Source organism: Streptomyces corallincola (assembly GCF_019104725.1).
In the GTDB taxonomy this organism is placed as follows: Bacteria; Actinomycetota; Actinomycetes; order Streptomycetales; family Streptomycetaceae; genus Streptomyces; species Streptomyces corallincola.
Genome location: NZ_JAHRXF010000032.1, coordinates 1 through 57,671, shown reverse-complemented (window position 1 = coordinate 57,671; position 57,671 = coordinate 1). Strand labels below are relative to the sequence as shown.

At 72.3% G+C, this 57,671-nt stretch carries 47 protein-coding genes, 2 tRNA genes and 1 pseudogene (1 of these 50 running past the window's edge); 20 read left to right on the top strand and 30 right to left on the bottom strand.

Annotated features, from left to right (window positions below):
• From rodA to KUM39_RS19535, 14 genes are all read right to left on the bottom strand, one after another.
• Positions 1-1,071, bottom strand: the 5' portion of a protein-coding gene (rodA, locus tag KUM39_RS19600; protein WP_217787027.1) for a rod shape-determining protein RodA. The gene continues 126 nt to the left of window position 1, outside the view; 1,071 of the gene's 1,197 nt are visible here — the first part of the coding sequence; its start codon is at positions 1,069-1,071; its stop codon lies off the left edge, out of view.
• A complete protein-coding gene (gene mrdA, locus KUM39_RS19595) occupies positions 1,068-3,320 on the bottom strand; it encodes a penicillin-binding protein 2 (RefSeq protein ID WP_217787026.1) in 2,253 nt (750 codons plus the stop codon). The genes rodA and mrdA overlap by 4 nt, the downstream gene beginning before the upstream one ends.
• A gap of 211 nt (positions 3,321-3,531) precedes the next feature.
• The gene (mreD, locus tag KUM39_RS19590; RefSeq protein WP_217787025.1) at positions 3,532-4,206 is read right to left on the bottom strand and encodes a rod shape-determining protein MreD; all 675 of its coding nucleotides are present in this window, start codon (positions 4,204-4,206) and stop codon (positions 3,532-3,534) included.
• A 16-nt stretch (positions 4,207-4,222) separates the two neighbouring features.
• Positions 4,223-5,179, bottom strand: a complete 957-nt coding sequence (mreC, locus tag KUM39_RS19585; RefSeq protein ID WP_217787024.1) for a rod shape-determining protein MreC — start codon at positions 5,177-5,179, stop codon at positions 4,223-4,225.
• 164 nt (positions 5,180-5,343) lie between these two features.
• The gene (locus KUM39_RS19580; RefSeq protein WP_031158632.1) at positions 5,344-6,363 is read right to left on the bottom strand and encodes a rod shape-determining protein; all 1,020 of its coding nucleotides are present in this window, start codon (positions 6,361-6,363) and stop codon (positions 5,344-5,346) included.
• Positions 6,364-6,675: 312 nt separating this feature from the next.
• A complete protein-coding gene (gene ndk / locus KUM39_RS19575; protein WP_217787023.1) occupies positions 6,676-7,089 on the bottom strand; it encodes a nucleoside-diphosphate kinase in 414 nt (137 codons plus the stop codon).
• 63 nt (positions 7,090-7,152) lie between these two features.
• Positions 7,153-7,512 (bottom strand): DUF4233 domain-containing protein, encoded by a 360-nt coding sequence (locus KUM39_RS19570; protein ID WP_217787022.1) that lies wholly within the window; start codon positions 7,510-7,512, stop codon positions 7,153-7,155.
• A gap of 10 nt (positions 7,513-7,522) precedes the next feature.
• Positions 7,523-9,028 carry a bifunctional tetrahydrofolate synthase/dihydrofolate synthase gene (folC, locus tag KUM39_RS19565; RefSeq protein ID WP_217787021.1) on the bottom strand — a complete coding sequence of 502 codons (1,506 nt, stop codon included), beginning with the start codon at positions 9,026-9,028 and terminating at the stop codon, positions 7,523-7,525.
• 84 nt (positions 9,029-9,112) lie between these two features.
• Complete coding sequence (locus tag KUM39_RS19560) at positions 9,113-11,743, bottom strand: valine--tRNA ligase (protein WP_217787020.1); 2,631 nt, start codon at positions 11,741-11,743, stop codon at positions 9,113-9,115.
• A gap of 164 nt (positions 11,744-11,907) precedes the next feature.
• Complete coding sequence (clpX, locus tag KUM39_RS19555) at positions 11,908-13,194, bottom strand: ATP-dependent Clp protease ATP-binding subunit ClpX (protein ID WP_217787019.1); 1,287 nt, start codon at positions 13,192-13,194, stop codon at positions 11,908-11,910.
• A gap of 161 nt (positions 13,195-13,355) precedes the next feature.
• Entirely contained in the window at positions 13,356-14,021 is a 666-nt protein-coding gene (locus tag KUM39_RS19550; protein WP_217787018.1) for an ATP-dependent Clp protease proteolytic subunit, read from the bottom strand.
• A gap of 67 nt (positions 14,022-14,088) precedes the next feature.
• Complete coding sequence (locus tag KUM39_RS19545; protein ID WP_217787039.1) at positions 14,089-14,694, bottom strand: ATP-dependent Clp protease proteolytic subunit; 606 nt, start codon at positions 14,692-14,694, stop codon at positions 14,089-14,091.
• 352 nt (positions 14,695-15,046) lie between these two features.
• Positions 15,047-16,417, bottom strand: a complete 1,371-nt coding sequence (tig, locus tag KUM39_RS19540; RefSeq protein ID WP_217787017.1) for a trigger factor — start codon at positions 16,415-16,417, stop codon at positions 15,047-15,049.
• 184 nt (positions 16,418-16,601) lie between these two features.
• Positions 16,602-16,678 (bottom strand) — tRNA-Pro (locus KUM39_RS19535).
• 189 nt (positions 16,679-16,867) lie between these two features.
• Here KUM39_RS19535 and KUM39_RS19530 point away from each other — a divergent pair.
• Positions 16,868-16,938, top strand: a tRNA-Gly gene (locus tag KUM39_RS19530).
• A 72-nt stretch (positions 16,939-17,010) separates the two neighbouring features.
• Here the strand turns inward: KUM39_RS19530 and KUM39_RS19525 are convergent.
• Positions 17,011-17,205, bottom strand: a complete 195-nt coding sequence (locus tag KUM39_RS19525; protein WP_217787015.1) for a hypothetical protein — start codon at positions 17,203-17,205, stop codon at positions 17,011-17,013.
• 451 nt (positions 17,206-17,656) lie between these two features.
• Here KUM39_RS19525 and KUM39_RS19520 point away from each other — a divergent pair, with 451 nt between their 5' ends.
• A complete protein-coding gene (locus KUM39_RS19520; RefSeq protein ID WP_217787013.1) occupies positions 17,657-18,850 on the top strand; it encodes an acyltransferase family protein in 1,194 nt (397 codons plus the stop codon).
• A 25-nt stretch (positions 18,851-18,875) separates the two neighbouring features.
• On the opposite strand, the gene KUM39_RS19515 is transcribed toward KUM39_RS19520, so the two are convergent.
• Together KUM39_RS19515 and KUM39_RS19510 are read right to left on the bottom strand one after the other, a co-directional pair.
• On the bottom strand, positions 18,876-19,328 hold the full coding sequence (locus KUM39_RS19515) for an HD domain-containing protein (RefSeq protein WP_217787011.1): 453 nt from the start codon (positions 19,326-19,328) through the stop codon (positions 18,876-18,878).
• Between the two features lie 32 nt (positions 19,329-19,360).
• Positions 19,361-20,536 carry a PP2C family protein-serine/threonine phosphatase gene (locus tag KUM39_RS19510; protein WP_217787010.1) on the bottom strand — a complete coding sequence of 392 codons (1,176 nt, stop codon included), beginning with the start codon at positions 20,534-20,536 and terminating at the stop codon, positions 19,361-19,363.
• Between the two features lie 184 nt (positions 20,537-20,720).
• Here KUM39_RS19510 and KUM39_RS19505 point away from each other — a divergent pair, with 184 nt between their 5' ends.
• Entirely contained in the window at positions 20,721-21,962 is a 1,242-nt protein-coding gene (locus KUM39_RS19505) for a GNAT family N-acetyltransferase (protein ID WP_217787008.1), read from the top strand.
• 52 nt (positions 21,963-22,014) lie between these two features.
• Here the strand turns inward: KUM39_RS19505 and KUM39_RS19500 are convergent, their stop codons facing one another.
• Both KUM39_RS19500 and KUM39_RS19495 read right to left on the bottom strand, forming a co-directional pair.
• Positions 22,015-22,824, bottom strand: a complete 810-nt coding sequence (locus KUM39_RS19500) for an Fpg/Nei family DNA glycosylase (RefSeq protein ID WP_217787006.1) — start codon at positions 22,822-22,824, stop codon at positions 22,015-22,017.
• Positions 22,825-22,887: 63 nt separating this feature from the next.
• A complete protein-coding gene (locus KUM39_RS19495; RefSeq protein ID WP_217787004.1) occupies positions 22,888-23,376 on the bottom strand; it encodes a ribose-5-phosphate isomerase in 489 nt (162 codons plus the stop codon).
• Between the two features lie 136 nt (positions 23,377-23,512).
• Between KUM39_RS19495 and KUM39_RS19490 the strand changes: the two genes are divergently transcribed.
• Positions 23,513-24,985, top strand: coding sequence for an amino acid permease (locus KUM39_RS19490; RefSeq protein ID WP_217787002.1), 1,473 nt, complete (start codon positions 23,513-23,515; stop codon positions 24,983-24,985).
• A gap of 107 nt (positions 24,986-25,092) precedes the next feature.
• Here the strand turns inward: KUM39_RS19490 and KUM39_RS19485 are convergent, their stop codons facing one another.
• Positions 25,093-25,674 (bottom strand): biotin transporter BioY, encoded by a 582-nt coding sequence (locus KUM39_RS19485; RefSeq protein WP_217787000.1) that lies wholly within the window; start codon positions 25,672-25,674, stop codon positions 25,093-25,095.
• 262 nt (positions 25,675-25,936) lie between these two features.
• Here KUM39_RS19485 and KUM39_RS28820 point away from each other — a divergent pair, with 262 nt between their 5' ends.
• The gene (locus KUM39_RS28820) at positions 25,937-26,068 is read left to right on the top strand and encodes a hypothetical protein (protein WP_281425727.1); all 132 of its coding nucleotides are present in this window, start codon (positions 25,937-25,939) and stop codon (positions 26,066-26,068) included.
• Between the two features lie 81 nt (positions 26,069-26,149).
• Here the strand turns inward: KUM39_RS28820 and KUM39_RS19475 are convergent, their stop codons facing one another.
• On the bottom strand, positions 26,150-26,812 hold the full coding sequence (locus tag KUM39_RS19475) for a mycothiol-dependent nitroreductase Rv2466c family protein (RefSeq protein ID WP_217786998.1): 663 nt from the start codon (positions 26,810-26,812) through the stop codon (positions 26,150-26,152).
• 169 nt (positions 26,813-26,981) lie between these two features.
• Here KUM39_RS19475 and pepN (KUM39_RS19470) point away from each other — a divergent pair, with 169 nt between their 5' ends.
• Entirely contained in the window at positions 26,982-29,570 is a 2,589-nt protein-coding gene (pepN, locus tag KUM39_RS19470; RefSeq protein WP_217786997.1) for an aminopeptidase N, read from the top strand.
• A 234-nt stretch (positions 29,571-29,804) separates the two neighbouring features.
• On the top strand, positions 29,805-30,842 hold the full coding sequence (locus KUM39_RS19465) for a hypothetical protein (protein WP_217786995.1): 1,038 nt from the start codon (positions 29,805-29,807) through the stop codon (positions 30,840-30,842).
• A 152-nt stretch (positions 30,843-30,994) separates the two neighbouring features.
• Here the strand turns inward: KUM39_RS19465 and KUM39_RS19460 are convergent, their stop codons facing one another.
• The 3 genes from KUM39_RS19460 to KUM39_RS19450 all read right to left on the bottom strand — a co-directional run bounded on the left by KUM39_RS19460 (position 30,995) and on the right by KUM39_RS19450 (position 34,951).
• Positions 30,995-32,206 carry a glycosyltransferase gene (locus KUM39_RS19460; protein WP_217787038.1) on the bottom strand — a complete coding sequence of 404 codons (1,212 nt, stop codon included), beginning with the start codon at positions 32,204-32,206 and terminating at the stop codon, positions 30,995-30,997.
• Positions 32,207-32,383: 177 nt separating this feature from the next.
• Entirely contained in the window at positions 32,384-34,177 is a 1,794-nt protein-coding gene (locus KUM39_RS19455) for a TIGR03767 family metallophosphoesterase (protein ID WP_217786994.1), read from the bottom strand.
• Positions 34,178-34,504: 327 nt separating this feature from the next.
• Complete coding sequence (locus KUM39_RS19450) at positions 34,505-34,951, bottom strand: NUDIX hydrolase (protein WP_217786993.1); 447 nt, start codon at positions 34,949-34,951, stop codon at positions 34,505-34,507.
• Between the two features lie 280 nt (positions 34,952-35,231).
• Here KUM39_RS19450 and KUM39_RS19445 point away from each other — a divergent pair, with 280 nt between their 5' ends.
• The 3 genes from KUM39_RS19445 (at position 35,232) to pepN (KUM39_RS19435) (ending at position 42,687) form a co-directional block, all read left to right on the top strand.
• The gene (locus KUM39_RS19445) at positions 35,232-38,549 is read left to right on the top strand and encodes a S8 family serine peptidase (RefSeq protein ID WP_217786991.1); all 3,318 of its coding nucleotides are present in this window, start codon (positions 35,232-35,234) and stop codon (positions 38,547-38,549) included.
• Between the two features lie 353 nt (positions 38,550-38,902).
• The gene (locus KUM39_RS19440) at positions 38,903-39,925 is read left to right on the top strand and encodes an aspartate-semialdehyde dehydrogenase (RefSeq protein ID WP_217786989.1); all 1,023 of its coding nucleotides are present in this window, start codon (positions 38,903-38,905) and stop codon (positions 39,923-39,925) included.
• 191 nt (positions 39,926-40,116) lie between these two features.
• Complete coding sequence (gene pepN, locus KUM39_RS19435) at positions 40,117-42,687, top strand: aminopeptidase N (protein ID WP_217786988.1); 2,571 nt, start codon at positions 40,117-40,119, stop codon at positions 42,685-42,687.
• A 70-nt stretch (positions 42,688-42,757) separates the two neighbouring features.
• Here the strand turns inward: pepN (KUM39_RS19435) and KUM39_RS19430 are convergent, their stop codons facing one another.
• Positions 42,758-43,165 carry an ATP-binding protein gene (locus KUM39_RS19430; RefSeq protein WP_217787037.1) on the bottom strand — a complete coding sequence of 136 codons (408 nt, stop codon included), beginning with the start codon at positions 43,163-43,165 and terminating at the stop codon, positions 42,758-42,760.
• A gap of 150 nt (positions 43,166-43,315) precedes the next feature.
• Between KUM39_RS19430 and KUM39_RS19425 the strand changes: the two genes are divergently transcribed.
• Genes KUM39_RS19425 through KUM39_RS19415 form a run of 3 tightly spaced genes read left to right on the top strand, consistent with a single transcriptional unit; the run spans position 43,316 to position 45,201 of the window.
• Complete coding sequence (locus KUM39_RS19425) at positions 43,316-43,858, top strand: GntR family transcriptional regulator (protein WP_217786986.1); 543 nt, start codon at positions 43,316-43,318, stop codon at positions 43,856-43,858.
• Positions 43,855-44,649: a GntR family transcriptional regulator gene (locus tag KUM39_RS19420; RefSeq protein WP_217786985.1), complete on the top strand. Its 795-nt coding sequence runs from the start codon at positions 43,855-43,857 to the stop codon at positions 44,647-44,649. Before KUM39_RS19425 ends, KUM39_RS19420 begins: the two co-directional genes overlap by 4 nt.
• A 51-nt stretch (positions 44,650-44,700) precedes the next feature.
• Positions 44,701-45,201, top strand: coding sequence for a MarR family winged helix-turn-helix transcriptional regulator (locus tag KUM39_RS19415; RefSeq protein WP_217786984.1), 501 nt, complete (start codon positions 44,701-44,703; stop codon positions 45,199-45,201).
• Between the two features lie 103 nt (positions 45,202-45,304).
• Here KUM39_RS19415 and KUM39_RS19410 read toward each other — a convergent pair whose 3' ends face one another.
• From KUM39_RS19410 to KUM39_RS19395, 4 genes are all read right to left on the bottom strand, one after another.
• Positions 45,305-45,688: a hypothetical protein gene (locus tag KUM39_RS19410; protein ID WP_372455787.1), complete on the bottom strand. Its 384-nt coding sequence runs from the start codon at positions 45,686-45,688 to the stop codon at positions 45,305-45,307.
• 346 nt (positions 45,689-46,034) lie between these two features.
• Positions 46,035-46,298: a hypothetical protein gene (locus tag KUM39_RS19405; RefSeq protein WP_217786983.1), complete on the bottom strand. Its 264-nt coding sequence runs from the start codon at positions 46,296-46,298 to the stop codon at positions 46,035-46,037.
• Between the two features lie 119 nt (positions 46,299-46,417).
• Positions 46,418-48,463: a 4-alpha-glucanotransferase gene (malQ, locus tag KUM39_RS19400; RefSeq protein ID WP_217787035.1), complete on the bottom strand. Its 2,046-nt coding sequence runs from the start codon at positions 48,461-48,463 to the stop codon at positions 46,418-46,420.
• 285 nt (positions 48,464-48,748) lie between these two features.
• A complete protein-coding gene (locus KUM39_RS19395; RefSeq protein ID WP_308288178.1) occupies positions 48,749-48,988 on the bottom strand; it encodes a hypothetical protein in 240 nt (79 codons plus the stop codon).
• A gap of 306 nt (positions 48,989-49,294) precedes the next feature.
• Here KUM39_RS19395 and KUM39_RS19390 point away from each other — a divergent pair.
• The 5 genes and pseudogenes from KUM39_RS19390 to KUM39_RS19370 all read left to right on the top strand — a co-directional run.
• Positions 49,295-49,864 (top strand): annotated as a pseudogene (locus KUM39_RS19390) (RNA polymerase sigma factor); the annotation flags it as partial.
• Positions 49,865-50,145: 281 nt separating this feature from the next.
• Complete coding sequence (locus tag KUM39_RS19385) at positions 50,146-51,060, top strand: zf-HC2 domain-containing protein (protein ID WP_217786982.1); 915 nt, start codon at positions 50,146-50,148, stop codon at positions 51,058-51,060.
• A 107-nt stretch (positions 51,061-51,167) separates the two neighbouring features.
• Positions 51,168-51,938, top strand: a complete 771-nt coding sequence (locus KUM39_RS19380) for an ABC transporter ATP-binding protein (RefSeq protein WP_217786981.1) — start codon at positions 51,168-51,170, stop codon at positions 51,936-51,938.
• A 164-nt stretch (positions 51,939-52,102) separates the two neighbouring features.
• On the top strand, positions 52,103-53,308 hold the full coding sequence (locus KUM39_RS19375; RefSeq protein WP_217786980.1) for a hypothetical protein: 1,206 nt from the start codon (positions 52,103-52,105) through the stop codon (positions 53,306-53,308).
• Positions 53,305-53,937, top strand: coding sequence for a hypothetical protein (locus KUM39_RS19370; RefSeq protein WP_246620407.1), 633 nt, complete (start codon positions 53,305-53,307; stop codon positions 53,935-53,937). The genes KUM39_RS19375 and KUM39_RS19370 overlap by 4 nt, the downstream gene beginning before the upstream one ends.
• A 111-nt stretch (positions 53,938-54,048) precedes the next feature.
• On the opposite strand, the gene KUM39_RS19365 is transcribed toward KUM39_RS19370, so the two are convergent.
• Complete coding sequence (locus KUM39_RS19365) at positions 54,049-54,585, bottom strand: HNH endonuclease (RefSeq protein WP_217786979.1); 537 nt, start codon at positions 54,583-54,585, stop codon at positions 54,049-54,051.
• Positions 54,586-54,901: 316 nt separating this feature from the next.
• Here KUM39_RS19365 and KUM39_RS19360 point away from each other — a divergent pair, with 316 nt between their 5' ends.
• Both KUM39_RS19360 and KUM39_RS19355 read left to right on the top strand, forming a co-directional pair.
• On the top strand, positions 54,902-56,029 hold the full coding sequence (locus KUM39_RS19360) for a mechanosensitive ion channel family protein (protein WP_504740068.1): 1,128 nt from the start codon (positions 54,902-54,904) through the stop codon (positions 56,027-56,029).
• Between the two features lie 317 nt (positions 56,030-56,346).
• On the top strand, positions 56,347-57,558 hold the full coding sequence (locus KUM39_RS19355; protein WP_217786977.1) for an ROK family transcriptional regulator: 1,212 nt from the start codon (positions 56,347-56,349) through the stop codon (positions 57,556-57,558).
• The last annotated feature ends 113 nt before the right edge of the window (positions 57,559-57,671 follow it).

The following is a 57,671-nucleotide window of genomic DNA, read 5'->3' as shown; positions in this document are numbered from 1 at the left end:
GAGGGTCATGCCGATGTTCTCGAAGGACTGGAAGGCGAACCAGGCGATGATCCCGGCGGCCACGATCGTGCCGTACAGCTCGGGCGAGTCACGGGCGATGCGGCAGGCCCGCCAGAGGATCAGGCCGAGCAGGAAGATGATCAGCCCGGCGCCGAGGAAGCCCAGCTCCTCCCCCGCCACCGTGAACACGAAGTCGGTCTGCTGCTCGGGCACGAACTGCCCGGTGGTCTGCGAGCCGTGGAAGAGACCGGAGCCGGTCAGCCCGCCGGAGCCGATGGCGATGCGCGCCTGGTTGGTGTTGTAGCCGACGCCCGCCGGGTCGAGGTCGGGGTTGGCGAACGCGGCGAACCGGTTGATCTGGTACTCGTCGAGGATGTGCAGCTGCCAGATGGCGACGCAGCCGAGGACACCGGCGGTGACCAGGCCGAGAATCCAGCGGTTGGAGGCGCCGGAGGCGAGCAGTACGCCCAGGATGATGGCGACCATCGCCAGCACCGAGCCCAGGTCGGGCATCAGCAGCAGCACCAGGACGGGCACCGAGGCCAGCCCGAGCGCCTGCACCACCGTGCGGTGGTCGGGGTGCAGCTTGTCCCCCGCGTCCACCCGGGCGGAGAGCAGCATCGCCATGCCCAGGATGATGGCGACCTTCAGGAACTCGGCGGGCTGGAGCGAGAAACCGCCGATGACGATCCAGTTCCGCTGGCCGTTGATGGTGGCGCCCAGCGGGGTCAGCACCACCAGGGACAGCAGCACCGACAGGCCGTAGAGGATCGGCACCGCGTTGCGCAGCACCCGGTGTCCGAGCCAGACGGTGGCGATCATCAGCGCGATGCCGATGCCCAGGTTCATCAGGTGCCGCAGCAGGAAGAAGTACGGATCTCCCTGGTTCAGCTCGGTGCGGTTGCGGGTGGCGGAGAAGACCAGCATCGAGCCGATCAGCGACAGCGCCAGCGCCGCCAGCATCATCGGCCAGTCGAGCCGTCGGGCGAGCGAGTCCCGGGCGAAGACCCTGGTCCACCCGGCCCGCTCGGGCCCGTATCCGGAGACGGAGAAGCCGCCTGCGCCGGTCATGGATGCATCCTCCGGCTTCCCCTGCGGCGCGCGCGCCTGCGGGTGTTGCTGTTGGTGTTGTCGGTGGGCGCGGTCGAGGCGGGCGGCTGGGTGTCGGCGCCGTTGCTGGTGTTGTTCTGCTGCGCCTTCTCGACGTCCTTGGCGGGGTCGCTGGTGATCTTCGGGGCGGCCACGGTGCCGTCGGGGCGGACCTTCGGCAGCGTCGTCTGCGGCTGCGGCAGCAGGGCGCGCCTGCCGTCGATGGAGCCGTCGCCGTTCACGCCGTACAGCGCGCTGTAGATGTTGCGCACGGCCTCACCGGAGGCTCCGGAACCCGTACCGGCCTGGGCGATCGTCATGATCACCGTGTAGTCCTTGGAGTAGGTCGCCAGCCAGGAGGTGGTCTGCTTGCCGTAGACCTCGGCGGTGCCGGTCTTGGCGTGCAGCGGGATCTTGTCCTGCGGCCAGCCGTTGAACTTCCAGGCGGCGGTGCCTCGGGTGATGACACCGGCGAAGGCGTCGTCCATGCCCTTGAGGGTGGCCCTGGTGACGGGGAGTTTGCCGCGCTTGGTCGGCGGGATCGGCGTGACCGTCTTGCCGTCGGCGCTGATGACGGCCTTGCCGATGGTCGGCTGGTACATGGTGCCGCCGTTGGCGACGGCGCCGTAGATCACGGCCTCCTGGATCGGGGTGACGAGGGTGTCGCCCTGCCCGATGGAGTAGTTGATCGAGTCGCCCTCGCGCATCTTGTTGCCTTCGAGGCAGTTCTCGTACGCGATGACCTGGACGTAGGTGCCGCCCTTCTTGCCGTACTTGCACCAGGCGTCCTTGTTGGCCTTCCAGTAGTCGAGCTTCCACTGGCGGTCCGGGACGCGGCCGGTGACCTCGTTGGGGAGGTCGATGCCGGTCTCCTTGCCGAGGCCGAACTGGTGGGCCGCCTTGTAGAAGAAGTCCTTGGGCTGGCCCTTCTTGGGGTTGATCCCGCCGTCCTTCTTCCACTCGCGGTCCGCGAGGCCGTAGAAGACGGTGTCGCAGGAGACCTCCAGGGCGCGGCCCAGGGAGATCGGGCCGAAGTTCTCGCCCTCGAAGTTCTTGAAGACCTGGCCGCCCACCGAGTACGAGCTGGTGCACGGATAGCCGCCGTCCCACACGTAACCGGCCTCGACGGCGGCGGCGGTGGAGACGACCTTGAACGTCGAACCGGGTGCGGCCTGGCCCTGGATGGCCCGGTTCAGCAGCGGGTAGTCGGAGTTCTTGCCGGTGAGGGCCTTGTAGTCCTTGGCGGAGATGCCGCCGACCCAGACGTTGGGGTCGTAGGTGGGCGCGGAGGCCATCGCCACGACGCGGCCGGTCTTGGCCTCCATCACGACGACGGCACCGGAGTCGGCCTTGTAGTTGGTGCCGGTGATCTTGTCGTACTGCTGGCGGGCGACCTTCATCGCCTTGTCCAGTTCGTACTCCGCGACCCGCTGCACCCGCGAGTCGATGCTCGTCACGAGGTTGGAACCGGGCTCGGCCGCGTCGGACCTGGCCTTGCCGATGACCCGGCCGAGGTTGTCCACCTCGTACCGCGTGACACCGGCCTTGCCGCGCAGCACCTTGTCGTACTGCCGCTCCAGACCGGAGCGGCCGACCATGTCGGAGCGCAGATACGGCGAGTCGGTGTCCTTGGCCTTCTGGATCTCCTCGTCGGTGACCGGCGAGAGATAGCCGAGCACCTGGGAGGTGTTGGCCCGGCCGGGGCCGCCGTAACGGCGCACGGCCTCGGGCTCGGCGGTGATGCCGGGGAAGTCCTCGGCGCGCTCGCGGATCTGCAGGGCCTGCTTGGCGTTGGCCTCGTCGGTGATCGGGATCGGCTGGTAGGGCGAGCCGTTCCAGCAGGGCTGGGGGGTCTTGGCGTCGCAGAGCCGGACCTTCTGGCGCACCTCGTCGGCGGGCAGGCCGAGCACACCGGCCAGCTTGGTCAGCACGGCCTTGCCGTCGTCGGGCTGCTTGAGCAGGTCGGTGCGGGAGGCGGAGACCACGAGCCGGGTCTCGTTGTCCGCGAGGGGGACACCGCGGGCGTCCAGGATGTCGCCGCGCACGGCCGGATCCACGACCTGCTGGACGTGGTTGCCCGACGCCTCCTTCTGATACTCGGCGCCCTGACGGATCTGCAGATACCACAGCCGCCCGCCGAGCGTGCCGAGCAGGGAGAGGACGAGGATCTGGATGACGACGAGCCGGGTCTGGACTCTCGGGGTCCTACCCGTCTCAGGGATATTGGTCATGGGCGCAGCCCATTCGTTGGAAGGGTGGTGGGCGACGGGTGGGCGGTCACTGCTGCCTCCCCCTCTCAGCGCGCGGACGCGACGACGGACACGAGCGTCCGTACGGATGATGAACGACCGACCTGTGAACACACGTTCCGACTTCTCACGCTCTTTCGGGTGAATCCGGACGGACGTCCACGGAACGGACGGGCGAGGGAACCGGTGCCGTTCACAGCCGCTTCACGCCCTTGATGCGTCCCACCCGCGCCGACCGCGTGCGTGCTCTCGCCTTCAGCGAGCCCAGGCCGCGCTGGCTGCCGATGCGCAGGCCGGTGCCGGAGGAGAGCCAGCCGGTGGAGATGTCCCCGGACCCGGCGGCCGGGCCGGTCTCGGCCAGCGGGTCGTTGTCGGAGCGGCGGGCCAGCCACATCACGCCGGGCACCACGAACGGGGCGAGCAGCAGGTCGTACAGCGCGGCGGAGAACAGCAGGCCGGGCAGGCCGACATGGCGGGCGGCGGTGTCCCCGACGAGGGCGCCGACACCCGCGTACAGCAGGGTGGAGCCGACGGCGGCGGCGACCACGACGGCCATCGGGCCGGTCGCGGACTTCAGGCGGCCGTTCTCGGGCTTGACGAGCCCGGCGAAGTAGCCGACGACGCAGAGCACCAGCGCGTAGCGCCCGGCCGCGTGGTCGGCGGGCGGGGCGAGGTCGGCCAGCAGACCGGCGCCGAACCCGACGAGGGCGCCGCCCACATGGCCGTACACCATCGCCAGGCCGAGGACGGTGAGGAGGAGCAGGTCGGGCACGGCACCGGGCAGGTGCAGGCGGGCGAGCACGCTCACCTGGATCACCAGGGCGACGACGACCAGCGCGGTGGAGAGCAGAATCCGGTTGACACGCATGGGGGAAAGTCAGCTCCTACCGCTGTTCTTGCTCTTGCTGCTGCTGGTCGTCGGCGGGCGCGCCGGCCGAGGGGGTCACCGTGACGGTGACGGTGGGAGTCGGCACCGGCTTGGGCTTGGTGGGCAGCACCTCGTCGCGCGGATCGCGCTTCGGGGGCTCCACGACCACACCGACGATGTCGAGCTTGCTGAACGCGACGTACGGGGTGACGTACAGGGTGCGGGTCAGGCCGCCGCCGGAGGGGTCCACGCGGGAGACCACGCCGACCGGGACGCCCGGCACGAAGGGCCGGTCGGCCTGCGAGCCGAAGGTGACGAGCCGGTCGCCCTTCTTCACCTCGGCCTTGCCGTTGAGGAGTTCGACCCGCAGCGGGCGGTCGCCCTGGCCGGAGGCGAAGCCGAGTTCGTCGCCGGACTCCATGCGGGTGCCAACGGTGAAGTCGGGGTCGTTGGCGAGCAGCACGGTGGAGGTGTCGGGGCCGACGGTGGTCACCCGGCCGACCAGTCCGTCGCCGTTCAGTACGGTCATGTCGCGGCGGATGCCGTCGTTGGCGCCGACGTCCACGGTGATGGTCCAGGAGAAGCCCTGCGCGGCTCCTATGGCGATGACCTGGGCGCCCTTGATGCCGTACTGACCGGCACCGGCCACCTTCAGCATCCTGTCCAGCTGGTTCAGGCGGCTGCGGTTGCGGTCGTCGCTGCCGAGCTTCGCCTTCAGGGCCGCGTTCTCCGTCTCCAGCGCGGCGAGCCGGTCGTGACGGGTGCCGGAGTCGCGGACGGCGGAGACCGCCTCGCCGACCGGGTCCACCGCGGAGGACATCCCGTTCTCGATGGGCCCGAACACCGTGGCCGCGGCCTGCCGGGCCCCGTCCACCGGAGAGTTCCGGCCTCCTCGGATGTCCACCGTGATCAGCGCGAACGCGATGGCGATCAGCAGGACCAGGAGCAGCCGGCTCTCTTTCGTGTCCCTCACGTGCGGCGGCCGTGCCTTCCTCGTTCGGAATCGGCGGACCCCTGACGGTGTGAAAGCGCGAAGTGCGCACCCGTAGGGGTCCGTTTGCGGGGGTTCATGCCTGTATACCAACGATCCGCCGCACGAGAGGAGACCATCCCGTACGGCGGAATCGAAGAGTTACGTCATCTGCGCGGCTGGGCGTCCAGGACCTGCTGGAGCGCCTCGAACTCCTCGACGCACTTGCCCGAGCCGAGCGCCACGCTGTCCAGCGGGTCCTCGGCGATGTGGATCGGCATGCCCGTCTCGCGCCGCAGCCGCTCGTCCAGGCCGCGCAGCAGGGCGCCGCCGCCGGTGAGCACGATGCCCCGGTCCATGATGTCGCCGGACAGCTCCGGCGGGCACTTGTCCAGGGTGGTCTTCACCGCGTCCACGATGGCGTTGACCGGCTCCTCGATCGCCTTGCGGACTTCGGCGGCCGAGATGACGACCGTCTTCGGCAGCCCGGACACCAGGTCCCGGCCGCGCACCTCGGTGTGCTCGTCGGCGTCGAGGTCGTACGCGGAGCCGATCGTGATCTTGATCTGTTCGGCGGTGCGCTCGCCCAGCAGAAGGCTGTACTCCTTCTTGATGTACTGGATGATCGCGTTGTCCAGCTCGTCGCCCGCGACCCGGATGGACTGCGCGGTGACGATGCCGCCGAGCGAGATGACCGCGACCTCGGTGGTGCCGCCGCCGATGTCCACCACCATGTTGCCGGTGGCCTCGTGGACGGGCAGGCCGGAACCGATCGCGGCGGCCATCGGCTCCTCGATGATGTGCACCTGGCGCGCACCCGCCTGCGACGACGCCTCGATCACCGCGCGGCGCTCGACGCCCGTGATGCCCGAGGGGACGCAGACGACCACGCGCGGACGGGCCAGATAGCGCCGCTTGTGGATCTTGAGGATGAAGTAGCGGAGCATCCGCTCGGTGATCTCGAAGTCGGCGATCACGCCGTCCTTCAGCGGGCGCACGGCCACGATGTTGCCGGGCGTGCGGCCGATCATCTTCTTGGCCTCGGCACCCACCGCGAGAATGCCGCCGGTGTTGGTGTTGATGGCGACGACGGAGGGCTCGTTCAGCACGATTCCGCGGCCCCTGACGTACACCAGCGTGTTGGCCGTCCCGAGGTCCACAGCCATGTCACGGCCGATGAACGACATTGAGTTCCCCATCCGGATTCATCTGGCCCTCCCGAGCCTCTGAGGGCGTGTCAGGACGGCGAGGCGGGTGCTGTGACGTGAAGGCTTCCATCGTAGACGCGCCCGCACGAACACTGTGCGAGGGTCTTCGCCATTGTCAGCAGATGGCGCGTCGCCCCGCTCGTGGAGACGGCCCATCGGGGGCACACGTTCCCCCGAACGGCGACGCATATGCCGAAGGACGGCCGAAAACGTACGGCCGTCCCTGGTCAGGGCTCCGAACGGGGCTGACGCTCCGTCAGAAAAATTAGCGGAAAATCCTCAGAGTCCCGCTCAGGCGCGGCCCGGGAAGAAGATCTTCACCTCGCGCTCGGCGGACTCCTCGGAGTCGGAGGCGTGGATCAGGTTCTCCCGCACGATGACACCGTAGTCGCCGCGGATGGAGCCGGGCGCGGCGGCGATCGGGTCGGTCGGACCGGCCAGCGCGCGCACGCCCTCGATCACCCGCTCGCCCTCGACGATCAGCGCGACGACCGGACCGGACGCCATGAACGCGACCAGGGGCTCGTAGAAGGGCTTGCCCTTGTGCTCGCCGTAGTGCTGCTCCAGCGTCTCCTGGTCCAGGGTGCGCAGTTCCAGCGCGGTGATCCGCCAGTCCGCCTTGCGCTCGATCCGGCCGATGATCTCGCCGGTCAGGCCACGGCGGACGGCGTCGGGCTTGAGAAGGACGAGGGTGCGCTGGCTCACGGAGGGCTCCTTACGACGGACCTGTGCGGTGGGACGAGATTACAGGGCGTGTCCGGCCGCCCGTCACGCAGCGTCAGGCGTGGAGGAAACCTCCGCCTGCGCCGCGAACCTCGCCTTCGCCGCGTCCACCTTCCGGCCGTAGTGCACGGACGCCCACCACAGGGCCGCGAAGACCACGCCCATGAAGTACATGGCGGGCACGAAGACACCGGAGGCGATCAGGGCGAGCTGGAGGGCCCAGCCGAGGGCGACACCGCCGGGGCGGGTGATCGCCCCGCACAGCAGCAGGCACAGGAACATGGCGACACCGCTGACCAGCCACACCGTCGCCATCGACAGGTCCGGGTCCTTCATGGCGACCAGTCCGGCGAAGCCGATGAGGAAGAACTCGCCCAGCAGGGTCGAGGAGCAGAGCACGCGCACGAGGGGTACCTCAGCCCTTTCCGAGCAGCAGGCGGGCCTCGCCCACCGTGATCACCGAGCCCGTGACGAGGACACCGCCACCGGCGAACTCGCCCTCCTCCTCGGCCAGCGTGATCGCCGCCTCCAGCGCCTCCGGCAGCCGGGGCTCCACCTGGACGCGGTCCTCGCCGAACACCTCGACCGCGATCGCGGCCAGTTCGTCGGCGTCCATCGCGCGGTGCGAGGAGTTCTGCGTGATCACGACCTCCGCGAGCACCGGCTCGAACGCCTCCAGCAGACCGCGTACGTTCTTGTCCGCGCTCGCGCCGACCACACCGATCAGACGGCTGAAGTCGAACGCCTCGCGCACCGCCTCCGTCGTCGCCTCCGCACCGGCCGGGTTGTGCGCCGCGTCCAGCACGATCGTCGGGGAGCGCCGGACCACTTCGAGACGGCCCGGCGAGGACACGGCCGCGAACGCGCGGCGGACCGTGTCGATGTCCAGCGGCACGGCACGCTCCGCGCCCACCCCGAAGAACGCCTCCACCGCCGCGAGCGCCACCGCCGCGTTGTGCGCCTGGTACGGGCCGTGCAGCGGGAGGTACACCTCCGGGTACTCGCCGCCCAGTCCGCGCAGCGTCAGCAACTGGCCGCCGACCGCGACCTGCCGGTCCACCACGCCGAACTCCAGGCCCTCACGGGCCACCGTCGCGTCCACGTCCGCCGCCCTGCGCAGCAGCACCTGCGCCGCGTCCACCGGCTGCTGGGCCAGGATCACGGTCGCGCCCTGCTTGACGATGCCGCCCTTCTCCCCCGCGATCTCACCCGGCGTGGAGCCGAGGCGGTCGGTGTGGTCCAGGCTGATCGGCGTGATCACCGCGACATCGCCGTCGATCACGTTCGTCGCGTCCCAGGAGCCGCCCATGCCGACCTCGACGACCGCCACGTCCACCGGGGCGTCCGCGAACGCCGCGTACGCCATGCCGGTCAGCACCTCGAAGAAGGACAGGCGGTACTCCTGGGAGGCGTCCACCATCTCCACGTACGGCTTGATGTCCGCGTACGTCTCGATGAAGCGCTCGGCGGAGACCGGGGCGCCGTCCAGGCTGATGCGCTCCGTCACCGACTGCACGTGCGGGCTGGTGTAGCGGCCGGTACGGAGGTCGAAGGCGCCGAGGAGGGCCTCGATCATGCGGGCCGTGGAGGTCTTGCCGTTCGTTCCCGTGATGTGGATCGACGGGTACGTGCGCTGGGGGTCGCCCAGCACGTCCATCAGCGCGGCGATACGGGCCACGGAGGGTTCCAGCTTGGTCTCGCCCCAGCGGGAGGCGAGTTCCGTCTCGACCTCGCGCAGCGCGCGGTCCGTCTCCGGGTCCTCCGGACGGGTCGGTACATCTGCCTGCGGGGGGCCGCCCTGGGTGCGGAGGGTGCGGCTGCCCGCCTCGATCACCGCCAGGTCCGGGTCTCGGGTGGTCTCCTCTTCGACCAGCTCGTCGAAGGGGTCTGGGGTCTCGCTGGTACCGGGCGCGTCGCTCACGGGGTCCAGTCTACGGGGGGTGCTTTGCGGGGTTTCCGGGTGCGGGTTGCTTGCAGCGGCTTGGCGGGGGCCTTCTGGACGGGGTTATGCCTGCGGAAGGCGGTCCAGTTGGGACTGGAGGCGGGTGATGTCCTCCTCCGCCTTGGACAGGCGGGACTTGATGCCGTCCACGACCTTGTCGGGGGCCTTGGCGAGGAAGCCCTCGTTGCCGAGCTTGGCCAGGGACTGGGCCTTGTCCTTCTCGGCGGCGGCGAGGTCCTTGGTGAGGCGCTTGCGCTCGGCGGCGACGTCGATGGCGCCGGAGAGGTCGAGGGCGACCTGGGCACCGGCGACGGGGAGGGTCGCCGTGGCCTGGAACTCCGGTCCCTCGGGCTGGAGTTTGAGGAGCTGGCGGATCGCGGTCTCGTGGGGCGCCAGGGCCGTACCGTCCAGGGTCAGGCGGGCCGGGACGCGCTGACCGGCCTTGAGACCCTGGTCGCCCTTGAAGCGGCGGACCTCGGTGACGACCTGCTGGACGGTGGCGATCTCCCGCTCGGCCGCGTCGTCACGGAACCCGGAGTCCGCGGGCCAGTCGGCGACGACGACGGACTCGCCCCCGGTGAGGGTGGTCCACAGCGTCTCGGTGACGAAGGGGACCACGGGGTGCAGCAGCCGCAGCGTGACGTCCAGGACCTCGCCGAGGACGCGCCCGGAGACCTTCGCGGGCTCGCCGCCCGCCATGAACGTGGTCTTGGACAGCTCGACGTACCAGTCGAACACCTCGTCCCACGCGAAGTGGTAGAGGGCGTCGGACACCTTGGCGAACTGGTAGTCCTCGTAGAACGCGTCCACCTCCGCGACCGTCTTGTTGAGGCGGGAGAGAATCCAGCGGTCGGTGGCGGACATCGCGGCCGGCTCGGGCAGCGGGCCCTCGACCGTGGCGCCGTTCATCAGGGCGAAGCGGGTCGCGTTCCAGATCTTGTTGGCGAAGTTCCTCGACGCCTGGACCCAGTCCTCACCGATCGGCACGTCCGCGCCGGGGTTGGCGCCACGGGCCAGGGTGAAGCGGACGGCGTCGGAGCCGTACGCGTCCATCCAGTCGATGGGGTCCACCGCGTTCGGGTTGGACTTCGACATCTTCTTGCCGAACTCGTCGCGGACCAGACCGGTGAGGGCGACCGTCTTGAACGGGATCTCCCCGTCCATCGCGTAGAGGCCGAACATCATCATCCGGACGACCCAGAAGAAGATGATGTCGTGCCCGGTGAGCAGCACATCGGTCGGGTAGAACTTCGCCAGGTCGTCGGTGCGCTCCGGCCAGCCCAGCGTGGAGAACGGCCACAGACCGGAGGAGAACCAGGTGTCGAGGACGTCCTCGTCCTGGGTCCAGCCCTCCGCCTCGGTGCCCGGCGGCTGCTCGTCGGGGCCGACGCAGACGACCTCGCCACCGGGGCCGTACCAGACGGGGATGCGGTGGCCCCACCACAACTGGCGCGAGATGCACCAGTCGTTGAGGTTGTCCACCCAGTCGAAGTACCGCTTCTCCATCTCCTTGGGGTGGAGCGTGACGCGGCCGTCGCGGACCGCGTCACCGGCGGCCTGGGCCAGCGTCTCGACCTTGACCCACCACTGGAGCGACAACCGGGGCTCGATGGTCGTCTTGCAGCGCGAGCAGTGCCCGACGGAGTGGACGTACGGGCGCTTCTCCGCGACGACACGGCCCTGCTCCCGCATGGCCGCGACGATGGCGGCGCGCGCCTCGAACCGGTCCAGCCCCTGGAACGGGCCGGGGACGGTGATGACCCCGCGCTCGTCCATGACGGTCAGGGTCTCCAGGCCGTGCCGCTGACCGATGGCGAAGTCGTTCGGGTCGTGCGCCGGGGTCACCTTGACCGCGCCGGTGCCGAACTCCGGGTCCACGTGCGCGTCCGCGACGACCGGGATGGTGCGGTCGGTCAGCGGCAGCTTGATCCGGCGGCCGATGAGGTGGGCGTACCGCTCGTCCTCGGGGTGGACCGCGACGGCGGTGTCACCGAGCATCGTCTCGACACGGGTGGTGGCGACCACCACCGTCTCGTCGCCCTCGCCGTACGTCAGCGAGACCAGCTCGCCGTCGTCGTCCTGGTAGTCCACCTCGATGTCGGAGATGGCGGTCAGACAGCGCGGGCACCAGTTGATGATGCGCTCGGCGCGGTAGATCAGACCGTCGTCGAAGAGGTCCTTGAAGATCTTCTGGACGGCGCGGGACAGGCCCTCGTCCATCGTGAAGCGCTCGCGGGACCAGTCCACGCCGTCACCGAGGCGGCGCATCTGGCCGAGGATCTTGCCGCCGTACTCCTTCTTCCACTGCCAGGTCTTCTCGACGAAGGCGGCGCGGCCGATGTCGTGGCGGGACTTGCCCTCCTCGGCGAGCTGCTGCTCGACCTTGTTCTGGGTGGCGATGCCCGCGTGGTCCATGCCCGGCAGCCACAGCGTCTCGTAGCCCTGCATGCGCTTGCGGCGGGTCAGGGCGTCCATCAGCGTGTGCTGGAAGGCGTGGCCCAGGTGCAGGGCACCGGTGACGTTGGGCGGGGGGATGACGATGGTGTACGGAGGCTTGTCGCTCTTGGCGTCCGCCTCGAAGTAACCGCGCTCCACCCAGCGCGCGTACAGCGTCTCCTCTACCTCGGCCGGCGCGTACTGGGTCGGCAGTTCGGTGTCGGGCGCGGGGGGCTGCTGATGAGCGTTCTCGGTCACGGGGGTCAGTTTAGAGGTGTCCGGGGGCGGTCCCGAAACGGATTCGCCCCACACGCTCCCCCCGGCACCCGCACCGCGCCCCCCTCCACGGCGAAGGGGCCCTCCGCCGGTGCGGAAGGCCCCTCGATGCCGTGCGCGGCTGGCGCGGCGCGGTGCGCTCGGTACTACGCGGACTTCTGCTCGCCCGCGCCCCGGCCCCGGGCGTCGCGCGGGATCAGGGTCGGGTTGACGTTGGAGTGGACGACGTCGGCGGTGACGACGACGCGGGCGACGTCCTTGCGGGACGGGACCTCGTACATGACCGACATCAGCACCTCCTCCATGATGGCGCGCAGACCGCGGGCGCCGGTCTGGCGGAGGATGGCCTGGTCCGCGATCGCCTCCAGCGCCTCGCGCTCGAAGTCCAGCTCCACACCGTCGAGTTCGAACAGCCGCTGGTACTGCTTGACCAGGGCGTTGCGCGGCTCGACGAGGATCTGGAGCAGGGCCTCGCGGTCCAGGTTGTGCACGGAGGTGATGACCGGCAGCCGCCCGATGAACTCGGGGATCATGCCGAACTTGACCAGGTCCTCCGGCATGACGTCCTCGAAGACGTCCTTGGACTCCAGCTCGCGCTTGGAGCGGATGGTGGCGCCGAAGCCGATGCCCTTGGCGCCCGCGCGGGACTCGATGATCTTGTCGAGCCCGGCGAACGCGCCGCCCACGATGAACAGGACGTTCGTCGTGTCGATCTGGATGAACTCCTGGTGCGGGTGCTTGCGTCCGCCCTGCGGGGGCACCGAGGCGGTGGTGCCCTCCAGGATCTTCAGCAGGGCCTGCTGGACACCCTCGCCGGAGACGTCACGCGTGATCGACGGGTTCTCGCTCTTGCGGGCGACCTTGTCGATCTCGTCGATGTAGATGATCCCCGTCTCGGCCTTCTTGACGTCGTAGTCGGCCGCCTGGATCAGCTTGAGCAGGATGTTCTCGACGTCCTCGCCGACATAGCCCGCCTCGGTGAGCGCGGTGGCGTCGGCGATGGCGAAGGGGACGTTCAGCATCCGGGCCAGGGTCTGCGCCAGCAGGGTCTTGCCGGAGCCGGTCGGGCCGAGCAGCAGGATGTTGGACTTCGCCAGCTCGATGGCGTCGTCACGGCCCTGGGCGCCGCCGTTCTCACCGGCCTGGACGCGCTTGTAGTGGTTGTACACCGCGACCGAGAGGGCCTTCTTCGCGGGCTCCTGGCCCACGACATAGCCCTCAAGGAACTCGTAGATCTCGCGGGGCTTGGGGAGTTCCTCCCAGCGCACCTCGCTCGTCTCGGCGAGTTCCTCCTCGATGATCTCGTTGCAGAGGTCGATGCACTCGTCGCAGATGTACACACCGGGACCTGCGATGAGCTTCTTGACCTGCTTCTGGCTCTTGCCGCAGAACGAGCACTTGAGCAGATCGCCGCCGTCACCGATGCGTGCCACGGTGTGCTTCCCCTTCGCCTGGGAGCCGCCTGGACGCCTTGGGGTCCAGCGGTTCCTGGTGCTGCCTTATGTCCGACGGTACCTTGCCGGGCCCGGTGTTCGGTCCCCCCTTGGCAGGGTTCACTTCGACGTGGACCCTGCCAGGGCGGTGAAACCGGGGGTCAGCGCACCGACTCGTTGTTCATCTTCCGGGTGGAGATGATCTGGTCCACGATGCCGTACTCCAGCGCTTCCTCGGCCGTGAGGATCTTGTCGCGCTCGATGTCCTCGCGGACCTGCTCCAGCGGCCGGTTGGAGTGCTTGGCCAGCATGTTCTCCAGCTGCTCACGCATCCGCGTGAACTCGTTGGCGATGATCTCCAGGTCGGAGAGCTGGCCGCGGCCGGTGGAACCGGCGGGCTGGTGGATCAGCACGCGGGAGTTCGGCAGCGCCATGCGCTTGCCCGGCGTACCGGCGGCGAGCAGGATGGCCGCGGCGGAGGCCGCCTGGCCCATGCAGACCGTCTGGATGTCGGGCTTCACGAACTGCATCGTGTCGTAGATGGCCGTCAGCGCCGTCATGTCGCCGCCGGGGCTGTTGATGTAGATCGAGATGTCCCGGTCGGGGTCCATCGACTCCAGGCACAGCAGCTGCGCCATGACGTCGTTGGCGGAGGCGTCGTCGATCTGGACGCCCAGGAAGATCACGCGCTCCTCGAAGAGCTTCGCGTACGGGTCGTACTCGCGCACGCCCTGCGAGGTGCGCTCGACGAAGCGCGGGATCACGTAGCGGGCGTCCGGGCGGGGCCCTTCGTACAGGCCGCTCGCGGCGCCGGGGAAGTCGTTCATGGGGTTCACCGTCCTGGTGGCGTTCTGGGGGCTGGGGACGTGGCGGTGCGTGGCGTGGCCGGGCCGGTCAGGCACCGGTTCCGCCGCCTCCCGGAACACCCGAGGCGTTCCTGATGATCTCGTCGATGAGACCGTACTCCTTGGCCTCTTCGGGGGTGAACCAGCGGTCGCGGTCGGCGTCGCGGAGGATGGTCTCCTCCGTCTGGCCGGAGTGCAGCGCGGTCAGCTCCGTCATCGTCTTCTTGGTGCGCAGCAGGTACTGGGCCTGGATCTTGATGTCCGAGACCGTACCGCCGAGGCCCGCGGAGCCCTGGTGCATCATGATGTCCGTGTGCGGCAGGGCGAAGCGCTTGCCCGCGGTGCCGCCGGTGAGCAGGAACTGCCCCATCGAGGCGGCCATGCCCATGCCGATGGTGACCACGTCGTTCGGGATGAACTGCATGGTGTCGTAGATCGCCATGCCCGCGGTCACCGAACCGCCCGGACTGTTGATGTAGAGGTAGATGTCCTTGTCGGGGTCGGCGGCGAGGAGCAGCAACTGCGCGGTGATCTTGTTGGCGATGTCGTCATCGACCTGCTGGCCGAGGAAGATGATCCGCTCGTTGAGCAGCCGGTTGTAGACCTGGTCACCGAGGCCGCCACCGATGGAGGGCTCGCCGGCGGCGGAGGGCATCAGATTCGTCACGTATCCACCTGCTCGTCTTACGACGGCGCCGGGCCGTCTCACGTTGTCCTGCTAGGTCCTGCTAGGTCCAGCCGGGGGCTTCAGGGGACTCCCCTGCCCTCGTATTCATGGACCCTAACGCGCAGGTCCCTTCGGGGAATCCCGGAGATGGGAGTGTTCGCCGGGGGCGTAGCGAGGTGGGGTCTGTGGGACGCGTGGGGCGGGTGGGGTGACCGGCCACGCCGGGCGGGTGCGGGCCGGGGCGTGGCCGCGCGCGCCGTTCCCCGCGCCCCGTTCGGGCGCGCCCCCAGACGGGCGCGGGCCCCCTGGGAATTCCCAGGGGGCCCGCCTACGGGCCTGGTCAGGCGCCGGTGGTCTCCTCGGTGGAGTCGGACGCCTCGGCGGCCTCCGTCTCCTCGTCCTCGTCGTCGAGGTCCACGACCTCGCCGTTGGTGTCCTTGACCGAGGCGGCCTCGACCACGACGGCCAGGGCCTTGCCGCGGGCGACCTCGCCGACGAGCAGCGGAACCTGGCCGCCCTCGACGACGGCCTGGGCGAACTGGTCGGGGGACATGCCGGAGGATGCCGCACGCCGCATGAGGTGCTCGGTGAGCTCCTCCTGGTTGACGTTGAGGTTCTCCTTCTTCACCAGCTCGTCCAGGACGAACTGGGTCTTGATGCCCTTGACCGCCGCGTCGCGGGTCTCGGTCTCGAACTCCTCGGCGGTCTTGCCCTGGATCTCCAGGTACTTGTCGAGGGTGAGCCCCATCTGCCCGAGCTGGTGGTGCTCCAGGTTGTGCTTGCGGGTGCCGATCTCGTCCTCGAGGAGCTTCTCGGGGACCGGGATCTCGACCAGTTCGAGGAGCTTGTCGAGGACGCGCTCCTGGGCCTGGGTGGCCTGGTCGTACTTCTTCATGTCGGCGAGCCGCTTGGCGCTGTCGGCCCGCAGCTCGTCCAGCGTGTCGAACTCGGAGGCCAGCTGCGCGAAGTCGTCGTCCAGCGCGGGCAGTTCACGGGCGGCGACCTGGCCGACCTTGACGGTGACCTCGGCCTCCTTGCCCGCGGCGGAGCCGCCCTTCAGCTCGGAGGTGAAGACCGCCTCCTCGCCCGCGGACTTGCCCTTGACGGCCTCGTCGATGCCGTCGAGCAGCTCGCCGGAACCGATGGTGTAGGAGACGCCGTCGGCGATGCCGTCCTCCAGCACCTCGCCGTCCACCTTGGCCTCGAGGTCGATGGTGACGACGTCGCCGTCCTCGGCGGCACGCTCCACCGGGGAGGTGGAGGCGAAGCGCTCGCGGAGCTGCTCGACCGACTTGTCGATGTCCTCGTCGGTGACCTCGACGGCGTCCACCTCGACCTCGATGCCCGAGTAGTCGGGGATCTCCAGGGCCGGGCGCACGTCCACCTCGGCGGTGAAGTTCAGCGTCTCGCCGTCCTTCAGCTCCGTGATGTCCACGTCGGGCTGGCCGAGCGGGCTCAGCTCCGCCTCGTTGACGGCCTCGGTGTAGAACTTCGGGAGCGCGTCGTTGACGGCCTCCTCCAGCACCGCACCGCGGCCGAACCGCTGGTCGATGACGCGGGCGGGGATCTTGCCCTTGCGGAAGCCCTTCACCGTGACCTGCTGGTTGATCTTGCTGTACGCCGCGTCGAGGCTGTCCTTGAGCTCCTCGAAGGGCACCTCGACAGTGAGCCGAACCCGAGTCGGGTTCAGGGTCTCCACGGCGCTCTTCACGGTTCGGTCTCCTTGTGGCTGACTTCTCGGGGTTCACCGGCACCACGAAAGGACCGGCGGATCAGCTGCCCGGAGGAGTTCACCGGCCGGGGTGGGCCGGGACACACGGGCGCGCAGCTTGCATAGTAGCCGCAGGCGGTCGGCGTCCCAAAAGGCGGCCGTCCGCGGACGCCCGGGGGCCGGGTGGTCGGGGTGGCGGGATTTGAACCCACGGCCTTCCGCTCCCAAAGCGGACGCGCTACCAAGCTGCGCCACACCCCGTCTGGTGCGACACGTAGGGTACATGCCCGGCAGCGGTCCGTCGGCCGCTCCACCGGGCCACGCCACGACCCGTCCGCCTCCGCGGGGGAAGGCTCTCCGCCTCCGCCGGGGCGGCTCGTTCGCCTCCGCGCCGGGCGACCCGCTACGATGCTGCGCAGTGCCCCGGTCGCCCTGCGTACCGGTGTGCGTGCGGGCGTAGCTCAATGGTAGAGCCCTAGTCTTCCAAACTAGCTACGCGGGTTCGATTCCCGTCGCCCGCTCCGACACGGAAGGCCCCGTGGTGAGACTCGTCTCGCCACGGGGCCTTCCGGCGTTCTCGGGTACCGCGTTCCTCAGAACTTGATGGAGTTGATCATCTCCGCTATCGAGTTCAGGAAGCGCTGGATGGACGGTGCCATGCCGCTCGACGCGAGGAAGAAGCCGAAGAGCATCGCCACGATGGCGGGGCCAGCCTTGATGCTCCCTCCCCGCATCAGGACGACAAGGATGACCGCCAACAGCACCACCACGGACAGCGATATGGCCACAACTGATCACACCCTCGGTCGGTCCGCTCTCCCGGCCCGGAGGTACGGCCAGGTACCTCCGCCAGAGACATCGTGCCACCAACCAGCCCCTCCTATGCGGGTCATGACGGAACGTGGGCGGGGAGGAGGGCACCGGCCGGGACGGGTGCGGCAATTCGGGACACCCGGCGCCGGTCGGCGGCGATGTCGCGGAACGTGTCCCCGGCGGCGTTGGTTTCGTTGTCCACACATCCCGCGCACAGGTAATTGCAATTACCTGTGCACCACTGGCAAATGACCCAATTAGTCAGGATGAATCGGTACATCGAGGGTGAACGCGGGACCCGGATGTTCCCATCATCACGCGAACAGCGGAGGCACGCCGCGCTAATGCCGGGGTATCCGATCGTGATAACCAGGAATGACCGCGGGGGTTTTACGGAATCCCACTCTCGACGTTAGGGTGCCTGAGATGTTTGACGCCGCCTCCCCCCACGGCCAGAACCGCAGGCCGCTCCCCCCGGCACAGCAGCCGGCCGACGGAGTGCCCGAACCCCGTGTCCCGGCGCGGACCGGTGAACCACCGTCCGCCGCCGGAGCCAGACCATCGGGCGGCCAGCGCGACGCCTTCTTCGACAACGCCAAGTACCTGGCGATCGTCCTGGTGGCGCTCGGGCACACCTGGGCGGCGGTCAAGAGCGACCACCGGGTCGTCGAGGGGCTCTACAACTTCGTCTACACCTTCCACATGCCGGCGTTCATCATCATCTCCGGCTACTTCTCGCGGAATTTCGACCTCCGCCCGGCCAAGCTGAAGCGGCTGCTCACCAGCGTCGTGGTGCCGTACCTGATCTTCCAGCTCGCCTACTCGCTGTTCCGGCACTACGCGGGCGGCGCGGAACTGACGCTGAATCTGTTCATCCCGTACTACCTGACGTGGTTCCTGTGCGCGCTGTTCATCTGGCGCCTGACGACCCCGATCTGGAAGATGGTCCGCTGGCCGCTGCCGATCGCGCTGGGCATCGCGGTGTGCGGTTCGATCGCGCCGGGCGTGGACGGGTCGCTGGACCTGGGCCGGGTCGTGCAGTTCCTGCCCTGCTTCGTGCTCGGTCTGTGTCTCAAGCCGGAGCACTTCTCGCTCGTACGGCGGTGGCGGGCGCGGGCGCTGTCGGTGCCGGTGGTCGCGGTGGCGCTGTTCGTCGCCTGGTGGACGGTGCCGCGCATGAACGGCAGCTGGTTCTACCGGCAGGGTTCCGCGCAGGACCTGGGCGCGCCGTGGTGGGCGGGGCCGGTGATGTCGCTGGCCATGTTCGGCTGCTCGGTGGTGCTCACCGCGTGCTTCCTTGCCTGGGTGCCGGGGCGCCGGATGTGGTTCACGGCGCTGGGCGGCGGCACGCTGTACGGCTACCTGCTGCACGGGTTCGTGGTGAAGAGCACCGGATACGCGGGCGGTTTCGACCTGGCCGAGGACTCCGGGGTGCTGGGTCTCGTGGTGGTCTCGGTGGGCGCGGCCCTGATGGTCACCCTGCTGTGCACCAAGCCGGTCCAGCGGGTGTTCCGCTTCGCTATGGAGCCCAAGGTGGACTGGATCTTCCGCGAGGACGCCGCCGAGGTGGCCCGTGGGCGGCAGCAGCGGGAGCCCGAGCGAGAGAAGGCCGGGGTCTGACACCCCGGCCCACCGGGGACACGGCTCACTGACGGAGAAGTCCGCGCATCCGCGCGTACTTCTCCGTCAGCCGTTTCCGGGTCGGCCCGTCGAGTACGGCCAGCCGGGCGGGGTCGGCGTTGTGGGCGAGGTCGGCCTCCTTGACCAGCGGGGCGCCCGGTGTGGCGAGGATGCGGGCGGCGTACGCCTCGGGCTGCTCCCCGGGGTGTCCGGTGAGGGCGAGGACGATGGCCTTCGTACGGTCGGAGAGGGCGGCCGCGGCGAGCCGGGCGGCGGAGAGCGCGTCGTCCTCGACGGCGTCGTGCAGCCAGGCGGCGGCGATCTGGTCGGGGTCGCCGCCTCGGGCGCGGACGCCTTCGGCGACGGCGGCGAGGTGTTCGGCGTAGGGGCGGCCCGCCTTGTCGGTCTGCCCCTCGTGGGCGGCACGGGCGAGGGCCTCGACCTCGGTGAGGGTCAGGCGGGGCGGTACGTCGGTCATCGGCCCAGTGTCCGCCACGGGGGCGGGAGTTGTCAGCGGGCGGACGGGGCGGACGCCTCGCGGCAGATGAGCAGCAGGGCGCGGTCGTCGTTGACGTCCTTGGCGACGGCCTCGATGAGGTGCCAGGCGGCGCCGTGGAAACCGCCCGCGACATAGCGGTCGGCCTCGCCGGTGAGCCGGTCGATGCCTTCGACGATGTCCCGTTCGGCGGTCTCCACCAGGCCGTCGGTGAAGAGCATCAGCACGTCGCCGGGGCGCAGCGAGCCCTTCACGGAGTCGAACTGGGCGCCGTCGTATACGCCGAGGAGGGGGCCGTCGGCGGACTTCTCCTCCCAGCGTCCGCTGCCCGAGCTGAGCTGGAGCCCCGGCGGATGGCCCGCCGAGTACAGCTCGTAGTCCCCGGAGTCGAGGTCGAGGACGAGGTGGATGGAGGTGGCGAACCCCTCCTCCCAGTCCTGGCGGAGCAGATAGCCGTTGGCGGCGGTGAGGAAGGCGTGCGGGGGCAGCGAGCCGAGCAGCCCGCCAAAGGCGCCGGACAGCAGCAGGGCGCGGGAGGCGGCGTCCATGCCCTTGCCGGAGACGTCGGTGAGGACGACCTCGAGGGTGCGTTCGCCGTGGGTGCGGGCGGCGACGACGAAGTCCCCGGAGAAGGACTGGCCGCCCGCCGGGCGGAGTGCCATCTCGTGGTGCCAGCCCGGCGGCAGCTTGGGCAGGGCGCTCTGCACGCGGATGCGTTCGCGCAGGTCGAACAGCATGGTGCCGCCGCGCCGCCAGGGCACGCCGACCCGGCTGCGGAACTGGGCGGTGAGCAGTCCGAAGAAACCGCAGGCGGCGACGACCAGGACGACACCGGGGGTGACCCGCGAGGGGCCCTCGGTGTACGGGCCGAGCCGTACCGATTCCACGATGAGCGCGGTGGCGGCGGTGGCGTAGAGGCCGAGCAGGCTGGCCGGGCGGAGCAGCAGCCCGCCCGCGACGATCGGGAGCACCAGGGTGGCCGGTGAGCACCACACCGAGTTGGCCATCGTGACGGCGGCGAGCAGCGGGACGGTGAGCAGCAGGCCGACGAAGGCGACCCAGTCGGAGCCGTCGCCGCGGAAGTAGTCCACGGCGCTTCTGCGCAGCGCGACGCGGACCCGGTGCCACTGCATTCTGCACCGGGCCGTGAACGTGTCGGCCTTCGCGCGCCGCTCTCGTCCTGCTGCCATCGATCGGGACCCTATCCATCGGACCGGCCGCTTGGCACGGGAGGTCCCACTTGTCCGCCGGAAGGGACGGCGGGAGGGGGTCGCTCCCGGTCCGTCTCACAGTCAACGGCATGCGGGGGCGGAGCGGGGGCGTCCGGCCGAAATTGGCTGGCCCGGCTTTCCGCGCCCCTGGTAGCCATGTCGTATGAGCGATGAGCCGAGGGTCGAACTGCGGGAACTGCGGCCGGAACAGTGGGACGGCTGGTGGGGGAATCTGGTGCGGGCGTTCGGCGCGGGGCCGGTGTCGGAGGAGGAACGGGAGCTGGACCGGTCGCTGACCGAGTGCGACCGCTCGCTGGGCGCCTGGGACGGGGAGCTGTGCGTGGGGACATCCGGGGCGTTCTCGTTCCGGATCACGGTGCCGGGCGGCGCCCCGGTCCCGGCGGCGGGCGTGACGATGGTGAGCGTGGCGGCGACGCACCGGCGGCGCGGGGTGCTGACCGCGATGATGCGGCGCCTGCTGGACGACGCGCGCGGGCGCGGTGAGCCGCTGGCGGTGCTGCTGGCCTCGGAGCCCGCGATCTACGGGCGTTTCGGGTACGGCGCGGCGACCGCGAAGGTCTCCGCCGAGATCGACACCGGCCGGGTGACCCTGGCGGTGCCGCCGGGCACGGACGCGGTACGGCTGCGGTACGCGGACCCGGTCGCCGCGCTGCCGGAGTGCGAGGCGGTGTACGCGGCGCTGGTGCCCACCCGGCCCGGCCTGCTGGTCCGGCGGCCCGGCTGGGAGCGGGCGGTGGTGCTGGACCCGGAGATCCACCGGGACGGGGCGTCGGCGCTCCAGTGCGTGGTCGCGGAGCGCGACGGCGAGGTCACCGGGTACGCCCGGTTCCGTACGAAGGTCGGCTGGGGTCCGTCGGGGCACGACGGCACGGTGACGCTGGAGGACCTGGACGCGCTGGACCCGGCGAGCGGGGCCGCGTTGTGGCGGTTCCTGTTCGGCATCGACCTGATGTCGAAGCTGGTCGTGCGGCGGCGCCCGGTGGACGACGCGTGGCAGCACCTGGTCTCCGACACCCGGCGCTGTCTGCCGCGTCTGTCGGACTCGGGATACGTCCGGCTGGTGGACGTGGGGGCGGCGCTGGCCGCGCGGACGTATCAGGCGCCGGTGGATGTGGTGTTGGCGGTGGAGGACGACTTCTGCCCCTGGAACGCGGGGAGTTGGCGGCTGTCGGGCGACGCGAAGGGCGCGGTCTGCGAGCGCACCGGGGACGCGCCCGAACTGGCGCTCTCCGCGAGGGAGTTGGGGGCGGCCTACCTGGGCGGTACGAGCCTCGCCGCGCTGGCGTCGGCCGGGCGGGTGCGGGAGCTGCGGCCGGGTGCGCTGGCGGAGGCGTCGGTGGCGTTCGGGTCGGTCCGGGCACCGTGGCTGCCGCACGGGTTCTGAGCGGCGGGCGGGCCGGTCCGGTGCCCGGGGGCCGCCCGTGCCGCCGGGGAGGTCAGTTCCGCTGGCAGGCGGGGCACCAGAAGAGGTTGCGGGCGGCGAGCTCGGCCGTGCGGACGCCGGTGCCGCAGAGCAGGCAGGGCAGGTTCGCGCGCCGGTAGACGTACACCTCGCCGCCGTGGTCGTCCTTGCGGGGCGGGCGGCCCATCGCCTCGGGGGTGTGTTCGGGGCGCACGGTGTCGATGCGGTTGTGCCGGACGCCCTCGCGCATCAGGGCGACGAGGTCGGCCCAGACCGCGTCCCATTCGGCCGGGGTGAGGTCGCGCCCGGCGCGGTAGGGGTCGATGCCGTGCCGGAACAGGACTTCGGCGCGGTAGACGTTGCCGACGCCCGCGATGACCTTCTGGTCCATGAGCAGCGCGGCGACCGTGCTGCGGCTGCGGCCGATCCGGGCGTACGCGGCGGCCGGGTCGGCGTCCTGGCGCAGCGGGTCGGGGCCGAGCCGGGCGTGTATCGCGCGCTTGTCGTCCGGGGTGATCAGGGCGCAGGTGGTGGGGCCGCGCAGATCGACGTGGGCGGCGTCGGTGGCGAGGCGGAGCCGGACGGTGTCGGTGGGCGGGGGCGCGGGGGCGGCGCCGAAGCCGACCTTGCCGAACAGGCCGAGGTGGATGTGTACCCAGTCGTCGGTGCGGAACCGCAGGAAGAGGTGTTTGCCGTGCGCCTCGGTGGCGGTGAGTTCGGCGCCGTCGAGGAGGGCGGCGGCGTCGGAGAACTTGCCCTGGGGGCTGGTGACCCGGGGTGCGGTGCCCTGGAAGCGGGCGGCGTAGTCCTGGGCCAGCCGGTGGATCGTGTGCCCCTCTGGCACGGTGCGGTTCCTTCTCTGCCCGGCGCGGCGGGCCCGGGTCGGGGCCCGCCGGGCCGTGGGCGGTCAGTCCTGCTGCGGGTGGTGCGCCGGGACGGGGGGCAGTTCGCCGGTGGTCTCGTAGGCGCTGAGCATGTCGATGCGGCGGACGTGCCGCTCCTCGTCGGAGAACGGGGTGCCGAGGAAGACCTCGACGAACCTGGTCGCCTCCTCGGTGCTGTGCATGCGGGCGCCGACGGCGACCACGTTGGCGTCGTTGTGCTGCCGGCCGAGCGAGGCGGTCTCCTCGCTCCAGGCGAGGGCGGCCCGGACGCCCTCGACCTTGTTGGCGGCGATCTGCTCGCCGTTGCCGGAGCCGCCGATCACGATGCCGAGGGCACCGGGGTCGGCGGCGGTGCGCTCAGCGGCGCGCAGGCAGAAGGGCGGGTAGTCGTCCTGGGCGTCGTAGACGTGGGGGCCGCAGTCGTGGGGCTCGTGCCCCGCCGCCTTGAGCCACTCGACGAGGTGGTTCTTCAGTTCGTAGCCCGCATGGTCGGAGCCGAGATACACGCGCATGGCACGAGTGTGACACGTCGCTGTGGGGGCAGCAGCCCCGGGTGCGGGCGGTGCGCGGGCCGTGTCCCGTGCCCCCGCGCACGTCGTTCGTCCCCTGTTGTCCGCCCTCTGTCCCCCGCGTGAAGGAAATCCGTCCATGACCTCTGGGACCCCCACGGACCCCGGTTCCGGCCTGCGGGCGGGGCTGAAGAACCGCCATCTGTCGATGATCGCCATCGGCGGGGTGATCGGCGCCGGTCTGTTCGTCGCCTCCAGCTCCGGCATCGCCGCCGCCGGGCCCGGCATCCTGCTGTCGTACGCCCTCGTCGGCACGCTCGTGGTGCTGGTGATGCGGATGCTCGGTGAGATGTCCGCCGCGAACCCGACCTCGGGTTCGTTCTCCGCGCACGCCGACCGGGCGCTCGGCCGCTGGGCCGGGTTCTCCATCGGCTGGCTGTACTGGTTCTTCTGGGTCGTGGTGCTGGCCGTCGAGGCGACGGCGGGCGCGAAGATCCTGGAAGGGTGGATACCAGCCGTCCCGCAGTGGGGCTGGGCGCTCCTCGTGATGATCGTGCTGACCGCCACCAACCTGGCGTCGGTCGGCTCCTACGGCGAGTTCGAGTTCTGGTTCGCCGGGATCAAGGTGGTGGCGATCGGCGCGTTCATCGTGATCGGCGCCCTGGCGATCGCGGGCGTGCTGCCGGGCGCGCGGACCGACGGCGCGACCTTCGCCAACCTGACCGGACACGGCGGGTTCCTGCCGCACGGGCCCGGCGCGATCCTCACCGGTGTGCTGCTGGTCGTCTTCTCCTTCATGGGCAGCGAGATCGCCACCCTGGCGGCCGGTGAGTCCGAGGACCCGAGGCGCGCGGTCACCAAGTCCACCAACAGCATCATCTGGCGCATCGGCGTCTTCTACCTGGGCTCGATCCTGATCGTGGTCTCCCTGGTGCCGTGGGACGACGCCTCCATCGCGAAGAAGGGCTCGTACGTCGCCGCGCTGGACTCGCTCGGCATCGCGCACGCCGGGCAGATCATGAACGTCATCGTGCTGACCTCGGTGCTGTCCTGCCTCAACTCCGGCCTCTACACCGCGTCCCGGATGGCGTTCTCGCTGGGGCAGCGCGGGGACGCGCCGAAGGCGTTCGCCCGGACCTCCGGGCGGGGCGTGCCGGTGACGGCGATCCTCGCCTCGGTCGTCTTCGGCTTCGTCGCCGTCTTCTTCGACTACGAGTTCCCGACGACGGTCTTCCTGTTCCTGGTGAACTCCTCGGGCGCGGTCGCCCTGTTCGTGTGGCTGGTGATCTGCTTCTCCCAGCTCCGGATGCGGAAGATCATCCAGCGCGAGGCGCCGGAGAAGCTGGTCGTGAGGATGTGGCTGTACCCGTATCTGACCTGGGCGACGGCCGCGCTGATCGTCTTCGTGCTCGGCTACATGCTCACCGACACCGAGGGCGAGAGCAGCGGCCGTACGACCGTGCTGCTCTCCCTGCTGGTCGCGGCGGTCGTGGTGGCGACGGCCTTCGTGAAGCAGGCGGTGGCCCGGCGGCGCGGGACCGTGTCCGCCACCGGGGGCACGGAGGGCTTGGCGGGGACGGAGGACGCGGCGGCGAAGGTGCCCAGCGCCTGACCGGCCCGGCCCGCCCCGGCCCCGGTGTACGCGAACGGCCCGGTGAAGGAGTCCCCTTCACCGGGCCGTTCGGCGTGCACGGAAGCGTGCACGGAGGTGTATGGCGGTCAGCGCCTGCCGGTGAGCTTCCACGCGGTGGGCAGCGCGCCCATCGCCAGGGCGGCCTTGACGGCGTCGCCGACGAGGAACGGCACGAGTCCGGCGGCGAGGGCGGCGGAGAAGGACAGGTGGGCGGCGACCGCGAGGTACGGCACGCCGACCGCGTAGATCACGGCCTCGCCCAGCAGCATCGTCCCGGCCATGCGCAGCGGGGAGCGGTCGGCGCCGCGCCGGGCCAGCGCGCCCACCAGGGCGGCGGCGAGCACCATGCCGAGGACGTAGCCGAAGGACACCGCGCCCGCGCCGGAGGCACCGCCGGTGAACCACGGCACGCCGAGCACACCGGCGACGGCGTACAGCGCGAGGGAGGCCACGCCGCGCCGGGCGCCGAGCGCGGTGCCGACGAGCAGCGCGGCGAAGGTCTGGCCGGTCACCGGCACCGGGGAGCCGGGCACGGGCACCGCGATCTGGGCCGCGAGGCCGGTGAGGGCGGCGCCGCCGAGCACCAGGGCGGCGTCACGCACCCGCGAGGCGGGCAGCAGGTCGGCGAGGACGGTGCCGGGGCGGACGGCGGCGGTGGCGGTGCTCATGAGGACTCCACGGTGTGAGGCCAGGCGGGGACACCGCGACGCTATACCGGCCCGCCGGGGCCGATCACCGTCAGCGCCCGACAAAGGGGCGCGCGGGCCCTGGTGGGCTCCGCACAAAGCGGGCGCCTCACACCCGCCCCTGCGTGATACCGGTCACGGCCGGGCTGTGGCGCGCGGAGCACGAGGTGCGGACACCGGCGCCTTTTGTTGCTAGCGTGTAGTTGCAATCCATGTGCAACAAGGTCCGGAGGGAGCACCGGCGATGCCCGTCCACACGCTGCCCGACCTGCCGTACGACTACGCGGCGCCGGCTCCCGTCAGTCCCGGGATCATCGAGCCTGAAGCGTCCCGCCTCGTGATCGTCTTCTCAACCTTCGCGCGGGCGGGCGGATGAAAAAGGGGAAGCCCCCGCGAGGAAGTGACTCGCGGGGGCTTCCGCCGTACCGGGTACCGGAAGGGGCCGGGGCCGGGGGGCTCAGAGGTTGCTGAAGTCCGGGCCCTTGGTGCGGGTGCGCTTCAGCTCGTAGAAGCCGGGGACCGAGGCGACCGCGACCGTGCCGTCCCACAGGCGGGCGGCCTCCTCGCCCTGGGGGGCGGGGGTGACGACGGGGCCGAAGAAGGCGATCTGCTCGCCGTCCGGGCCGGGCACGGCGATGACCGGGGTGCCGACCTCCTGGCCGACCTTCTCGATGCCCTCCTTGTGCGAGGCGCGCAGCTGGGCGTCGAACTCGAAGTCGCTCTGCTCGGCGTAGTCGATCAGGTCGGCGGGCAGGTCCACGTCCGCGAGGGCGCCCCTGATGGCGTCCAGGGTCGGGCCCTCGCCGCCGTTGTGGATACGGGTGCCGAGCGCGGTGTACAGCGGGCCGAGCACCTCGGCACCGTGCTTCTGCCAGGCGGCGGTCACCACGCGCACCGGCTGCCACGCCTTGGTGGCGAGCAGCTCGCGGTACTCCTCGGGGAGTTCGTCGATGCGGTCCTCGTTCAGGACGGCGAGGCTCATGATGTGCCAGCGCACCTCGATGTCACGGACCTTCTCCACCTCCAGCACCCAGCGGGAGGTCATCCACGCCCAGGGGCACAGGGGGTCGAACCAGAAGTCCACCGGGGTCTTGCCGGACGCGGTCGCGGTCTCGGACATGCTGCTCCTTGGGAAAAGCCGTTTACCGGCGGCAACACCGGCCGGACCGCGCCCATTCCCCCGTGCTCCCGGCCGGGGGCGCATGGCAGGATCGGTGCCGGTCCGGGCCATCCGGACCCCTGCCGGACCCCGGTCCGACCAGCCGTGTGACCCCGAGGGAGTGCCGCCCGTGCCCGGTGAGAATCTGACCCGTGACGAGGCCCGCGAGCGGGCCGCCCTGCTGTCCGTCGAGGCGTACGAGGTCGCGCTGGACCTGCGCACGGCCGTCGGGGAGACCGAGGACGCCGAGGGGCCGCGCACCTTCCGCTCCGTGACCACGATCAGGTTCCGCTGCAACGAGCCCGGCGCGGCGAGCTTCGCGGACCTGGTGGCCCCGGAGGTCACCGCCGTCACCCTCAACGGCAAGGACCTGGACCCCGGCGAGGTCTTCGACGGCACCCGGATCGCGCTGGAGGACCTGGCCGCCGAGAACGAGCTGACCGTGGACGCCCGGTGCGCGTACTCCCGTACCGGCGAGGGCATGCACCGCTTCGTCGATCCCGAGGACGGCGAGGTCTACCTCTACACGCAGTACGAACCGGCCGACGCCCGGCGGGTGTTCGCCAACTTCGAGCAGCCCGACCTGAAGGCGCCGTACCGGTTCGAGGTGCGGGCCCCCGAGGGCTGGACGGTGTGGAGCAACGGCGCCGGTGAACTCGTGGACGGCGTCTGGCGGTTCGCGGAGACGAAGCCGGTCTCGACGTACATTACCTGCGTGGTCGCGGGGCCGTACCACTACGTGACGGACTCCTACGAGCGGACCCTCCCGGACGGTACGACGCTGCACATCCCGCTGGGCGCGCTGTGCCGCAAGGGGCTCGCGCCGCACTTCGACGCGGACGACGTCTTCCTCGTCACCAAGCAGGGGCTGGACTTCTTCCACGACCACTTCGACTATCCGTACCCGTTCGGGAAGTACGACCAGGCGTTCGTGCCGGAGTACAACCTCGGGGCGATGGAGAACCCCGGTCTGGTCACCTTCCGCGAGGAGTACATCTTCCGGGGCAAGGTGACCCGCGCGTCCTACGAGGCGCGGGCCAACGTGATCCTGCACGAGATGGCGCACATGTGGTTCGGCGACCTCGTCACCATGACGTGGTGGGACGACCTGTGGCTGAAGGAGTCCTTCGCGGACTTCATGGGCACCTTCGCCAACGTGGGCGCGACCCGGTTCACCGACGCCTGGATCACCTTCGCCAACCGGCGCAAGGCGTGGGCGTACCGCGCGGACCAGCTGCCCTCCACGCACCCGATCACCGCCGACATCCGGGACCTCCAGGACGCCAAGCTCAACTTCGACGGCATCACCTACGCCAAGGGCGCGAGCGTCCTGAAGCAGCTCGTGGCGTACGTCGGCCAGGACGCCTTCCTGGAGGGCGCCCGCCGCTACTTCAAGCGCAACGCCTACGGCAACACCCGGCTCGGGGACCTGCTGTCGGTGCTGGGCGAGACCAGCGGCCGGGACATGAGCGCCTGGGCTCGCTCCTGGCTCCAGACCGCCGGGGTCAACTCGCTGACCCCGCAGGTGCTGCTGGACACCGAGGGCGGCCGGATCGCGGAGCTGGCCGTGGTGCAGGACGCCCCCGAGTCCCACCCCGAGCTGCGCCCGCACCGGATCGCGGTGGGCCTGTACCGGCTGACCGGCGAGGGCACCCTGGAGCGGTACGCCCGCGTGGAGGCGGACGTGGCCGGGCCGCGCACGGTGGTCGGTGAGCTGGCGGGCGCCGAGGCACCCGCGCTGGTCCTGGTCAACGACGACGACCTGACGTACTGCAAGACCCGGTTCGACGCGACCTCGCTGGCCACCCTCCGCGCCCACCTGGGCGGGCTGACCGACCCACTGGCCCGCGCGCTGTGCTGGTCGGCGCTGTGGAACCTGACGCGGGACGCGCTGCTGCCCGCGCGGGACTTCGTGGATCTGGTGCTGCGGTTCGCGGGCCGGGAGTCCGACATCGGCGTGCTCCAGATGCTGCACGCCTGGGCCGACTCCGCGCTCACCCACTACACGGCACCCGACGGGCGCACGGCGCTCGGCGCGGCGCTCGCCGAGGGCGCGCTCACCGAGCTGCGCGCGGCCGGTCCGGGCAGCGAGCACCAGCTCGCCTGGGCCCGCTTCCTGGCCGCCGTCGCCGCCGGGCCCGAGGACCTGGCGCTGCTGGCCGGTCTGCTCGACGGCAGCGAGAGCGTGGAGGGGCTGGTGGTGGACCAGGAGCTGCGCTGGGCGTTCCTGGAGCCGCTGGCCGCGCACGGCGTCGCCGGCGCCGACGTCCTCGCCGCCGAACTCGCCCGCGACGACACCGCCTCCGGCAAGCGCCACCAGGTCCGCTGCCTGGCCGCCCGCCCCTCCGCCGAGGTCAAGGCCCAGGCGTGGGCCCAGGTCGTGGAGTCGGACACCCTGTCCAACGCCCTGGTGGAGGCGACCATCGCGGGCTTCGGCCGGTCCTCCCAGCGCGAGCTGACCGCGCCGTACGCGGAGCGGTACTTCGCGGCCATCGACCGGGTCTGGCGGGAGCGGTCCATCCAGATCGGCATGGACGTGGTGCGGGGGCTGTTCCCCTCGCACCAGGACCGTCCGGAGACCCTGGCGGCGGCGGACGCCTGGCTCGCGGAGCACGCGGACGCGGCCCCGGCCCTGCGCCGCCTGGTCCTGGAGTCCCGCGACGACCTGGCGCGGGCGCTGCGTGCGCAGGAGTGCGACGCGGCGGCGGTCACCGGCTGACCGTGTCCTGACCTGACCTCAGGGATAGCTTTGGCCTGAGATCGGGCGGTACGTCACCGTTACGGAATCCGTTCCCTCCTCCCCGTAACCCCTGGCCCGCACCCGTTCGGACCAGGGGTTACGCGTCCCTACTCGGCAGCGGGACGGGACTCCTTTAGGGCCCTCTTGTCCGCATTCATCGACGGACGTGTAACAGGGGTTACAGCGGGGACGGAGTGCGGGAATCTCGGGGCCATGACGCACAACACCCCGCTCTCCCCCCGCCCCCTCCGTCACCTCCCCGACGTCCACCGCAGCGTGCTGACGGCGGCTCAGCTCCGGGCCCACGGGGTCTCCACGGCCGAGCTGACCGAGCGGTGCCGTCCCGAGGGACCCTGGCGGTTCCTGCTTCCGCAGGTCGTCCTGCTGCACTCCCGCACCCCGAGCGCCGAGGAGCGGCTGCGCGGCGCGCTGCTCTACACCGCGCGGGAGAGCACGCCGGGCGTCCCGGTGCAGCCGGGGGCGGGCGAGCCGCACCGGCAGGTGTACGTGGACGCGGTCCTCACCGGTCCGGCCGCGCTCGCCCTGTACGGCTTCTCCGCCGTGCCGTCCCTGGCGGACACCGAGCGGGTGGACGTACTGGTTCCGCGCACCCGGCGGCTGCGGCCCAGCGGGTACGTGCGGGTGGTGCGCACCGCCGACCTGCCGGTGCCGTGCGCGGTGCGCGGGCTGCCGGTGGCGCCGGTGGAGCGGGCGGTCGCGGACACGGTCGCGGAGCTGACGGACGCCAATGAGGTGCGCGGGCTGCTGACCGAGGCGGTGAGCGGCGGCCACTGCGAACCGGCCTCCGTGGTACGGGAGTTGACGGCGGCACGGCTGCTGTCCCGGCAGCACGTGGTGGACGCGGTGGACGCGCTGCTGGCCGAGGGGCGTTCGGTGGCCGAGGACCGGCTGTACCGGATGGTCGTCGAGCACGGGCTGCCCGACCCGGTGTGGAACGTGGACCTCCGGCTGCCCGGCGGCCCGCACCTGGGCGGTCTGGACGCGTACTGGCCCGAGCAGGCCGTCGCCGTCGAGCTGGACACCCGCGCGCCCCGCCAGGACGAGGACGCCCTCTGGTCGGAGTACGCCCGCAAGCGCGAGCATCTGGAGCGGCTCGGCATCACGGTCGTCCACCTCACCCCGAAGAAGCTCCGCGAGGCGATGGAGCAGCAGGCCGCGGTGGTCCGTACGGCCCTGATGGCGGCCGGGGACCGCGACCCGGCCGCGTACGTGGTGGTCCTGCCCCGGTAGCGGGGCGGTGCGCCCGGCCGGGGGGCCGGGCGCACGGACCGCACGCCTCCGGAGGGGGGAGGCGTGCGGTGCGGGAGGGGGAGGAGGGGCCACCGGACGCCGTGTCCGGTGGCCCCTCCTCGTACCCGCCGGGGCCGGGCGGCCCGCTGGGCTCAGTACGCCGGGTCGCCGTAGGCCGGGCTCTCCGTGGCCCAGCCGCCCGTGTGGGCGGCGTGCACGCGGTCGAGGAGGTCGGCGTAGGCGGCGATCATGCGCTCGCGGCTGAACCGTTCGCGGCTGCGGGCGAGGGCCGGGGCGAATCCGGCGCGCCCGGCGAGCGCGGCGGTCCAGGCGAGGGCGACCGCGCCGGGGTCGGGCGGGGTGACGAAGCCGTGGCCCGCGACGATGGAGGCGCTGTCGCCGACGTCGGTGGCGACCGGGACGGCGCCGCACATCATGCCCTCGATGAGGCAGAGCGGCGCCGCCTCCCCGGAGACGGAGGTGAGCGCGACCACGTCGGACCCGGCGTAGACGGCCTCCATGTCGTGCCGTACGCCCAGCGCGTGGACCCGGCCGGTCAGCTCGGGGGCGTCGGCGAAGACCGCGTCCACGTCGGCGCGCAGCGCCGGGTTGGCGCCGCTCATGCCCGCCCCGCACATCACCACGTGCCCGCCGCCCTCGCGGGCCAGCCAGGCCCGGGCGGCGCGCAGGAACAGCGGGACGTTCTTCATCGGGGCGTACCGCGCGGCCAGCACGACCACCGGCGCCCCGGCGGGGATACCGAGCCCGGCGCGGAACGCGGCGCGCGCGGCCGGGTCGGGCCGGAACCGGAGCAGGTCCACCCCGTTGGGGATGACGTGCAGCAGCGGGCCGGGGACCCCGGCCGCCTCGTAGGCGGCGCGGGTGGACTCGGCGCAGCAGACCAGCGCGGCGACCTTGCCGTCGGCGACAGCGGCCTTCAGCTCGTCCAGCGCGGGGCCCTGGTTCTCCGGGTCGGAGCGGTGCAGGCAGGCCACGACCGGGCGGCGGGGCAGGCCGGGGTTGTTGAGCAGCGCGAGCGGCTGCTCCTTGAGGGAGAGGATCACATCGGCCGCCGCCATCGACCGCGCGGTCTCCGCCAGCTCGGGGCCGCTGAAGACCGACGCCGCGACCGTGCCGTCCACCAGTCCGGCGGTCCGGCCGAGGGAGGTGACCGGGACACCGGAGGCGGTCAGCGCCCGGTAGCAGTGGTCGTCCTCCATCCGCTGCCGGGTGGCCTCGCGGTGGACCTCCCCGTGGATGCTGAGCACCTGATGGGACTGGCCGCCCTCGGCCAGTCCCCTGACGACGTCGGTGTGCACGATCCTGGCTCCTCCGGAGAAGAAACCCTCGTAGACCGACAGCACACGCAGTCCGTGCCTCGTCCGCACACGACCACCCGCCTTGCACATGAATCGAGCCATCCCCGTGAACAGCGGGTTAGCCGATATGAGGCGGTACGGACATTGCGTCCGCGTTAACGGCGTACGACGCGAATGAAACGTTGGACCACGAGTTCGCCCCCGGCCCGGTACCGACCGGAATCAGCGCTTCCGCAGGACCAGCTCGGTGTTCCGGTCGGCCGGGGTGCCCGCGTAGGAGCGGTCCACGCCGGGGGCGTTGTAGGACAGCTCGCGGTAGAGGGCGGCGAGGCCGGTCTGGGAGAGATCGGCGAAGTCCGTGCGGGCCGGGGCGGCGGACTCCACCAGGGTGGTGAACAGCGACAGCGTGCCGTCGTGGTTGTCCACCAGCTCCACGATCCGGGCGAGCTGGGGATGGTCGATGTGCGAGGCGGTGCACACCTCCCAGAAGGAGCCCCCGGCGGAGGTGCGGTGCGCGGTGATGATGTTCCGGTGGGTGTGGCCGTTGACCCAGGCCAGCACCTGGGGGTGGGCGGCGAGGACGCGCACGAGTTCGTCGCCGTCGTGCCGCTTCTCGTCCGGCCGGGCGGGGTCGCGGACCTGGTTGGTCATGGTCTTGCTGGTGTGGTGGCTGAAGACGATCACGTGGTCGTCCCGGTGCGCCTTCAGGGTGCGCTCCAGCCAGGAGAGCTGGGCGGTGCCGACGGAGCCCTTGAAGTGGCCGCCCGCGTCGGTGGTGTCCAGGCTGATGCCGACCACGTCGCCGGAGACGCGGAACGCGTAGTACCGGGTGCCCGCGTCCAGGTTGGCGGCGGTGTAGCCGTGCCCGGCGGGTCCGGCGCCCTGGTAAGCGGGGTCCAGGTGGATCCTCAGGTAGTCGGCCTGGGTGTACGGGGCCCGGCTCTCGTCCGGGGTGACCGCGCGCTGGGAGCGGCTGTACTTCTTGAGGAGGTCCCGGTAGCCGACGCCCCTGGGGTCGCCGGAGGCCTTGTTGATGAGGTTCTGGAGCTTCTGGGCGTCGGCGGCGCTGACGTCCATCAGCTTGCGTCCGCCGACGGCTGCCTCCACCAGGTACTGGTCGCCCCGGGTGTCGAAGCAGCCGAGCGGCAGCGTGTCGTGGTTTCCGGCGGTGGAGTACCACGGCAGCGTCAGTCCGGGGCTGCGCACCTCGCGGACGGCGGCGCCCAGATAGCCCTTGAGGTACGGGAAGCCGAGCGCCTTCTCGGCGTCGCGGACGGTGGAGTCGGGCTGCCAGTACATGTTCACACCGCTGTTCTGCACGCCCTCGTAGTGCGTGGCGTCACCGGTGTTGGGGGCGAACCTGCCGCCGCTCATCACCTTCATGAACCATTCCAGCTCGCACCGCGCGTTGTTGTCGGTGTTGTCACCGGTGGTCATCACGAAGCGCAGCGGGGCGCCGGTGGCGGGGCCGCCGCGCAGCGCGTTGACCCGCTCGATCAGCGAGATCGCGCCGGGCACGGTCAGCGCCTCGTGCGGACGCCAGCCGTGCGGGTCGGCGGCGCGCAGGAACTCCGGGCGCAGCGGGTGCTGCACGTCCGTCAGGTGCAGATCGGTGAGCTGGACGAACGCGGCGAGCGTCGTACGGCGTTCGGCGCGGCCGGACTTGGCGGCGGCGAGGTCGGTGCGCACCACCCGCTTCCAGCCGGGCCCGGCGGCCAGCCGCCGGAACCCGGAACCGGACCCGGCGGGAGCGGCGACGGAGGCGAGTGTGGTGCCCCGGGTGTACGGCACGGGCGGCCGGGCGGGCCCGCCGGTCGGCCGGAGCACCGGTGAACCGGCGCTCGGCGAGGACGTGTTGAGGGCCTCCGCCTCGGCGACGGTGTTGACGGCGGCCTCGCTGTCGGTGGGGCGGAGCGCGTAGCCGAGTCCGGCGGAGAGTGTGACGGCTCCGGCGGCGGCGAGCACGGAGCGGCGGTGGACCGGAGCGGAGCTGTCGGCAGGGCGGGGGCGCGGCATGGCTCGGTCTCCCAGGGGTGCGGTCGCGGCGGGGGGCGCGGGACGCGAACGCCCCGCTCACCGTGGATCGTTGGCACCGGGGGTGACCCGCGCGTGAACACGGTGGCAACGCGCGACACCGATCACCGTACGTGGATCTCGGCACACGGAACGCGGTCATGGAGTGGAACGCGGGGTGCCGGTCGCCGGTCACCCGGTGTTCATCCGCACGGGTAGGGAAGGCAGTTCGTGCCCACCGGGGCGGCACAATGCGCGTACCCTCTCCGCCGCCGGTGCCGCGACCGGGAGGGTTCACCGGCTCGCGGCGCCCGGCACGGCACCGGCGTGTCAGAGATGTCCGGTCACCGGCCGTTCCCGCCACAGCCGCAGGCCCGCCTCCACCACCCGTACGACGTTCAGCCCGGCCAGCGCGGAGAGGTCCTGCCAGGCGGCGAAGTCCGTGGAGCCACCGATCTCCGGGGTGAGGTCGCCGCCGGTGACCTCGACGGCGTAGAGGAGGCTCAGGCCCTGGTGATCGGTGGGGGTGCCCAGCGGGCCGTGGCGGATGACGCGCCGGGAGGTGTGCACGCCGAGCAGCCCGGTGACGGCGACCTGGTAACCGGTCTCCTCGAAGACCTCGCGGCGGACGGTGTCGTAGGGGTCCTCGCCGTGTTCCATGCCGCCGCCGGGCAGCACCCACTCCGGGACGCCGTCCGGGCCGGGGGAACGGGCGAGCAGGATCTGGTCCGCGCGGACGCACACGGCGTAGGCCGCCACCCTCAACTTCTCCTTCATGGACGGACGCTAACGCGCGCCGTCCGCGCCCGGCACGCGTATTCCGCCGCCCCTTCCGGTGTCCGCCCGCTGTCGCGCCCGTGTCGTTCCTGTGTCCTCCCTGTGTCCGCTCGGGCGGGAAATCGGCCCAAATAACGGACCTTTACTGCTCTTTACTGCCAAAGCACACCGGGGGTTTTCCCCACACCTTCATTTTCTTCTGGTCAACGGCCCCCAAAATTCGGACCCTTGGGCGAAGCCGTGCCGCCGTCCGGCACGGCACTCACTCCAAGGGATGTCGATGACCCACAGCTCCGAGCGCGAACCGATACCCGGTCCGAGACGCCTGGCCCGCCTCGCGGCGGCCGTCGGCGTCGTGGCGGCCCTCACCGCCACCGGTCCCGCCCCGCTGGCCCTGGCGGCGGACGCGCCGCCCGCCACCGGCACCGCCGGCCCCGCCGTCAAGTCCGCCCACGACAAGCTGGGTTCGGACGACGCCGCCCTGCTGGCCGAGGCCAAGGCGGACGGCGCGAAGAACGTCACGATGATGATCGCCACCGCCCCCGGCCGGACGGACCAGGTCGCCTCCGACCTGAACGCCGTCGAGGGTGCCTCGGTGGGCCGCACCTACGACAGCCTCGGCTACGTCCGGGCCACCGTGCCGACGGGGAAGGCGGACGCGGCCATCGCCGCCGCCGCGAAGCTGTCCTCGGTGCACGGCATCGACCTGCGCCAGGAGATCGCCCTCGACGACCCGACGCCGGACGCCTCCGCCTCCCAGGGGAAGCACGGCGGACACGGCACCCCGTCGCGCACCTACTCCGGCCCCGGCCGGAACACCCCGGCGGAGAACCCGTACAACCCCTCGTTCGAGACCGGCGCCGTGGACTTCGTGCGCGCCAACCCGAAGGCGGACGGCCGGGGCGTGACCATCGGCGTCCTCGACTCCGGCGTGGACCTCGGCCACCCGGCGCTCCAGCGGACCACCACCGGTGAGCGCAAGATCGTGGACTGGGTCACCGCGACCGACCCGATCCTGGACGGCGACAACACCTGGCGCCCGATGGTCACCCCGGTCTCCGGACCGGCGTTCTCCTTCGGCGGCCAGAACTGGACGGCCCCGGCGGGCTCGTACCAGATCAGCACGTTCAAGGAGTCCGCGACCGTCGGCGGCGACGAGGCGGGCGACCTGAACCGGGACGGCGACACCACCGACTCCTGGGGCGTGCTGTACGACCCGGCGGCGGGCACCGTGCGGGTGGACCTGAACAACAACAACGACTTCTCCGACGACACCCCGATGAAGCCGTACAAGGACGGCTACCAGATCGGGTACTTCGGCACCGACGACCCGAAGACGGACGTGGTCGAGCGGGTGCCGTTCGTCGTGCAGATCCGCAAGGACGTGCCGATGGACCCGTTCGGCGGGACCTGGGTCGGCAAGAAGGCGGACTTCGTCAACATCGGCGTGATCCAGTCCGAGCACGGCACGCACGTCGCCGGGATCACCGCGGCCAACGGGCTGTTCGGCGGCAGGATGAACGGCGCCGCGCCCGGCGCGAAGATCGTCTCCTCGCGCGCCTGCACCTGGTCCGGCGGCTGCACCAACATCGCGCTCACCGAGGGCATGATCGACCTGGTCACCAACCGGGGCGTGGACATCGTCAACATGTCCATCGGCGGGCTGCCCGCGCTGAACGACGGCAACAACGCGCGCGCCGAGCTGTACACCCGGCTCATCGACACCTACGGCGTGCAGCTCGTCATCTCGGCGGGCAACTCCGGCCCCGGCGCCAACACCATCGGTGACCCCGGCCTGGCGGACAAGGTGATCTCGGTCGGCGCGGGCATCTCCCGCGAGACCTGGGCCGCGAACTACGGCTCGCAGGTGGAGAAGAAGTACGCGCTGATGCCGTTCTCCTCGCGCGGCCCGCGTGAGGACGGCGGCTTCACACCGACCCTGGTGGCGCCCGGCGCGGCCATCAACACCACCCAGACCTGGCTGCCGGGCTCCCCGGTGGCCGAGGCCGGGTACACGCTGCCCGCCGGTTACTCCATGCTCCAGGGCACCTCGATGGCCTCCCCGCAGGCCGCCGGTGCCTCCGCGCTGCTGCTGAGCGCGGCCGGACAGCGGGGCATCGCCCTCACCCCGGCCGATCTGCGCACCGCGCTGACCTCCACCGCCGACCACATCCCCGGCGCGCAGGCGTACGAGGAGGGCGCGGGCCGGATCAACATCGTGGACGCCTGGCGGGCGATCCGCGCCGGTGCCTCCGCGCACGAGTACACGGTGAAGGCGCCGGTGGACACCGCCATCGACGGCGCGCTGAAGACGCCGGGCTTCGGCACCGGCCTCTACGACCGCGAGGGCGGCCTGAAGGCCGGGCAGCGCCGGACGTACGACATCACGGTCACCCGCACCACCGGCCCCGACCGCCCGGTGTGGCACGAGCTGTGGTTCGCCAACAACGCCGAGCGCACCTTCCGGATCATCGGCGACGACGTCGTGCGGCTGCCGCTGAACCAGCCGGTCACGGTGAAGGTGCAGGCGGCGCCCGGTTCGGCCGGGCTCAAGAGCGCGATCCTGGAGGTGGACGACCCGCGCACGACCGGCACCGACAAGCAGATCATGACCACCGTCGTGGTCGCTCCCCCGGTCGCCCCGGTGTGGTCGGCGTCCGGCTCGGTGCAGCGCAACAGCACCACGTCGTACTTCCTGACCGTCCCCGCCGGTGCCAAGTCCCTCCAGGTCGCCATCGGCGGACTCAAGGACAAGAGCCAGACCCGGTTCATCTCCATCCACCCGTACGGCACGCCGGTGGACCCCACCAGCACGCCGAACTGCTACGCCAACTACCAGGACGGCAACGGTTGCAAGCCGGACGTGCGGTCCTACGCCGACCCGCAGCCCGGTGTCTGGGAGGTGGAGGTCGAGGCGCGCCGCACCTCGCCGCTGCTCGACAACCCCTACAGGCTGGACGTCTCGGTGCTCGGCGCCGTCTTCGACCCGGAGACGGTGACCGTCCCCGAGGCGAAGGCGGGCGTCCCGGCCACCGCGTCCTGGAAGGTCACCAACAGGCTGGCCCCGCTCGACGGCCGTCTCGTCGGCGGCGCGCTCGGCTCCTCGAAGTCGGACCGCCCCGCGATCAAGGAGGGCGAGACGCGGACCACCACCGTCGAGGTCCCGGCCGGGACCACGTCCCTGGACGTGGCCATCGGCAAGGTCTCGGACACGGCCGCCGACCTGGACCTGACCGTGTACGACTCCTCCGGCAGGCAGGTCGCGCAGTCCGCCGACGGCGACTCGGAGGAGGCCGTCTCCATCCCCTCCCCCGCCCCCGGCACGTACACCGTCAAGGTCGCCGGGTACTCGGTGCCGTCCGGCAGCACGGACTACGACTACCGTGACGTGTTCTTCTCCACGTCCCTCGGCACCGTCTCCGTGGACGGCGCGGCGGTCACCCTGGCCACCGGCGCCACCGCCACGGTGAGCGGCCAGGTCACCGCGGTCTCCGCCGCCCCGGCCGGGCGCGAGTTCTTCGGCCGCGTCCAGCTGGTCAACACCCGCGGCACGGTCGCGGGCACGGGCAGCGTGCGGATCGGGACGGTCACGCAGTAGCAGGTCCGTATCGACGGCGGCGGGGCGGGTGTCCGGGAGGGCGCCCGCCCCGCCGCCGTACGCCCGGCCGCGCCCCCGGTGCCGTACGAGGTCTGCGTCACACCGCCGTGTGACCTGCGACGGGGTGGGCAGGGGCCGGGCAGTACGGATTGCGGCGGACGGGGGCGGAGGGCGGAATTCCTGTCGTCGCCGGGCGGTGCGGGAACAGGTGCGCGAACCGCCCGCGGGCCGGGGCGCGTCCGTTCCCCGGGACCGGGCCGCAATCGATTGGACACGTGGGCCGGGACGGGCCGCATGATGGAAAAAGCCCCGGTCGCACCGGACGCGGGGCGCGAGACGCACAGGGAGTCGCCGTGAGGGTCGGAATCGTCGGAGCCACCGGTCAGGTCGGCACGGTCATGCGCAGGATTCTCGCCGAGCGGGAGTTCCCGGTGACCGGGCTGCGCCTGTTCGCCTCCGCGCGCTCGGCCGGTTCGGTGCTGGACGGGGTGACCGTGGAGGACGCGTCCACCGCGGACTACTCGGACCTGGACATCGTGCTGTTCTCGGCGGGCGGCGCGACCTCGAAGGCGCTCGCGGAGAAGGTCGCCGGGCAGGGCGCCGTGGTGATCGACAACTCCTCCGCCTGGCGCCGCCACCCCGAGGTGCCGCTGGTGGTGTCCGAGGTGAACCCGCACGCCGTCGCGGACCGCCCCAAGGGGATCATCGCCAACCCGAACTGCACCACGATGGCCGCGATGCCGGTCCTGAAGCCGCTGCACGAGGAGGCCGGTCTCGAAGCGCTGGTCGTCGCCACCTACCAGGCCGTCTCCGGCTCGGGCCTCGCGGGCGTCGCCGAACTGCACGACCAGGTGCGGAAGACGGCCGCCGACGCGGACCGGCTGACCCACGACGGCACGGCGGCCGACTTCCCCGCGCCGCACGTGTACAAGCGCCCGATCGCCTTCAACGTGCTCCCGCTCGCCGGTTCCGTCGTGGACGACGGCTCCCACGAGACCGACGAGGAGCAGAAGCTGCGCAACGAGTCCCGCAAGATCCTGGAGATCCCGGACCTGAAGGTCTCCGGCACCTGTGTCCGCGTCCCCGTCTTCACCGGGCACTCCCTCCAGGTCAACGCCCGGTTCGCCCGCCCGATCAGCCCCGAGCGCGCCACCGAGCTGCTGGCCGGTGCCCCCGGTGTGGCCCTCTCCGACATCCCGACCCCGCTCCAGGCGGCCGGGCAGGACCCGTCGTTCGTGGGCCGTATCCGCGCCGACGAGACGGTGGAGCACGGGCTGTCCCTGTTCCTGTCCAACGACAACCTGCGCAAGGGCGCGGCGCTGAACGCCGTGCAGATCGCGGAGCTGGTGGCGGCGGAGCTGTCGGCGAAGCGGTAAGCCCTTCCCGGGTGCCGTACGAGCTGTTGTACAGATGTTGTAAGGCTGCTGCACGGGGCGTTGTACGGGGTGGGGCGGTCGCCGGGAGTCGGCCGCCCCACCGGCGCGGGTGCCGGGGGGAATGTCCGTCGCCTTCGTGGCGGGTGGCGTGGAAGGATGGCGCAACCCACCCATAACGAGGAGATGACCGCGTGCCTGGCACAAACCTGACCCGTGAAGAGGCGCAGCAGCGGGCGAAGCTGCTCACCGTTGACTCGTACGAGATCGAACTCGACCTCTCCGGCGCGCAGGAGGGCGGGACGTACCGTTCCGTGACGACGGTGCGCTTCGACGTGGCGGAGGACGGCGGCGACTCGTTCATCGACCTCGTCGCGCCCGCCGTGCACGAGGTCACGCTCAACGGGGACGCGCTGGACGCGGCCGGTGTGTTCGCGGACTCCCGGATCGCGCTGGCGGGCCTGCCCGCGGGCCGGAACATCCTGCGGGTCGTCGCGGACTGCGCCTACACCAACACCGGTGAGGGTCTGCACCGCTTCGTGGACCCGGTGGACGAACAGGCTTATCTGTACACCCAGTTCGAGGTGCCGGACGCGCGCCGGGTGTTCGCGTCCTTCGAGCAGCCCGACCTGAAGGCGACGTTCCAGTTCACCGTGACGGCCCCCGACGGCTGGACGGTGGTGTCCAACTCCCCCACCCCGGAGCCCAAGGACAACGTCTGGACGTTCGCGCCGACGCCGCGCATCTCCTCGTACATCACCGCGCTGATCGTCGGCCCGTACCACTCGGTGCACAGTGTGTACGAGAAGGACGGGCAGAGCGTGCCGCTCGCCATCTACTGCCGTCCCTCGCTGGCGGAGTTCCTGGACTCGGACGCGATCTTCGCCGTGACCCGGCAGGGCTTCGACTGGTTCCAGGAGAAGTTCGACTACGCGTACCCGTTCGAGAAGTACGACCAGCTGTTCGTCCCGGAGTTCAACGCGGGCGCGATGGAGAACGCAGGCGCGGTGACCATCCGCGACCAGTACGTCTTCCGGTCCAAGGTGACCGACGCGGCGTACGAGGTGCGGGCGGCGACGATCCTGCACGAGCTGGCGCACATGTGGTTCGGCGACCTCGTCACGATGGAGTGGTGGAACGACCTCTGGCTGAACGAGTCGTTCGCCACCTACGCCGAGGCCGCCTGCCAGGCCGACGCGCCCGGCTCCAAGTGGCCGCACTCCTGGACCACGTTCGCCAACTCCATGAAGACGTGGGCCTACCGGCAGGACCAGCTGCCCTCCACCCACCCGATCATGGCGGACATCAGCGACCTGGACGACGTGCTCGTCAACTTCGACGGCATCACGTACGCCAAGGGCGCCTCGGTGCTGAAGCAGCTCGTGGCGTACGTCGGTGAGGACGAGTTCTTCCGGGGTGTGCAGGCGTACTTCAAGCGGCACGCGTTCGGCAACACCCGGCTCTCCGATCTGCTGGGCGCGCTGGAGGAGACCTCCGGGCGCGATCTGAAGACGTGGTCGAAGATGTGGCTGGAGACGGCCGGGATCAACATCCTGCGGCCGGTCGTGGAGACCGACGGCTCCGGTGTCATCACCGCCTTCTCGGTCCGCCAGGAGGCCCCCGCGCTGCCCGCCGGTGCCAAGGGCGAGCCGACGCTGCGCCCGCACCGCATCGCCGTCGGCCTGTACGACCTCGACGCGGACGGCAAGCTGGTGCGCGGCGACCGGGTCGAGCTGGACGTGGACGGCGAGCTGACCGAGGTCCCGCAGCTGGTGGGCAAGGCCCGTCCGGCGGTCGTCCTGCTCAACGACGACGACCTGTCGTACGCGAAGGTCCGGCTGGACGAGGTGTCGCTGCGCACCGTCACCGAGCACCTGGGCGACTTCGCCGCGTCGCTGCCGCGCGCGCTGTGCTGGGCGTCCGCGTGGGACATGACCCGCGACGGCGAGCTGCCCACCCGTGATTACCTCGCGCTGGTGCTGTCCGGCATCGGCAAGGAGTCCGACATCGGCGTCGTGCAGTCCCTGCACCGGCAGGTGAAGCTGGCCATCGACCTGTATGCCGCCCCGGCCGCCCGCGAGGCGCTGCTGACCCGCTGGACCGACGCGACGCTGGCCCACCTCCGGGCGGCGGAACCCGCCGGGGACCACCAGCTGGCCTGGGCCCGTGCCTTCGCGGAGACCGCCCGCACGCCGGAGCAGCTCGACCTGCTGGACGCGCTGCTCGACGGCTCCCAGACCGTCGAGGGCCTGGCCGTGGACACCGAGCTGCGCTGGGCCTTCGTCCAGCGGCTCGCCGCCGTCGGCCGCTTCGACGAGGCGGAGATCGCCGCCGAGTACGAGCGCGACCGCACCGCCGCCGGTGAGCGGCACGCGGCCTCCGCCCGCGCCGCCCGCCCCACGGCGGAGGCGAAGGCCGAGGCGTGGGCGTCGGTCGTCGAGTCCGACACGCTGCCCAACGCGGTCCAGGAGGCGGTGATCGGCGGCTTCGTCCAGACCGACCAGCGCGAGCTGCTCGCCCCGTACACCGAGAAGTACTTCGAGGTCCTCAAGTCCGTCTGGGACTCCCGCTCCCACGAGATGGCCCAGCAGATCGCCGTCGGCCTCTACCCCGCCGTCCAGGTCTCCGAGGACACCCTCACCCGCACCGACACCTGGCTCTCCGAAGCCTCCCCCAACGCGTCCCTCCGCCGCCTCGTCTCGGAGTCCCGCTCCGGCGTGGAACGCGCGCTGCGGGCCCAGGGGGTGGACGCGGCGGCGTCCTAGCGGAGCTGTGCTGAGAGGGGGGCGCCCGGCTTCGGCGGGGCGCCCCCCGTCTTATGCGCCGAACGTTCCGTCAGAGGGCCGGGGGCGTGGCGGAGCGCGCTGTCTTGAACACCGTCCAGACCGTCTTGCCCGGCTGGTGCACGGTGACCCCGAAGTCGTCGGCAAGCGCCATGACCAGCCGAAGCCCCCTACCCCCGCACGCCTCGGGCCCCGCGTCCGACGGCCGCACCTGGCCGCCTCCGCTGTCCCGCACCTCGACTCTGACCAAGGCTCCGTCGCCGACCAGCGACAGACAGAACTCCCGGCCGGGTGGCACCCCGTGCACCACGGCGTTCGTGGCCAACTCGGAGACGCAGAGCCGGACATCGTCCTGACGGTCGTGGTAACCCCACGCCGTGAGGGTTTCGAGGGCGAGCATGCGCGCGGCTCCAACCGACCTGCGCGCGCGGGGGAATTGTCGTTGCCATAACAGGGGCACGGTCAACACCGCCTTGTGCCGGGACACCAGAACGGGACGACCATATCGCCTTTCACGAAAAGCAGAGAGGTGGTCGATGAAACTGGCCTCCACCCCGTCGCCTACGGTGTACAGCGGCAGGGTGGGTCGGCCCGGTAGAGGAGGAAGCCTGTGGGTGACAGCGGGTGGATCAGCACGTCCATGCCGTACCTGACCGCGCGTGAGCGGGGGCAGGGGGACGCGTGGGCCGAGGAGGCTGCCGCGCGGGGCGGGAAGGGCGGGCAGCGGATCGTGTACGCGGGTGAGGTGCCCGCACCCGAGGAGGTGGCCGTACGGCTCGGGGTCCCGGCCGGGGACACGGTCGTCGTACGGCGCCGGATCATCGAACTCGACGGTGTGCCGGTGGAGTTGACCGACACCTACTATCCCCTCACCGTGGCACGCGGCACCCGGCTGGCCGAGACCGGCAAGATCCGGGGCGGCGCGGTGACGCTGCTGGCGGAGCTGGGGTACGTGGCCGCGCGGGTGGTGGAGGACGTGACCGCGTGCGCCCCCGAGCCCGCCGAGCGCGAGGCGCTGCGTACCTCGGCGGGCGAACCGGCCCTGCGCCTCGTCCGCACGACCTCGGACGCGGAGGACCGCCCGTTCCAGGTGGACGTGATGCTGATGCCGACCGGGCGGCAGGGGCTGCGGTACGAGATGCGGATCGGATGACCGTGCCCGCACCCGACTCCCGTACGCCGGAACCCCGTTCACCGGACCGGCGGTCCCTGCACGAGCGGATCGCCGCCGATCTGCGGGACGGCATCATGAGCGGTGACCTGGCGCCCGGCAGCAGCCTGCCGTCCACCGCCCGGCTCAAGGAGCGGTTCGACGCGTCCAACGCCACGATCCAGAAGGCGTTGCGACTCCTGAAGGACGAGGGGCTGGTCGTCGGGCGGGCCGGGGCCGCGGTGACCGTGCGGGAGCACCGGCAACGGACCGTGCGACCGGCCGCGTTCATGGCGCCCGCCGCGCCGGGAGAGCCGTACCGCTGGCTGACCGAGGCGACCCTGTGGGGTACGCGGGCCCACAGCACACTCGTGGACGTGCGCGAGGTCGTACCGCCCGCCGATGTCGCCGAGGTACTGGGCCTCCCGGCCGGTGAGACCGCCGTACTGCGCCACCAGATCCTGTCTGTGGACGACGAGCCCGTGGAACTGGTCCGGTCGTACTACCCGATGGCCCTCGCGCGGGGCACCGCCCTCACCGAGCACCGCAAGATCCGGGGCGGGACCCCGGCCCTGCTGGCCGAGCTGGGCTTCCCGCCGAGGCTGAGCGTGGACCGGGTCTCCGCTCGCGTCCCCACGCAGGAGCAGTACCAGGCACTGGCCCTCCCCACCGACCTGCCCGTACTCCGCACCCTCCGGGTGGTCCACAGCGACCAGGAGCGGCCCATCGAGGCCACCGTGATGGTGAAGGCCGGGCACCTCTACGAAGTGCAGTACGCGTTCACGCCCGAGTGACGACCACTCCCCCACCGTTGGCACCCCTCCCGGCCGGGGAATGCGTTCCGTATGGATGCGGCTCGGGATGTGGTCGATGGTGAAGTGGCGGAGTGGGGGCGGGTGGTGCCGGGGGTGGACGCGGGGCCCGTGGAGGTGTTCGGGCGGGTGATGCGGGTGTGCCGGGGGGTGGAGGAGCTGCTGGAGCGCGCGTATCTGCCGTTCGGCGTCTCGCGCGGCGAGTTCGACGTGCTGGCCGCGCTGCGCCGGGCCGGTGAGCCGTACACCCTCTCGCCCCGGCGGCTCTCCGACGCGCTGATGGTCACCACGGGCGGCATGACCGGCCGCCTGGACAAACTGGAGCACGCCGGGCTCGTACGGCGGTCCCCCGATCCGCATGATCGCCGGGCTCTCGAAGTCAGCCTCACCGAGCGGGGGTTGGACATCGCGGACCAGGCACTGGTGGCGGGGCTCCAAGTGCAGGGCGAGGCGTTGGCGGGGTTCGACGCGGCGGAACTCGCCCAGCTCGGCGGGCTGTTGCGGCGACTGCTGGCGGGGGTGGGCGGGAACTGAGGGGCGGGGGGTGGGGGGGAACTGAGGGGCGGTCGGGGCTTGCCCGCCCGCACCGCCCGCGCCGCCCGCACCTCCTGCCCCGGACCCGCCCCCGGCACCCCTCTCAGTCCTCGCCCGCCACCACCACCGCGTAGGTGACCAGGCCGTACATCAGGTGGGGGGCGATGTCCGAGGCCCAGTCGGCCGCTGACCAGGTGCTCGGGTCGCTCACCCCCAGCTTGGCGAGGGGCACGTCCGCCGCCGCCATCGCCAGGGCGCCGGTGGTGAGGGTGCCCAGCCACCAGGGCATGCGGACGCCCGCGCGGCGCAGCAGGGAGACGGTGACGCCGACCCCGCAGCCGACGGCCATGCCGGAGAGGGCGCCGAGGGCGGAGAGGCGGTTGGCGCGGACCTCGTCGGTGCCGGGTACCGGATGGCCCGTGTCGCGCGCGAGCCGGTCCACCACCGCGCCGGGCGCCCCGCTCGCACCCCGGCCGCGCAGCGCCATGTCCGCGTAGCTCACCGCGTCCAGGGCGACCGTCCCGGCGGCGCCCGCCGCCCCGCCGCGCGCGACGGTACGGGCCAGGGCAAGGCCCACACGGGCCGGTATGCGTTCCGCCGCCCGGACAGCGGTCCCGGCGGCGGTTCCGGCAGCGGTCACGGCGGCGGTCTTGGTCGCAGTCTTGGAAGCGTTCATGTGCGCCCGCGTACCCGGTTCTCGCGTTTCGTCACAAGTCCGGCATCACGGGCACCCGTTCCTCCGCGCCGCCCTCTCCGGACGCGCGGAGGGCGCCGGTCCACCGCACGCACTGCGGTGGACCGGCGCCCTCGGCGCGAACGTCCGGCGGCTCGGCTCAGGCCTTCTTCGGCTTGCCCGAACCCGGCTTGGTGACCCGAATCCTGGACTTGTCGAGCGCCATCACCAGGCCCGCGATGACCGCGAACAGGGCGAGCGGGATCAGCACGTACAGGCCGACCGTCTGGATGGCGCTCAGGCCCGGTCCCGGGTCGTCGCCGTCGTCGCGGGTCAGCGCGAGCGCGGGGGACGACATGAGCAGCATCATCAGCGTCGTACCGGCCGCCAGGGCGCCGGCGCGCAGTGCGTTCTTCTTGTCCACGATCTCCAAGTTAGCCAACGCATTCGGACGGCGCGCGTCCGGGGTGCCCCAAGCCGAGTCCAGCGGGCCCGAGCCAGGTCCCGGGCACCCCGCACCGCACGCCCCCCGACCGCGCCCCCTCACCCCCCGCCGCGCACCCCCACCCGCTCCCGCAGCGCCTCCAGCAACCCGCGCAGCCGCGCCGACCCCTTCAGCTCCTCCAGGCTCACCGGCCGCCCGGAGCCGTCCGCGACGGGGAGGCGCCAGTTGGGGTACTGGTCCCAGGTGCCGGGGAGGTTCTGCGGGCGGCGGTCGCCGACACCGTCGGGGAGCCAGACGCCGATGAGGCGGGCCGGGGTGCGCAGGAGGTAGCGGTAGACGCCCTTGATCTCGGCCTCCTCGTCGCTGCCGGGCGGCCCGGCGGCCGGGGTGTCGAGCAGACCGAGGCTGCCGAGCAGGGCCAGCCACTCCGCCGTGTCGGCGTTCGCCTCGGCGCGTTCCTCCGTCGCCGGGCGGGTCAGCAGGCCGAGCCGGTCGCGGAGTTCCACGTGCTCGCCGGTGAGGCGGGCGGCGGTGGGCGGCAGGTCGTGGGTGGTGGCGGTGGCGAGGCAGTCGGCACGCCAGCGTTCCGGGGCCAGCGGGCGGCCGTCGCCGGTCCAGTCCCGCTCGAACCACAGCACGGAGGTGCCGAGCACCCCGCGCCGCTCCAGCATCTCCCGCACCCCGGGCTCGACCGTGCCGAGGTCCTCCCCGATGACGACCGCCCCGGCGCGGGACGCCTCCAGCGCGAGCAGCGCCAGCATGGCCTCCGCGTCGTAGCGGACGTACGTGCCCTCGGTCGGCGGGCGGCCCGCCGGGACCCACCACAGGCGGAACAGGCCCATGACGTGGTCGATGCGGAGGGCGCCCGTGTAGCGGAACAGGGCGCGCAGGAGCTGCCGGTACGGGGCGTGGCCGGAGGCGGCGAGCCGGTCGGGGCGCCAGGGCGGCAGGCCCCAGTCCTGGCCGCGCGCGTTGAACGCGTCCGGCGGGGCGCCCACCGACATCCCGGCGGCGAAGTGGTCCTGCTGGGCCCACGCGTCGGCGCCCTCCGGGTGCACGCCGACCGCGAGGTCGTGCACGATCCCGACCGGCATCCCGGCGGCCCGCGCGGCACGCTGCGCGGCACGCAACTGGTCCTCGGTCAGCCAGGCCAGCCGCGCGTGGAACTCCACCCGCCCGGCCAGTTCCTCCCGCGCCCGCGCGGTCTCACCGGAACGCGGGTCGCGCAGCCCGGCGGGCCAGCGCCGCCAGTCGGAGCCGTGCCGCTCCGCCAGCGCGCACCACGTGGCGTGGTCCTGGAGCGCCTGCCCCTCCCCGGCGCGGTACGCCTCGTAGGCCGTCCGGCGGTCAGGGCCCAGCGGTACGGCCAGCACGTGTTCCAGCGCGGCCCGCTTCAGCTCCCACACGGCGTCCCGGTCGATGAGCGCGCCCTCGTCCAGCACCCCGGCCCGCAGCAGCGCGGCCCGCTCCAGCAGGGGGCGTACGGCCTCCTCGGCCGCCGCGTACTCGGGGATGTCCTCCACCCGCAGGTGGACGGGGTCGGGGAAGCGGCGGGAGGAGGGGCGGTACGGCGACGGGTCGGTGGGCGCGCCGGGCACGGCCGCGTGCAACGGGTTGACCTGCACGAATCCGGCACCCGTCGTACGCCCGGCCCAGTCCGCGAGGTCGGTGAGGTCCCCGAGGTCGCCCATGCCCCAGGAGCGGGCCGACAGGAGCGAGTAGAGCTGTACGAGGAGTCCGGCGGAGCGGCCGGTGAGCGCGGGGAGCCGGTCGGGGGCGACGACGAGGTGGGCGTCGGCGGTCCGTCCGTCGGGGGCGGTGGCCCGCACCCGGTGCATGCCGGTGGGCAGGTCGTCGGCGCCGTCCCGGACGTCCCCCTGCTCGGTCTCCACCCGGACGCGCGTGCCGGGCGGGAGCGCGGCGAGGGGGTCGCCGGGGGCGGGCGGTGACCCGGCCCAGCGGACCAGGGTGGGCGGCAGCAGGCGGGCGGCGAGTTCGGCCTCGCGGGCGGCGAGGGAGGCGCGTGCGGCGTCCGGGGTGCCCGCCGGTACGTCCAGTGCGGCGAGCGCCGCCACCACGGCGGCCTCCGGGACCTGGACGGTCTGGCCGGGGGCGGGGCTGTAGGCGGTGGCCACGCCGTGCAGGGCGGCGAGGCGGGAGAGGGCCCCGGCGTGGGAGGTGGCCTCCGGGGGCGGGGGTGCCGCCCCGGCGGCCGGGACGGGGGGCGTGTCCGACGGTACGGGACGGGCGCCCGCCGCGCGGGGGCCGACGCCGTCCGGGCCGGGGGACGCGGGCAGGGCGCCGCGCGCGTCCTGGGCACTCGCGTCGGCGCCGGTACGGGTGTCGGTGTGGGTGTCCTCCGGCCGCCGGGCCGTGCCGGAGTGCGCGTCCTCGGGGTCCACGTGCGCGTCCTCGCGCCCCGCGGTCACCTACAGCTCCGCGCCGAAGAAGTCGGGGACCGGGTCGGACTCGCTGGTGAGCGGCGCGGTCTCGGCGAGCGGGGGCTCGCTGGTCAGGGGCTCGGCGTCCGGGAGCGGGGGTTCACTGGTCAGCGGGGCCTCGGCACAGGCGGCCTCCGCCGTGAACACGCAGATCTGCTCGGCGGGGCTCTCGGCGAACAGGTCCGCCTCGGGTTTCCACTGGGCCGGGATCGCACTGGTGACGGTCACGGGGTCCTCCTCCTGCTGCGGGCGGCACACCGGGCGCGCCGCGCTTTCGTTCGGACAGGGCAGCCCTACCCCGAGAGCCGGAGCGCACTCACCCGGCACGCACGTGAGGCCGGGCTCCCCCGGACGGCGGAGGGTGCCGGGGAGCCGCGTACCCCTGGCAGGCCGCGTACGCCTGGCGGGCCGCGTACCCCCGGCAGAGGACGGCGCCCGCACACCCGCCCGGCGGGCGCAAGGGCGCCCCGCCCTCAGACCGCCCGCTTCCCGTGTCCGTGATCCACAGCCGTTCGGGTGAGCGATAGAGGGGGTGTGAGACTGTTCCGCCCCGTGGGGGGCCTGCGCGAGACCGACGAGGTGGGGGACGCGGCCCTGCTGCGTGCCGTCGCGGCCGGAGACCCGGCCGCCCTGTCCGCGGTGTACGACCGGCACGCCGGGTGGCTGCACGCCCGGCTCACGCGCCGGTGCGCCGACCCGGAGCTGGTGCGGGAGGTGCTCCAGGACACGTTCGTCACGGTGTGGCGGTCGGCCGCCGGGCACCGGGGCCAGGAGGCCGGGGGCTGGCTCTGGACCGTCGCCGCCCGCCGTCTGGTGGACGCCCGGCGCGCCCAGGAGCGCGCCGCGCGCACGGCGGGCGCCCCGCTGGAGCCGGACACCGGCCACGCTCCCGACCCCTCCGCCGAGGACCGGGTCCTGACCGGGCTGGAGTACGGCGATGTCGGCACCGCCCTGGACCGCCTCGCCCCCGACCTGCGCGACGTCCTGCGGGCCACCGTCCTCGACGGGCTCACCACACGTGAGGCGGCCGTCCTGCTGGGCGTCCCGGAGGGCACGGTCAAGTCCCGCGCCCGACGCGCCCGCACGGAGCTGCGCAGCGCGCTGGAGGGGGTGAGGGAGCGGGGCGACGATCCCGGCGGACGGCCCGGCGCGCCGGGCACGGAGTCCACCGGGGACGCGGAGCCCGGCGGCAGCACGGAACCCGGCGGGGGCGCGGGACGGACTTCCCCCGACGATCCCCGCACGGCGCCGCCCGGGGGCGTACGTGACACCCCCGCCGACACCCGCTCGGCGCCCCCCGCTTCCGCGCACCCCCGTCCCCCGTACCACCGCCGGAGCGGTCCGCTTCCCGACCGGCTCGTCCCGTCCCCGCTGGGAGGCACCGCATGAACCACGACACCCTGGGGCACGCCCTCGCCGCCCAGGTCGCCGCGTACGCCGACGGTTCCCTCCCGGAGTCGGACGCCTGGCCCCTGGAACGGCACCTGGAGAGCTGCGGCGCCTGCGCGGCGTCCGTGTCGGAGGCGGTACGGGCCTCGGGTACGGCACCCCGGCTGGCGGACGTACGGGCCGCCGTACTGGCGGAGGTGACCGGGCGCGCGGCGGGCACAGCGGCGGCGCCCGTGCCGTACGCGGCGCCCCGGGCGACAGCCACGCCCGCGCCGCCCCTTTCCCGCCTCGCCCGCCTGCTGTGGGCCGTGGGGCCCGCCGTGCGCGGCGCGTGGCTGCTCGGTGTCCTGTCGGCGGCCGTGGGGGCGGCGGGCCTCTGGTACGGCGGCGGGGTCCCCGGTGCGCGGGCGCTGCTGCTGGCCGTGGCACCGGTGGTTCCCGTGGCGGGGGTGGCCCTGTCGTACGGGGCGCACGCCGACCCGCTCCACGAGATCACGGCGTCCACGCCGTCCGGCGGACTGCGGCTCGCCCTGGTCCGTACGGTCGCGGTACTCGCGGTGAGCATCCCCCTGCTCACCGGCACCGGACTGCTGCTCCCCGCCTCGGGCGCCCCCGCCGCGGCGGCCTGGCTGCTGCCCGCGCTGGCGCTGAGCCTCGCCACGCTGGCCCTCGCGTCCTTCACCGGATGCCGCACGGCGGGCGCGGTCACGGGCGGCGGCTGGCTGCTGGCCGTCACCGCCCCGGTACCGCTCACCTCCGGCGAGAACGGCCCCGCGACACGGCTGGCCGAGCAGCTCGCCCGCTGTCTGGACGGCCCCGGCACCCAGGGCGCGTGGGCCACGGCCGCCGCGCTGAGCGCCGTGGTGCTGACGCTCCGGCGCACCGCGTACGACCGGCCGCTCCGCCGGTGAGGCGGACAGGAGCCGCCGACGCGGACACCGCGACCGCGCCCCGCGACCGGCCCGGCCACCCGCGCCCACACACCCCTCGACCGACCGCCCCTCTCCCGGGAGCCCCCATGCCCATCCGCACCACCGCCCTCCGTGTGAAGCACCGGAGAACCCTCGTGCTCGACTCGCTGGACCTCGATCTCGGTACCGGGGTGCACGGTCTGCTCGGTCCCAACGGGGCCGGGAAGACATCGCTGATCCGGGTGCTCGCCACCGTCGCGGAGCCGGACGGGGGCCGGGTCGAGATCCTCGGTCACGATGTCGGCGACCACCGGGGCCGGACCGAGATACGGCGCCGACTGGGCTATCTGCCACAGGAGTTCGGGTACTACCCCGGTTTCACCGTGCGCGAGTTCGTGGCGTACGTGGCGTGGCTGAAGGAGGTGCCCGCCGACGCCGTACCGGCGGCGGTGGAGCGTGCGGTCGTCCGGGTCGGGCTCGCGGACCGGATCGACGCGAAGGTGAGGACGCTGTCCGGCGGGATGGTCCGCCGGGTCGGCATCGCGCAGGCCCTCGTCAACGAGCCGGGCGTGCTGCTGCTGGACGAGCCGACCGCCGGGCTCGACCCGGAGCAGCGGGTGGAGTTCCGGGAGCTGCTGCGCGAACTCGGCACCACGGCCACGGTCGTCGTCTCCACCCACCTCGTGGAGGACGTGGCCGCCGCCTGCACCGAGGTCACCCTGCTGGACGAGGGCCGCGTCGCCCACCGGGGCACCCCGGCCTCCCTCACCGCGCTCGGCGCCGCCTCGGACGGTCCCGGCGACCACCCGATCGAGCGGGGCTACACCGCCGCGCTGCGCGCCCACCGCGCCACCGTCCGCGAGGGGGCCCTGCGATGAGCCACCCGACCAGTACCAGCACCGTCGGCGCTCCGGAGGCACCCGGTACCCCGCCACACAGCACCGCGCGGCGGAGACGCGCCCCCCACCCTCTCCGCTCCGAAGCCCTGCGCGGCTTCGCCCCCTGGGCCGGTGTCACCACAGCCTCGGCCGTCATCGCCTCGATGGCGCTCAACTCTGCGCGTTGGCAGGGAGGTTGGGCGGAAACCGCTTCCGAACTGCACACCACCCAATTGATCGTGCTGCCGTTGACCGTGGCCGCCGGGTGCTGGCAGGGCGGCCGGGAGCGGCGGCGCCGTACCGGGGAGCTGTGGGCCACGGCGGCACGCGCGCCACTCGCCCGGCTGCTGGTCTCCGCGCTGCCGGTGGCCGTCTGGACGGCTCTCGGGTTCCTGGCGGCGACCGTGTCGGCCATGCTGGCGACCTGGCCGTACACGCAGGGCGACACCCCGCACCTCGGTCTGCTGCCGGGTGACGTGGTGACGACGGCCGGTGTCGCGCTGGTGGGGCACGTGGTCGGGCGGGTGGTGCCGTGGCGGCTCACCGGGCCCGTGCTGGCGGTCGCTCTGTTCGCGTGGCTCAGCACGATCCTCGTGGACGCGGGCGGACCGTCACGTCTGACTCCCGCGCGCCCCGTGGGCGATGACCTGCTCCCCGTCTGGTGGCAGCCCCTGGCCGTCATCGGCTGGACCGGCGGGCTGACGGCCGCGGCCGTCCTGGCGTACGCGGCCCGGCGCCGGATCACCGCCCTGCTGCCGCTCGCGGTCGCCGCCGCCGCCGCGCTGGCGCTGACCACCTCCACCGAGGTCCCGTACCGTACCGACCCGCTCGCGCTGCGCCAGGTCTGCGACACCTCCACCACCCCGGCGGTCTGCGTGAACGCCCGGTACGCGGGCGTCCTCCCCCAGGTCAGAGCCGCCCTCGCGCCGGTCACCGAGAAGCTGGAGGGCGTACGGGGACTGCCCGCGCGCTGGGAGGACCTGCCGGGGAGCACAGACCGCGACGAGGCACAGTTGCCGATACTGACGCCGCGCGGCTGGTCCTTCGTACGGGGACGGCTGACGCATCCACGGCAGTACGCCTGGGAGGCCGTCGCCATGCTGGAGGGGGGCGACCGCTGCGAGAAACGGGGCACCCGGACGACGGACGAGTTGGTCGAGCACTACCTCGCGCCCAGCCCGGTTGAGGCCGACTTCGACCGGCTGGACGCCCGGGGCACGAAGGCCGACCGCGCCGCGCTCCGCCGCACCCTCGCCGTTCGCGCCCGCTTCGCCGCCCTCTCCCCCGAGGCCCGCCGGACCTGGCTCTCCGGCTACTTCATCGCCGCCAGGTCCGGTGCCTGCTCCGACCCGGAGGTCCCTCTCCCATGACCGCGCACAGCCTCCTGCCGGGCCCCCTGAGCGGCCCCCGGCTCCACGCCCGCTCCCGCGCCGTACTCCTGACCCTCGCCGCGCTGTGCGGCACGGCCCTCGCGGCGGTGTGGGCCGCCGGGCTGCTGGACGCGTACCTGGACCCCGACCGCCGGGTCCGCGTGGTGGCGCTCGCCCCGCTGCTGGCCGCCGCCGTGATCGGCACCGGGCTGCACTCGCCGTCGGCGGAGCTGGACGCGACGGCGGTACGGCCCTGGTGGCCGCGCCGGCTGGCACATCTGCTGGCGCCGACCGCCCTCGCCGCGCTGCTGCTGCCGCTCGCCGTGCTCGGGCACCCGGAGACGTTCGGCGCCCCGGCGGTCGTACGGAACCTGCTGGGCTGTACGGGGCTCGTCGCGGCGTCGGCCGTGCTGCTGGGGGCGCGGCTGAGCTGGCTGCCCGCGACCGGGTACGTCTTCGCGGCCGTCCTGAGCACCTCGGGTGCGCGCGGACACTGGGCGCGGCTCGCCACCTGGCCGGTGCAGGCGCAGGCGGGAAGCGCGACGTGGGCGGTGGCGCTGACCGTGTTCGCGGTGGGCGCCGCGCTGTACGCCCGCCACGGGGCGCGGGCGGGAACGCTCCCGGACTGAGCGGCGCCGCAGGTCGGCGGGCGCGCGCTCACGTGCCGCGGTTCGGCGGGCGCACACGCTCGCGCACCCCGTGACCCACCGCCCGTCACGGGGTGTACGAAGGCCCGGATCTCAGGCCGATATGCCGTCGATCCGGGCCAGTGCGTCGTCCGCGCCGAAGGGTTGCAAGTACGGCAGCCAGCGCGGGTCGCGGTGGCCCGTGCCGATGATGCGCCAGGCCAGTCCGGACGGCGGGGCGGGCTTGTGACGGAGCCGCCAGCCCAGTTCGACGAGGTGGCGGTCGGCCTTCACATGGTTGCAGCGGCGGCACGAGGCGACGACGTTGTCCCAGGCGTGCAGGCCGCCGCGGCTGCGCGGGACGACATGATCGACGCTGGTGGCGATGGCACCGCAGTACATGCACCGCCCGCCGTCCCGGGCGAACAGCGCCCGGCGGGTGAGCGGGACGGGACCCCGGTAGGGGACCCGGACGAAACGCTTGAGCCGGACCACGCTGGGTGCGGGGACTGTGACGGTCGCGCTGTGCAGATAGGCGCCGGATTCCTCGAGGGAGACGGCTTTGTTCTCCAGGACGAGGACGAGCGCGCGGCGGAGCGGTACGACGCCGAGCGGCTCGTACGACGCGTTGAGAACCAGGACATGCGGCACGGGGGCCTCCTTGGGCGTCGGCGGCGCGTGGCTCGCGCCGGGACGATCTGCAAGCAAGTCTCGCCCCATGCCTGGTGGAAGCGCCACCATGTGCCGGTAACGGGAACGGGGTGTTTTCGACCACACCGGGCACGGCGCCGGGCCCGCGACCTGTCGGAACCGGCCGGTGGGCGGCCCGGAACCGCCTCGTCCGGGGGAATCGGTGCGGAGGACACACATGGCCCCGTTAGTGTGGTTCTCCTGTCCGCCCGGTGACCTTTCCGTGATGGCTCCCGCCCCACCGGTGCGGACCGCGCCGTATCCGGAGGTCCGTGCCGTGTCCCTGCCCCTCGTCCTGCTCGCGGCCGGTGCGACGCCGTCGCCGTCCCCGTCGCCCTCCGGGTCGGACGCCGTGCCGACGCTCCAGGACGCGCAGGAGAGCGCGACGAACGCGGCGAGCTGGGTGGAGCAGAACTGGTCCACCTGGCTGGCGATGGGCCTCCAGATCCTGCTGGTCATCGTGGTCGCGGTGGCGCTGCGCGCGGTGGTGCGGCGGGCGATCACCAAGCTGATCGACCGGATGACGCGCACCGCGCAGGCCGTGGAGGGCACCGCGTTCGGCGGGCTGCTGGCCAACGCGGAGCGGCGTCGGCAGCGGGCGGCGGCCATCGGCTCGGTACTGCGCTCGGTGGCGAGCTTCCTCATCCTCGGCACGGCCGCGCTGATGGTGCTCTCGACGTTCCGGATCAACCTGGCCCCGCTGCTGGCGTCCGCCGGTGTCGCGGGCGTCGCCATCGGTTTCGGCGCCCGGAACCTGGTCACCGACTTCCTCTCCGGCGTGTTCATGATCCTGGAGGACCAGTACGGCGTCGGGGACACCATCGACGCGGGTGTGGCCGTGGGCGAGGTGGTCGAGGTCGGACTGCGCGTGACCAAGCTGCGCGGCGCGGACGGCGAGATCTGGTACGTCCGCAACGGCGAGGTGAAGCGGATCGGCAACCTCTCCCAGGGCTGGGCCACCGCCGGGGTGGACGTGACCGTACGGGCGGACGAGGACCTGGACCGGGTCAAGGCCACGCTGGACGAGGTCGCGGAGAAGCTGAGCAAGGAGGAGCCCTGGAACGAGCTGCTCTGGGGCCCGGTGGAGGTACTGGGTCTGGACAGCGTGTTCATCGACTCGATGGTCGTCCGGGTCACCGCGAAGACCATGCCCGGCAAGTCGGTCACCGTCGAGCGCGAGCTGCGCTGGCGGATCAAGCGGGCCTTCGACGCGGCCAGCATCCGCATCGTGGGCGGCGCCACGGCCGTCGAGGACGTCGCGGGCCTCCCGGACCGGACCGCACAGGTCGCCGCCCCCTCCGCCTTCGCGGACGCGGACTCCCCCCAGCACGCGGCGGCCCAACCGGTCCCCCACCCCACCCCCCGCACCCCAGGCACCCCGGGCACCCCGGGCACCCCGAAGTAGGGCCCCCCGCGCTGCGGGCAGGCGAAGCCGAGGGCGGCCCGCCCCCGCCGCTGCGGGCAGGCGTGCCGCAGGGCGGCACGGGTGGGCGCAGCGGCACCCCCACGGCGGGGCAGCCGAACCACTCCCGCCCACCCGAGACCCCGTGCCTCCAGGAACAGCGCCCCCATTCCCGCGGCCCCGACCCCCCTATTGACGCCCTCTCCACTCCAGGCATACCTTCCTCCCACCGCAGTAATAGGAAAGTTTCTTAACAGTGATCTCCGGCCAGAAGCGGCGGCAGCCGCGACCGGCCGACCGGAGAGGCAGGTGCCACCCGCATGGCAGGAACCGCCGGAACGCCGGGCACCCCGCGCGTCCTGCGCGCCATGAACGACCGTGCCGCACTGGATCTCCTGCTGGCGCACGGCCCGCTGTCCCGTACCCGGATCGGCAAGCTGACCGGGCTGTCCAAGCCGACCGCGTCCCAGTTGCTGGCCCGACTGGAGGCGGCCGGACTGGTCCTGGTCACCGGCACCAGCGAGGGCCGCCCGGGACCGAGCGCGCAGCTCTACGCGGTGAACCCGCGCGCCGCGTACGCCGCCGGACTGGACGTCACCCCGCAGCGCATCCGGGCCGCCGTCGCCGACATCACCGGCCGCACGATCGGCGAGTACGAGCTGCCCACCCCCGGACGCCGCCCGGCGCAGCCCGTCGTACGCCTGGTCACTGACGCGCTGGACGGCGCGGTGAAGGCGGCCGGGCTGACGCGGGCCGAGGTGCGGCGGCTGGTGATCGCCACCCCCGGCGCCTTCGACCCCGGTACCGGACGCCTCCGGTACGCCTCCCACCTGCCCGGCTGGCACTCCCCCGCACTGCTGGAGGAGCTGGCCGCCGCGCTGCCGATGCCGGTGGAGTACGAGAACGACGTGAACCTCGTCGCGGTGGCCGAACAGCGGCTCGGCGCGGCGCGCGGCCACCAGGACTTCGTCCTGCTCTGGAACGAGGAGGGCATGGGCGCCGCCCTGGTCCTGGGCGGACGGCTGCACCGGGGCTGGACCGGCGGCGCGGGCGAGGTCGGTTTCCTGCCCGTGCCGGGCGCGCCGCTGGTGCGCCAGGTGACCCGGGCGAACAGCGGCGGCTACCAGGAGCTGGCCGGTTCGCAGGCGGTGCCCGCGCTGGCCCGTGAACTCGGCGTGCCCGACGTGCCGCAGGGCCCGCACCCCGAGGTCGCCGCCGCACTGCTGGCCCGCGCGGCGGACCACGCCTCGGGGCCGTACCGGGCGCTGCTGGAGACGTACGCGACCCGGCTCGCCACCGGTCTGGCCTCGCTGGTGTCGGTCCTGGACCCCGAACTCGTCGTGCTCAGCGGCGGCGCCCTCACGGCGGGCGGCGAGGTGCTGCGCGCGCTGGTCCGGGCCGAACTGGAGGAACTGGCCGCCGCCCGGCCCACGTTGGTCGTCGGCGAGGTACGCGACCACCCGGTACTGCGCGGCGCGCTGGAGGCCGCGCTCGCCACGACACGGGACGAGGTCTTCGACACCTCACGCTGAGGGCCCGCCCGCACCACGCCCGCACCGCCGACAAGGTGCGCGGCACAGGGGGGCGGTATGGGGGCTCGGTACCCGGGGGCAGTACGGGGGCCTGCCCCAGCACGTCATCCCGT

Coding starts and splice junctions, on each gene's coding strand:
- mrdA (WP_217787026.1), bottom strand. CDS start 3,320: ATGACCAATATCCCTGAGACGGGTAGGACCCCGAGAGTCCAGACCCGG.
- mreD (WP_217787025.1), bottom strand. CDS start 4,206: ATGCGTGTCAACCGGATTCTGCTCTCCACCGCGCTGGTCGTCGTCGCC.
- KUM39_RS19580 (WP_031158632.1), bottom strand. CDS start 6,363: ATGTCGTTCATCGGCCGTGACATGGCTGTGGACCTCGGGACGGCCAAC.
- KUM39_RS19550 (WP_217787018.1), bottom strand. CDS start 14,021: ATGAACGACTTCCCCGGCGCCGCGAGCGGCCTGTACGAAGGGCCCCGC.
- KUM39_RS19545 (WP_217787039.1), bottom strand. CDS start 14,694: ATGCCCTCCGCCGCCGGCGAGCCCTCCATCGGTGGCGGCCTCGGTGAC.
- KUM39_RS19520 (WP_217787013.1), top strand. CDS start 17,657: ATGTTTGACGCCGCCTCCCCCCACGGCCAGAACCGCAGGCCGCTCCCC.
- KUM39_RS19515 (WP_217787011.1), bottom strand. CDS start 19,328: ATGACCGACGTACCGCCCCGCCTGACCCTCACCGAGGTCGAGGCCCTC.
- KUM39_RS19510 (WP_217787010.1), bottom strand. CDS start 20,536: ATGGCAGCAGGACGAGAGCGGCGCGCGAAGGCCGACACGTTCACGGCC.
- KUM39_RS19505 (WP_217787008.1), top strand. CDS start 20,721: ATGAGCGATGAGCCGAGGGTCGAACTGCGGGAACTGCGGCCGGAACAG.
- KUM39_RS19495 (WP_217787004.1), bottom strand. CDS start 23,376: ATGCGCGTGTATCTCGGCTCCGACCATGCGGGCTACGAACTGAAGAAC.
- KUM39_RS19490 (WP_217787002.1), top strand. CDS start 23,513: ATGACCTCTGGGACCCCCACGGACCCCGGTTCCGGCCTGCGGGCGGGG.
- KUM39_RS19485 (WP_217787000.1), bottom strand. CDS start 25,674: ATGAGCACCGCCACCGCCGCCGTCCGCCCCGGCACCGTCCTCGCCGAC.
- KUM39_RS28820 (WP_281425727.1), top strand. CDS start 25,937: ATGCCCGTCCACACGCTGCCCGACCTGCCGTACGACTACGCGGCGCCG.
- KUM39_RS19475 (WP_217786998.1), bottom strand. CDS start 26,812: ATGTCCGAGACCGCGACCGCGTCCGGCAAGACCCCGGTGGACTTCTGG.
- KUM39_RS19465 (WP_217786995.1), top strand. CDS start 29,805: ATGACGCACAACACCCCGCTCTCCCCCCGCCCCCTCCGTCACCTCCCC.
- KUM39_RS19455 (WP_217786994.1), bottom strand. CDS start 34,177: ATGCCGCGCCCCCGCCCTGCCGACAGCTCCGCTCCGGTCCACCGCCGC.
- KUM39_RS19450 (WP_217786993.1), bottom strand. CDS start 34,951: ATGAAGGAGAAGTTGAGGGTGGCGGCCTACGCCGTGTGCGTCCGCGCG.
- KUM39_RS19445 (WP_217786991.1), top strand. CDS start 35,232: ATGACCCACAGCTCCGAGCGCGAACCGATACCCGGTCCGAGACGCCTG.
- KUM39_RS19420 (WP_217786985.1), top strand. CDS start 43,855: ATGACCGTGCCCGCACCCGACTCCCGTACGCCGGAACCCCGTTCACCG.
- KUM39_RS19415 (WP_217786984.1), top strand. CDS start 44,701: ATGGATGCGGCTCGGGATGTGGTCGATGGTGAAGTGGCGGAGTGGGGG.
- KUM39_RS19410 (WP_372455787.1), bottom strand. CDS start 45,688: ATGGCGCTGCGCGGCCGGGGTGCGAGCGGGGCGCCCGGCGCGGTGGTG.
- KUM39_RS19385 (WP_217786982.1), top strand. CDS start 50,146: ATGAACCACGACACCCTGGGGCACGCCCTCGCCGCCCAGGTCGCCGCG.
- KUM39_RS19380 (WP_217786981.1), top strand. CDS start 51,168: ATGCCCATCCGCACCACCGCCCTCCGTGTGAAGCACCGGAGAACCCTC.
- KUM39_RS19375 (WP_217786980.1), top strand. CDS start 52,103: ATGGCGCTCAACTCTGCGCGTTGGCAGGGAGGTTGGGCGGAAACCGCT.
- KUM39_RS19370 (WP_246620407.1), top strand. CDS start 53,305: ATGACCGCGCACAGCCTCCTGCCGGGCCCCCTGAGCGGCCCCCGGCTC.
- KUM39_RS19355 (WP_217786977.1), top strand. CDS start 56,347: ATGGCAGGAACCGCCGGAACGCCGGGCACCCCGCGCGTCCTGCGCGCC.